The sequence below is a fragment of the Stenotrophomonas sp. TWI273 genome, assembly GCF_039674765.1.
In the GTDB taxonomy this organism is placed as follows: Bacteria; Pseudomonadota; Gammaproteobacteria; order Xanthomonadales; family Xanthomonadaceae; genus Stenotrophomonas.
This window is the reverse complement of the sequence record NZ_JBDJOA010000012.1, coordinates 1-54,942: the sequence shown is the minus strand read 5'-3', so window position 1 is coordinate 54,942 and position 54,942 is coordinate 1. Positions and strand designations below refer to the sequence as shown.

Here is a 54,942-nt window from a genome sequence, read left to right as displayed (position 1 = left end):
GCTTGATGGCACTGCTGCTGTACAAGGGCCTCAAGCGCTGGACGCGCCGCCCGCGGCCATTTGCCGCCGACCTGCGCATCCGCGCCTGGGTGGCGCCGCTGGACGAGTTCAGTTTCCCGTCCGGGCACACCCTGCACGCGGTGTCCTTCACGATCGTGGCACTGGCCTACTACCCGTGGCTGGCCCCGTTGCTGGTGCCGTTCACCGTGCTGATCGGCCTGTCGCGGGTGGTGCTGGGCCTGCACTACCCCAGCGATGTGCTGGCCGCGACCGGCATCGCCGCACTGCTGGCCGCCGCCAGCCTGCAATGGCTGCCGTTGTAGCCAGGATCGCCGCGCCCCCTTTCGACTCGACAAGGGCAGTTCACCTGTCGCGCTGCCTCGCCCCGTGATCCCGTTTTACAATGGGTCCATGACCACGCTGTTCATCTCCGATCTGCACCTGGACCCGAGTCGTCCAGCCATCACCGACCTGTTCCTGGCCTTCCTGCGCGATGAAGCGATGCAGGCCGAGGCCCTGTACATCCTGGGCGATCTGTTCGAAGCCTGGATCGGCGATGACACGCCCTCCCCGGCCGCCGATGCGGTGGCCGTCGCGCTGCATGCCGTGGCCGATGCCGGCGTGCCGGTGTACTTCATCCGCGGCAACCGCGATTTCCTGGTCGGCGAGGACTACGCGCGCCGCGCGGGATTCACGATCCTGCCCGACCCGAGCGTGATTGATCTGTATGGCCGCCCGGTGCTGCTGCAGCACGGCGACCTGCTGTGCACCGACGATATCGCCTACCAGCAGTTCCGCACGCAGACCCGCGACCCGGTGTTCCAGGCGCAGTTCCTGTCGCAGCCGCTGGCCGCGCGCATCGCCTTCGCACAGAAGGCGCGCGATGCCAGCCAGGCACGCCAGTCGGAAATGAAGCAGGGTGACCGTGCCCAGTTCGAGACCGTCACCGATGTCGCGCCGGCGGAAGTGGATGCCACCTTCGGCCGCTACGGCGTGGACACGATGATCCACGGCCACACCCACCGCCCGGCCATCCACGCGCTGCAGGCCGGTGGCCGCGACTGCACCCGCATCGTGCTGGGCGACTGGTACGAACAGGGCTCGGTGTTGCGCGTCACACCGGACGGCTGGACACTGGATTCGCTGGCGACCTGACGCCGGTAGCGGCCTGGCCTGCCGTGCTGTTCCGGCGCGGGGCTTCCGCGCTACCTTAGCCGGGCATCCTCGGGGAGCAGGGACGATATGGTGGTGGCAGCTACCCAACCGACGACGGCGCCGACGGTGTCCCTGCACATCGGTCTGTTCTTCGACGGCACCCGCAACAACGCTGACAATCTGCAGCGCGCCTCACGCCCGGCAGGCGCCACGACGCCCACACCGCGCCCACCGGCCGTGGTCGCCGATGATGCCTCCCCGTACCAGAGCCGCTTGACCAGCAGCTACAGCAACGGCCTGACCAATATCGCGCGGCTGCATGCGCTGTATCCGGACCATCGGCAGATGCCGCCCGCAGGCAACACGCTCGCGCTGTCGCTCTATATCGAGGGCGTGGGCACGCGCACCGGTGAAGACGACGACCTGTTGGGGCTGGCGTTCGGCATCGGTCGCACCGGTGTCCGCGCGAAGCGACGCCGGGCGCTGGAGCAGCTGCTGCCCGACGCGCTGCGCCAGCTCGCCCGTGCGCACCCTGGCCGCGTACTCGGCAGCGTGCGGATGGATCTGTTCGGCTATTCGCGTGGCGCGGCCAGCGCGCGCGACGCGATGAACGTGCTCAACGCACCCGGTGCCGCCGCGTGGCTGCGCGAGCAACTGGTGCGCTCGGGCTGGTCATTGGCGCCGGGATTTCCAGACGCGGTGCGGCCGGTGCGCTTCGTCGGCCTGCTCGATACCGTGGTGGCGATCGGCCGCCAGCATGGCGATGAGATGCCGGTGGTCGCCCTGCCCGCCGGCTGCGCGGACAAGGTAGTGCAGCTGGTCGCGCGCGATGAGCACCGCGAGCATTTCGCGCTGACCAGCGTGGCGCCCGAACATGAAGAGATCGCGTTGCCAGGCGTGCACGCCAACATCGGCGGCGGCTACGACCAGCGCATCGAAGGACCCAAGCTGCTGAGCCGGCCGGAGGGACAGCTGCTGCGTGGCACCGGACTGGCCGCAGGCGATGTACCGCCGCTGGCGCTGCTGCGCGCGAGCACGGTCTACCGCGCCGCACAGGCGACGTGTCGGCGCTGGCAGCGCGCACTGGGGCTGGGGGATGACGCGATCTGGGTGGATGTCTGGCACCACTGGCAGCAGCAGCGGGTCGCCGGCAGCCGCAGCGTCCTGCCGCAATTCACCCTGCGGGCGTACGCGGCGGTGGTGCTGCGCCGCGAGATCGATGCGCGTTACCAGTTCATCGCGCTGCGGCTGCTGCACCAGCGTGCGGCCGCAGCAGGTGTCGCCTGGACAACCTCACCGGACGCGTTGCCCGCACTCGCACTGCCCGCGGCACTGCAGCCCATCGCGGCCCGGTTGCTGGCCGGCCATCCGCTGGATGCCGCGCAGGAACGCACGCTTCGCCAGCATTACCTGATGCAGTCCGCGCACTGGAACTTCGATGCCCTGGGCGACACTGCGCTGCTCTATGCCGCCGATGAAGGCACGCGGGAACTGCCGTATCGGCCGGGGCCAGGGCTGTTCTACGTCAACCGGCCGACCGAAAACGGTCAGCGCGTGGTGCTGGCCAACACCTGACCGCGCAGTTCGGTCTGTTCGATCAGCTCGGCCAGTTCTTCTTCGTCGAAGCCGGCGAGCAGCCTGGCTTCCAGGTTGAACGGGCCATACAGGAAGCCGCCGGCGTACTCGCGCAGCAATGCCATGAACCGCGGGCGTGGCTCGACGTTCTCGCGCGTGCAGTACCAGCGGTACCATCGCGAACCAGCGGCCACATGCGCCACCTCTTCGCGCAGGATGATCTCCAGCACATCGGCGGTGGCATGGTCGCCTCCGGCGCGCAGCTTCACGATCATGCCCGGGGTGACATCCAGCCCGCGCGCTTCCAGCACACGCGGCACCAGCGCCATGCGCGCGAGCCCGTCATGCGCGGTCTTCTCGCACATTTCCCACAGGCCGTTGTGCGCGTCGAAATCGCCGTAGGCATAGCCGTTGGCCTGCAGCCGATCGTGCAGCAGCATGAAGTGGCGCGATTCGTCATCGGCCACGCTGACCCAGTCGGCATGGAAGGAGCCCGGCAGGCCGCGGAAACGGTAGACCGCATCCCAGGCCAGGTCGATCGCATTGAGTTCGATATGCGCGATGGCGTGCACGAACGCCGCGCGCCCTTCCACGCTGCCCAGGCCACGACGCGGCAGATCGCGCGGGTGGACGAGTGTGGGCCGGGCCGGGCGGCCCGGCATCCGGATCGGCTCCGGCGCCGGCGCATCGGCCGGTGCCTTCAGGCGACCGGCACGGAACTGCACGGCGTAGTGCTGGGTCAACGCGACCTTGCGCAACGGATCCGGCTCGGCCAGGCACTGCTGCGCGGCCTGCAGCAGATCGCCGGCCGCGCTGTCCAACACGTCACTCATGCCCTGCCCTCAGGCGCGACGCTTGTGCTTGGCATCGTCCGAACGCAGCTGCTGGATGCGCTCGAAATAGCCCGGCTCGATCCCGGTCGGGTAGACGCCGTTGAAGCACGAGGAATCGAACGACTTCAGCTCCGGGTTGCCTTCGCTCACCGCCGCTTCCATGTCCTCGATGTCCTGGTAGATCAGCCAGTCGCAGCCCAGGTGCTTCTCGATTTCTTCGATGCTGCGGTTGTGCGCGACCAGTTCTTCGGCGGCCGGCATGTCGATGCCGTAGATGTTGGGGTAACGCACCGGCGGCGCGGCGCTGGCCAGGTAGACCTTGCGGGCACCGGCGTCGCGCGCCATCTGCACGATCTGCTGGCTGGTGGTGCCGCGCACGATCGAATCATCGACCAGCAGCACCACGCGGTTGCGGAACTCCAGGTGGATCGGGTTGAGCTTGCGGCGCACCGACTTCACCCGCTCACCCTGGCCCGGCATGATGAAGGTGCGGCCGATGTAGCGGTTCTTGATGAAGCCTTCGCGGTACTTCACCCCGAGCGTGTTGGAGATCTCCAGCGCGGCATCGCGCGAGGTATCCGGGATCGGGATGATGGTGTCGATGTCGTGATCCGGGCGCAGGCGCAGGATCTTCTCGCCCAGCTTGATGCCCATGCGCATGCGCGCCTTGTGCACCGAGACGTTGTCGATCATCGAATCCGGGCGGGCGAAGTACACATATTCGAAGATGCACGGGCTGTGCTCGACCGGTTCGGCGCAGACTTCGGAGAACAGCTCGCCACGCGCGGTGATGACCAGCGCTTCGCCCGGGCGCACATCGCGCACGCGCTGGAAGCCGAGCACATCCAGTGCGGCCGATTCGGAGGCCACGATGTATTCGTCGCCTTCGGCGTGGGCACGCTTGCCGAGCACCAGCGGGCGGATGCCGTGCGGATCACGGAAGGCCACCAGGCCCAGGCCCAGCACCACGCTGATCACCGCATAGCCACCCTTGACGCGGCGATGCACGGCGGCCACGGCGCGGATCGCCGCTTCCGGGGTCAGCTGGCGCTGTGCGTCCAGTTCGAACGCGAACACGTTCAACAGCACTTCGCTGTCCGAGTCGGTGTTGACGTTGCGGCGGTCCTGCTCGAACACCTGCTGGCGCAGGGCTTCGGTATTGATCAGGTTGCCGTTGTGGGCCAGCGCGATGCCGTACGGCGAGTTCACGTAGAACGGCTGCGCCTCGTCCATGCCTTCCGAACCGGCGGTGGGATAGCGCACGTGCGCGATGCCGACGCGGCCTTCCAGCGTGGACATCCGCTTGGCATCGAACACATCGCGCACCAGGCCATTGGCCTTCTGCACGCGCAGGCGGGTGCCGTCGGCGGTGGCGATGCCGGCCGCGTCCTGGCCACGATGCTGGAGGACGGTCAGGCCGTCATACAACTGCCCGGCGACGTTCTGGTTGCCGACGATTCCGACGATGCCACACATGGTGCGAATTCTCCGCTGGGCTGCGCCCATCTACAGTGAAGGTGGCCGTGCCTGGCCGGAGGTACCGTTCCGTGCCGGAGCGGTGTCGTCCGGACGCGGGTGCGCCGGCTCGATATTGACTGGCAGTGTGGAAGTCGGCCCGCGCGCCGCAGCGTCGGCAGGTGCCGTCTCCCTCCCCTCGTCAACGGGACGCGGCCATCCGCGCCCTGCCACTACGTCGCCAAGGACGCCATTATCGCCTGTCGCGAGCGGCTTGCCCAAATCCATCGTCGGCAGTTGCGGCAGATTCACCTCCGGCAACGCCATCTCGGGCAGCTGCGCCTGCATCCAGCGCACCCCGGGTTGCAGCAGCGGCCGCACCTGCGAGGTCTGCCAGGCCGGCTCCTGCGGCAGCGGCGTGAAGGCGGCCAGCATCAGCAGCACGCAGCCCAGGAAGGCGCCGCGGACCAGGCCCAATGCACCGCCCAGCAGGCGGTCGGCACCGGTCAGGCAGGTCACTTTCACGGCCGCCTTGATCAGCATGCCGATCAGGCCGACGGCGATCATGACGATCAGGAACACCCCCAGGTAGCCGGCAACGTAATGGCCGGTGCCCGGTTCCAGCGGCGCCGCCCACCAATGGGCTGCGTCATTGCCGAACAGGAACGCGGCCCAGCCGGCCAGCAGCCAGGACAGCGTGCTGACCACGATGCCGACGAAGCCGCGCATCAGGCCAAGCAGGACGGAGGCCCCGATCAGGACCAGCAGGACGATGTCGATCATGCCGGCAGGCCGCGCGGTAGGCGCCGTCCAGCGGGTGCGGGGCGGCGCAGCTCAGGCATCAGGGGTGCGGGCGGACCATGCCGGCCACGCCGACCTTGGCGGCCACCTGGGCCTTGAGGTTCTCGGCATCGGCGCGGTTGGCGACCGGCCCGACGCGGACCCGGTTGAGGGTGCCCTTGTCGGTACGGACCTGCTCCACGAAGGCGCTGAAGCCGGCGGCGCGGACTTTGTCGCGCAGCGCGTTGGCCTCGGCCGCCTGGCCGAAGGCACCGAGCTGCACGGCGAAACCGACGCTGCTGGCGGCCGGGGCCGCCGGAGCAGCCGGTGCCGCGACGGCAGTCTCGGGATTGGGCGCCGGGGCCGGCTTGGGCTCGGGCTTGGGCGCGGCCGGCTTCGGTTCGGGCTTGGCGGCCGCGACCGGCTCGGCCGGCAGGGATTCGGTTTTCACGGTATTGCCCGCCGGCGCGGCGGCAGCACTGGAGGCGGCCGGAGCCGCCGACGGGGCCGGTGCAGGGCCGGCCGGCGTGGCGGCAACCGCGGTATCGGCGCGGGCATCCAGGGTGATGACCTCGGCCTTGACGTCATTGCGCACCTTCACCGCCTGCAGGCGGCCGGCTTCGGCCAGCGCGCGATCGGCGTAGGGACCGACGCGCACGCGCCAGGCCTGACGACCGTTGATCGTGGCCGGCTCGCGGAAGCCGGCGAGCTGGGCGCTCTTCAACGAAGCGATGACGCGGTCGGCATCGGCTTCGGTGGCATAGGCACCGAAGCTGACGGCGTAGTTGCCGGCGGCGACGGCCGGCGAGGTGTCTGCCGGCGCCGGATCGGCGGCGAGCGCAGCGCTGTCGGCCAGCGGCTGGGTCGTGGATGCCCCGCTCCGCAGGCCGGTGGCGCCACCGGTGGGGGCGACCAGCGGCAGCTCGCGGGTTTCGAACTGGCCATCCGACGGCGCGGCCGGTGCACTGATCGGCACGTTGGCGACACCACTGTCAGGTGCGGGACCCTTGACCAGCATGGGCAGGAAAATCACGGCCAACGCCACCAGGACGATGGCACCAATCAGTCGCTGTTTCAGAGGAGTATCCACGTGAAGGCAGGCAGGCGGCGCGGCGGAATGCCACGGCGATTATACGGGTGCGCGCGTGTGCGGCGGCTGATGCGGCTGAACGGCGCTGCAAAGCCCCCTCAGGCGCCGGGTTCGAGGGTCTGCAGCGCCTGCGCGGCGGTGTGGAAGGAGCCGAACACCAGCACGCGATCGCCGGCCTTGGCCTGCGCCACGGCATGCTGCAGGGCGTCCACGACGGTGGCGTGCGGTGTCGCGCCGGCCGCAGCCGTACCGGCCAGGCGTGCCCGCAGTTCCTCGGCGCTCTGCGCACGTGCCCCCTCCAGCCCGGCCAGGTGCCACTGCTGGACCTGATCGGCCAAGGCCTCGACCACCCCGGCGGCATCCTTGTCCTGCAGGGCGGCAAACACCGCGATGGTGTCGCCGGTGACGCGACTGGCCTTCAGCGCGGTGGCCAGTTCGCGCGCGGCCTGCGGGTTGTGACCGACATCGACCAGCACCTCCACGCCGTCACGATCAAAGGCCTGCAGGCGGCCACGGATACGCGCGGCGGCAACGCCTTCGATGAAGGCGGTGCGCGGCAGCGGGCGATCCAGCGCACGCAGCGCGGCGATCGCCGTCGCGGCATTGGCGCGCTGGATGGGCCCGCGCAGCGTCGGGTGCGGCAGTTCGATACGGAAGCCGACATCGCGCCAGCGCCAGCGCTCGCCATCGATGGCATCGGCGAAGAAATCGCTGCCACCCCGGATGGCGTTGGCACCCACCAGATAGGCACGCGCGAGCACACTCGAGGGCGGATCGATTTCGCCGAGGATGACCGGCTTCCACCCACGGATGATGCCGGCCTTCTCGGTCCCGATCGCTTCGCGGTCCTCGCCCAGCCAGTCGCTGTGGTCGATGTCGACGGTGGTGATCACCGCCACGTCGCCATCGACGATGTTGACCGCATCCAGACGGCCGCCAAGGCCGACCTCAAGCACGGCCAGATCCAGGCCCGCCTGCGCAAACAGCTGCAGGGCGGCCAACGTGCCGTATTCGAAGTAGGTCAGCGTGGTGTCGCCACGCGCGTCTTCGATCGCGTTGAAGGCCGCCATCAGGGCGTCATCGGTAGCGTCCTGGCCATCGATGCGCACGCGCTCGTTGTAGCGCAGCAGGTGCGGCGAGGTGTACGCACCGACCTTCCAGCCGGCAGCGCGCGCGATGGCCTCGATGAAGGCCACGGTGGAGCCTTTGCCGTTGGTGCCACCGACCACGATGCTGCGCTCGGCCGGCGCGCCCAGCCCCATCGCCTGCGCCACGGTACGCACCCGGTCCAGCCCCATGTCGATGGTGGCGGGGTGCTGCTGCTCGATGTAGCTGAGCCAATCGGAGAGGGTCTGCGGGCGGGCGGTGGTGGTCATGGTCGTTGGATCGGAATCGTTGGGGCGGACGGCAGGATGGGACGCAGTGCGTTACAGCGCGCGGTGCTTGGCTTCGCCGAAGAACGGCGTGTGGTGCGCGCAGTCGTTGAGGCGCACGACTTCAAGCTGATCGAGGTCGGGGCCTTCGAGCAGGTTCAGCGTGGTCGGTGCCTGGCGGAAGGTCCACAGGCGCGAGATCGGCAGGCCGAGGATGCGGCACAGGATCACGCGGTTGACGGCGTCATGGGCGACCACCAGCAGGGTGTCGTGCTCGCCCAGGCCTTCAGCGGCACGGGCCAGGCCACGCCAGCTGCGTTCGAGCACCAGGCGCAGCGATTCGCCGCCGGGCATCAGGACGGTATCGGGCTCTTCGCGCCAGGCGCGCAGGCGGGAGGGATCCTTGTCGTGGATTTCGCTGGCCAGCAGGCCTTCCCATTCGCCGTGGGCGATTTCCTGGAGGTCCGGCTCGGTCTGCAGCATCGGGGCACGGTCTGCACCCAGGGCGAGCTGGGCGGTGAGCTGGGCACGCGAGAGCGGCGAGGCGACGGCGCGGGTGATGTCGACGGACTTCAGACGTTCCCCCAGTGCCTTGGCCTGGGCTTCGCCGATCGGCGACAACGGGATATCGATCTGGCCTTGGTAGCGGCCTTCGGCATTCCACGGCGTTTCGCCGTGACGGGCAAGCAGGATGCGCATGCGGACAAGGGGTCCTTGGGGGAGGAGGTTCCGGCGCTTCGTTCACATCCTGTGAAAGCACGCGGAACAGGGATGATACCCGGTCGCGGCTGTGAAGCTGTGCGGCTGTTTGGTGCACGTGATCTGCTTGCTCGGCGGCTTGGTGGCGGATGGCTCGTAAAGCATGGCGCCTGACGGCCCCGCGCAGGCTGAGGCCGGGTAGCCTCTGGCAGGACGCGCCGTGAACCCAGCCCTGCCCGGCGCGCTCCTTCAGGGAAAAACAAGACGCCTCGCGTTGGAGGTATAGCGGACCATAAAAAAACCCCGCAGATGTCGCTGCGGGGTTCTGGAAACCGACGGGGCGGCTTACTTGCTGAGGTTCAGTTCTTTCAGCAGCTGCGGCGCCGGCGCCACTTCCTGCATGATCCACTGCATGTAACGGCTGTCGACCGCGATCATGCGGGTCATCACCGGATCGAACACCCAGTTCGAACTCACCGACTCCCAGTTGCCATCGAAGGCCAGGCCGACCAGCTTGCCGTTGGCGTCCAGCACCGGCGAACCGGAGTTGCCGCCGGTGATGTCCAGGTTGGACAGGAAGTTCACCGGCACCGAGCCGATGCGCTTGTCTTCCAGGCCGCCGTAACGCTTGGCCTTGACCGCATCGAGCAGCGCCTTCGGCGAATCAAACGGATCTTCGCCGGTTTCCTTGGCCGCCACGCCTTCCAGGGTGGTGAACGGGGTGTAGTTCACGCCATCCTTGCCGTAGCCCATGACGTTGCCGAAGGTGATGCGCAGCGACAGGTTGGCGTCCGGATAGACGAACTCGCCCTTGCTCTTCTTGTAGTCGGCCACGGCCTGCAGATACAGCGGGCGCGACACCAGCGACTCGCCTTCGCGGGTCTTCTTCTGCTCTTCCTGCTTGAGCAGCGCCGGCATCACCGCCACCGCGTACTGGATGGCCGGATCGGTGCTGGCCTCGAACGCCGCACGGTCGGCCTTGAACCACGTCAGGCGCTCATCCAGGCTGCCCAGCTTGGTGCCCGAGAGCTTGCCAACCAGAGCCTGCACGGCGGCCGCATCGCTGCCGGCCAGCCACTGGTTGAGCACCTCGTTGGTGCGCTGCGCGGCCGGCAGGGCCACGTACTGGCTCAGCCAGTAGGTCTGCAGCTGCTGGTCCATGCGCGGCACGTAACGGCGGTCCATCTGCTTCAGGCCGCCTTCGATGGAGGGAAGATCGCGTTCCTGATAGCCGACTTCACGCTCGGCATCGGCCTTGCTGCGCTCGATCGAGAGGCGGTACAGGGTGATCGCCGAGCCCACGGCCGAGGTGCTGTTGAACTGGCTGACGAACAGGTCGCGCTCACGCGTGGCCTTGCTGGTGTCCAGGTGCTGGATCAGCTGCGCATGTGCCGCCAGGGCCGGCTTGCCGGCGGCGCCACGCTTCTTCAACCAGGCCAGCACGGCGGCTTCTTCGGCCTGCTTCTGGCCGGCCGCGTCGATGCGCTTGAAGCCTTCCAGCTGACCGGCGTAGTTCTTGGCCACGTTGTTCATGCTGGCCGCGGTGGCCGCGTACTTCACCTTGACGTCCGGGTCGGCCTTGCCAGCCTCGTCGATCATCTTCAGCACCGCGTTGTAGTGGCGCGCGATGGTCGGGTAGGTCCAGCTGGCGGTTTCATTGAACTCGCCGGCCAGCGCGTAGCGGTTGGTGCGGCCCGGGTAGCCGGCCACCATCACGAAGTCGTCGGCACCCAGCGGCTGGTCAGCGAACTTCAGGAAGTGCTTGGGCTGGTAGGGCACGTTGTCGGCCGAGAAGGCGGCCGGCTTGCCGTCCTTGCCCACGTAGGCGCGGTAGAACGAGAAATCGCCGGTGTGGCGCGGCCACATCCAGTTGTCGATGTCGCCACCGAACTTGCCGACGCTGCCCGGAGGCGCGTAAACCAGGCGCACGTCCTTGATTTCCATGTTGCGGAACAGACGGTAGGTGTTGCCGCCGGAGAAGCTGTACAGGCGGCAGCGGAAGCCGGCATCGGCTTCACACGCAGCGGTCTGGGCCTTGTCGAAGGCATCCAGCGCGCGGGTACGGGCCAGCGGGTTCTTGCCGGCGGCGGCGATCGCGGCCTTGGCCTGGTCGGTCACGTCGGTGATCTGGTCCAGCACGAACACGCGGGCGTTGGGGCCGGCGCTCAGCTCATCCTTCAGGGTCGGCGCGTTGAAGCCGTCCTTGATCAGGTTCTTTTCGGCCGTCGAATTCAGCTGGATCGCACCGTAGGCACAGTGGTGGTTGGTGACCACCAGGCCCTGCGGAGAGACGAAGCTGGCGGTGCAGCCACCCAGCGCCACCACCGCGCCCATCGGGTCGCCGGTCAGGTTGGAGATCTGCTCCGGGGACAGCTTCAGGCCGGCCTGCTTGAGCGGGCCGGCGATTTCCGGCAGCTGCTGCGGCACCCACATGCCTTCTGCGGCATGGGCGACCTGGACCAGCCCAAGGCTGGCGACGACGGAGAAAGCGAGCAGGTTCGAGCGCATAGAGCAGCCCCTGGTGAAAGAACCGCCGATTCTAGCCCAGCCGCTGCGCCGTCCCGAAGCCCGGTAGAGCCGACCCATGGTCGGCTGGCCGCACGCAGTGCGGCAATGAGGGGCATGGCCACCTCCCAGCCCACCCGCGCTGCAACATGGGAAAACCGCCAGCGGCTCTATAATCCGCGTTTTCCCCCAGACGAGTTCCACCCCGATGGCGCAGCAAACAATGAAGGCCCTGGTCAAACGCGAAGCCGCCAAGGGCATCTGGCTGGAAGAGGTTCCGGTTCCCACCCCCGGCCCGAACCAGGTCCTGATCAAGCTGGAAAAGACCGCTATCTGCGGTACCGACCTGCACATCTACCTGTGGGACGAGTGGAGCCAGCGCACGATCAAGCCCGGCCTGACCATCGGCCACGAGTTCGTCGGCCGCATCGCCGAGATCGGCCCGGGCGTGACCGGCTATGAAATCGGCCAGCGCGTCTCGGCCGAAGGCCATATCGTCTGCGGCCATTGCCGCAATTGCCGCGGTGGCCGCCAGCACCTGTGCCCGAACACCGTGGGCATCGGCGTCAACGTCAACGGCGCCTTCGCCGAATACATGGTGATGCCGGCCAGCAACCTGTGGCCGATCCCCGACCAGATCCCATCCGAGCTGGCCGCCTTCTTCGATCCGTACGGCAACGCCGCGCACTGCGCGCTGGAGTTCAACGTGATCGGCGAGGACGTGCTGATCACCGGTGCCGGCCCGATCGGCATCATCGCCGCCGGCATCTGCAAGCACATCGGTGCGCGCAACGTGGTGGTCACCGACGTCAATGATTTCCGCCTGAAGCTGGCCGCCGACATGGGCGCCACCCGCGTGGTGAACGTGTCCAACACCTCGCTCAAGGACGTGATGAAGGAACTGCACATGGAGGGCTTCGACGTGGGCCTGGAAATGAGCGGCAATCCGCGCGCGTTCAACGACATGCTCGACTGCATGTACCACGGCGGCAAGATCGCCATGCTCGGCATCATGCCCAAGGGCGCCGGCTGCGACTGGGACAAGATCATCTTCAAGGGCCTGACCGTGCAGGGCATCTACGGCCGCAAGATGTACGAGACCTGGTACAAGATGACCCAGCTGGTGCTGTCCGGTTTCCCGCTCGGCAAGGTGATGACCCACCAGTTGCCGATCGATGATTTCCAGAAGGGCTTTGACCTGATGGAACAGGGCAAGGCCGGCAAGGTCGTGCTGAGCTGGAACTGAGGCATCGCGCCGTTGGCGCGCCGGTCGGTGTCACGACCAACGGTCGTGACCTACCAGGCATGGTCGGTACGGGCCTCGGCGGTGGCATGGCCCCGGTAGGTACCGACCGTTGGTCGGTACGCGCCTCGGCAAACGAAAAAGGCGCCTTGCGGCGCCTTTTTCATGTCCATCGCAGCGTCAGGTCATTTGCCCACGGCCACGGTGAACACCACGCGGTTGTCCGCCAGCTTGCCGTTGTTGTCGCGACCAGCGCCGTCGGTACCGTGGTACCCCAGGCCCAGGTTGAACAGGCCGAACTGGCGGCTCACGCCGACGTTGAAGTCGGTGTAGTCCTTGCCGAAATCGGTCTCGAGCGAGGTACGGCCCACGTTCGCGCTCAGGGTGAAATCATTGGGCAGGCCCCACTCGCCGCCCACCGCGTAATACCAGCTCTTGGTATCGGACCCGGACAGGTCGTCGGTGTAGGCCACCGTCAGCTTGTACTGCTCGGCGAAGGTGGTGGTGGTGATCAGCTCGTTGTAGTTCAGCTCGCTGGCGCCCGGATAGGTGTAGCGGTTGAGCAGCACGTCGAAATTGACGCCGTCGGTGACATCCACCCCGTAGCCGATCAGGTAGTCGATCTCCGTGCTCGGGTCGCCCGGCCCGAAGTCCACGCCCGAGCCCCACACGCCCGCATACAGGCCGACCGGGGAGGTATAGGTGAAGCCGGCCTGCAGGGTCGGATCCTCATCGGTCTGGGATACACCACGGAACACGTAGTCCGATACGGCGGTGACGTTCCAGCTGAACGGCGATTCGGCCTCGTCCTGGGCGCTGGCGGCAAACGGGGCAAGCAGGGCGGCGCAGAGCACAGCGGCGGCGGTACAGCGCGTGGCGTGGTTCATGCGGGGTCTCTCCAGACGTGGGGTGGGCAGTGCAGCGGGGTTTACGGTTTTTTAACCTGATTGATATTGCGATGCAACAATCACGTGTGCAACCGTTTCGCCCACCGCCGGCCTGGCCAGACCCCGCCTGCGCCCCCGGGCCCGGCGCCGACAGGTAAAATCCCGGGTTTCCCGTGCCGAAGACTGCCTGCCATGACCGACGCCACCACCGCCTCGCTGACCCAGCACTACGTTGAAGAACTGGAAGCGATCCGCGCCCAGGGCCTGCTCAAGTCCGAACGCATCATCACCAGCCCGCAGTCGGCCGAGATCACCTTGGACGACGGACGTACGGTGCTGAACTTCTGCGCCAACAACTACCTGGGCCTGGCCGACCACCCCGACCTGATCCAGGCCGCCAAGGATGCGCTGGATACCCACGGCTTCGGCATGGCCTCGGTGCGCTTCATCTGCGGCACCCAGGACCTGCACAAGCAGCTGGAAAAGCAGATCGCCGATTTCTTCGGCAAGCAGGACACCATCCTGTACGCGGCCTGCTTCGACGCCAACGGTGGGCTGTTCGAGCCGCTGCTGGGCGAGCACGACGCGATCATTTCCGACGCGCTCAACCATGCCTCGATCATCGATGGCGTGCGCCTGTGCAAGGCCAAGCGTTTCCGCTACGCCAACTGCGACATGGCCGATCTGGAAGCCCAGCTGCAGGCCGCCGATGCGGCCGGCTGCAAGACCAAGCTGATCACCACCGACGGCGTGTTCTCGATGGACGGCTTCATCGCCCCGCTGGATGAGATCACCGCGCTGGCGAAGAAGTACAACGCGCTGGTCCACATCGACGAATGCCATGCCACCGGCTTCCTCGGCGCCACGGGCCGCGGCTCGGCCGAGGTCAAGGGCGTGCTGGAGAAGATCGACATCATCACCGGCACCCTGGGCAAGGCCATGGGCGGCGCACTGGGCGGTTTCACCTGCGCCAGCGCCGAAGTGATCGAACTGCTGCGCCAGCGCTCGCGCCCGTACCTGTTCTCCAACTCGCTGCCGCCGCACGTGGTCGCCGCCGGCATCAAGGCCTTCGAGATGCTGGCCGCCGCCGATGACCTGCGCGATACCCTGGCGCAGAACACCGCCTACTTCCGCGAGAAGATGACCGCGGCGGGCTTCGATGTGAAGCCGGGCGTGCATCCGATCAGCCCGGTGATGCTGTACGACGCGCCGCTGGCGCAGAAGTTCGCCGAGCGCCTGCTCGAGGAAGGCATCTACGCGATCGGCTTCTTCTTCCCGGTGGTGCCCAAGGGCCAGGCCCGCATCCGCACCCAGATCAGCGCCGCGCACACGCGTGCGCACCTGGACCGCGCCATCGATGCCTTCACCCGGATCGGCGTCGAGCTGGGCGTGATCAAGGCCTGAGAGCCCCAGCCGCCCCACGGTCGGCACGGCCGTCGCACCCGCGCGTCACGGAGGTAGAGCCGACCGTTGGTCGGCTGCCTCTCGTCGCAGGTCATGAACAGCCGATACGGGGCACGTCTTGCGTGCCCCAGCCGACCAACGGTCGGCTCTACCGTCGGTGGGGATTGTGGACATCGGATGCTGTGGCACGCCTTGCGTGCCTCAGCCGACCAACGGTCGGCTCTACCGTCGGTGCGACGCGCGCGGCGGGGTTACTTCTTCTTTTTCTTCTTGTCCTTGGCCTCTTCCTTGCTGGCCACCACCACCGGTGCCGCAACCGGACCATCCTGGCCATTGCCCTTGGCCACCCGGATACCGTTGGCCTTCATCCAGGCATCGAACTCATCGGCGCTCATGCGCTTGTCGCCATCGCTCATCAGGAAGCGGTAGCTGCCGCGGCCATCCAGTTCGGGGATCCTGATCTCCACCACCTTGTCGGTCACCGGCGGATCCTGTTTGGCGATCTGCTTGTGGCCGCCACAGGCGGTCAGCAGCGCGGCCGGCAACAGCAGGCAGGCGCCGCGGAACAGGGAACGGTTGAGGGTACTGACGTGCATGGTCTTACTCCCGGTGTTGAACGGAACGTCCCTTCGAAGGCCATCCATTGCCCGGGTCGATTGGCCTGCCACATGCCGGCAGGCCACAAGGTCACGGTGTGGCCGCGGCACTGTCGGCCACGGCATGAAGAAGTTCCAGATCGTGTTGGCTGAGCTCGCGCCAGGCGCCCTTGCCCAGCTCGCCCAGCGGCAGCTGGCCGATCGCCACGCGCACCAGGCGCAGCACGTTGATGTCGAATGCGGCGAGCAGGCGGCGGATATGCCGGTTGCGGCCTTCCTCCAGCACCACTTCCAGCCAGGCGGTCTTGTCGCCGCTGCGCAGCAGCGTGGCGCGCCGCGCCCGCAGCAGCTCGCCTTCGTCCTCGATCCCCGCGCACAACGCCTGCAGCTGCGCCGCATCGGGGATGGCATCGATCTGGACGTGATAGGTCTTGTCCGGGCCGGTGGCCGGATCGGTCAGGCGCGCGGCCCATTGCGGATCATTGCTGAAGAGCAGCAGCCCTTCGCTGGCCTTGTCCAGGCGCCCGACCGGCGCGATCCACGGCAGGCCGGCAGCATCGAAGCAGCGGTAAACGGTATCGCGACCGCGCTCGTCCTGCGCGGTGGTGACCAGGCCACGCGGCTTGTTGAGCATCAGGTGCACGCGCTTGGGCGCATCCAGCGGCTGACCATCCACGCGCACGTGATGGCGCCCGTCGATGATCGGAAATTCGGGGTTGTTGATGACACGGCCGTCGACCGTCACCCGGCCATCGGCGATCCAGCGTGCGGCTTCGGTGCGCGAGCACAGCCCGGCTTTGGACAGCACGCGCGCCAGACCATGCCGCGGTGCGCCCGCGGGGGGGCTGGAGGCGGCGTTGCGGGTGCCTGTTGCGGGGCTCGCACGCCGCTCGGGGCGGCGTGGTCGGGACGCGTTCGCGGCGGGTGGCCGGCGTGTCGTCATCGTGCTCCGCTCAGGCGGCTTACTTCTTGTCCGCCGGCTTGGTCTCAGCCGGTGCTTCGGTGGTGGCGGCCGGCACGGCAGCCGGTACCGGGCGCGCCTTGACCACGCGCACACCGCGCGCCTTCATCCAGGCGTCGAATTCTTCGGCGGTCATGCGCTTGCCGTTCTGGCTCATGTCAAAGCGCCACGGCGTGTTGTCGAACTCGGTCTGCGGCTTGTAGGCGGCCGGATCGTTCGGGTTGATCACCGGTGCACTGGGGATCGCCTTGGCGATGTTCTGGCAGCCGTCGATGCGCAGGCGCTGCAGCACGCTGTCCAGCGACTGCTCGCGGTCGTAGCTGGAGGTCAATACGCCGGCAGGCATGCCCAACTGGACGTTGCGGATGTACAGCTCTTCGGCCACCGGTGCGATCGCGGTGGCCGGCAGCGGCAGCGGCGATGCGCTGGCAGGTGCCGAACAGTCCACGGCAGCGTGGGCGGTGGGAACCAGGGCCAGGCCAAGCGCGGCGGCCAGTGCAAAACGCTGCATGGGATGCATCCAGGAAGGGGTCGACGCGGCGAGTTTAACAGCGCCACAACGTCTTTCAAGCGCCACCTTCAATGAATACGGCAACTTGTTGGATTTATTGTCGATTTTCAGGATTCGACCCGACCGCGCGCGCGGAAGGGCCTATGTGTCGAGGTGAGAGAAGACAAAAAAAAACAGGGCCCGGCAATGCCGGGCCCTGCTTATTGAGACTGTACTGCCAGAAGGATTAGTTCTGGACGTTCAGCTCGGTACGACGGTTCTTGGCGCGACCTTCCGGGTTATCCGAACCATCCGGGTTGGTGTTCGGCGCAATCGGGCGGCTCTCGCCGTAACCGATCGGACCGACCAGACGCGAAGCGTCAACGCCGTTCTGGGTCAGGTAGTTGTACACCGAGGTAGCACGACGCTCGGACAGCTTCTGGTTGTAAGCGTCGGTACCCTTGGAATCGGTGTGACCGGCCACTTCAACGCGCAGATCCGGGTAACGCTTCAGGATTTCCGAAGCCTCGCTCAGGATCGCAACCGCGTCCGGACGCAGGTTCGACTTATCGAAGTCGAAGTTCACGCCCTTCAGATCGATCGACACCGGGACCGGGCAACCGTCCGGACCGATGGTCTGACCCGGCTGCGAGTTCGGGCACTTGTCATCGCAGTTGTTGACGCCGTCACCGTCGTCATCCAGATCGGCGCAGCTCGGCGCAACCGGAGCCGGAGCCGGCACGGCAGCAACCGGGGCCGGGCCCAGCGGGATCACGACGCCGACCGAAGCCAGCACGTCGCCGAACCAGTCTTCGCTCGGAGCAGCAATGCTCTGGTCGTCGAAGTCAGCGCGGTAGGCCACTTCGGCACGCACGGCGACGCGCTTTTCGAAGGTGGTCTGCAGACCGACGCCGAGCTTGGCGGCGAAGTTGCCGTCCTTGCGCTCACGCGGACCGTTGGTGTTCAGCGCTGCGTACTCTTCTTCCGACTTCTGGTAGCCCAGGCCGAACAGCAGGTACGGGTTCCAGCCGCGGCCTTCCTGGATGAAGTGGCGACGCAGGTCGAGCGAGGCGCCGTACTGGCTCCAGTTCAGATCCTGGTTGGCGTCGAAGTTCGGGTTCTGGTAGTTCAGCTCGCCATCCAGCGACCAGTTGGGGCTGATGAACTTACCGAGGCCCAGGGTAACGAACGGAGCGTCGTTGGTCAGACGGTCGCTATCCTGGAAGTTGAAGCCGGCCGAACCGGTCAGGTACCAGCGGTCGTCAAAATCCTGCGCCGATGCAGCCTGGGCGAAAGCCAGACCGCCCAGCAGCGCGGCAGTGAGGATCTTCTTGTTCATTGAGTACAGCTCCTATTTCGGGGGTATGAAACCGGTAGAGGCATGGGCCAGCACTACTGCGTCGTTTTCAGACTGCCGATTCAGCACGCCACCGCCGCGAACATTATGCTCAGGCGAGTGAAGGTGATGTTAACAGTCCCGTAACATGTGAAGACGACCGCCAGACCTCTACCGGGTCCAGCTGGTGGCACCCTATACAGGTTGATGAAATTCCGCAAGACCCAGCAATGACAAGGGTTTTGCCTAATTCAGGCGACGTAGCGACACATTTTTCACGTTAGGGTTCAAATGGCGATTGCGCCTTGATTCAGCGCAAAAACAGCAGCGTCGTGATCCGTATGATGAGGGTGATTCCCCCGTATCCGGAGCCGATATGAAAGCCGTGGGATTGACCCAGTATCTGCCGATTGAAGACCCCGCCGCGCTGCAGGACCTGCGCATTGCGCCACCGGGCGTGCCGCAGGGACGCGACCTGCTGGTACGAATACATGCTGTTTCCGTCAATCCGGTCGACACCAAACAGCGCGCGCCGCGCCCGCAGCAGGAGAATCCTGCGCGCATCCTGGGGTATGACGCGGCCGGTGTGGTGGAGGCGGTGGGCCCGGAGGTCACGGCGTTCGCCCCCGGCGATGAGGTGTATTACGCGGGCGATGTCACCCGCTCCGGTTGCAATGCCCAATACCAGTGGGTGGACGAACGCCTGGTCGGGCGCAAACCCACCACGCTGGATTTCGCCGAGGCTGCAGCGTTGCCGCTGACCACGCTGACCGCATGGGAACTGCTGTTCCAGCGCATGCCGCTGCACTTTGAAGACAGCCGCCACCGCGGGCAGCACCTGTTGATCATCGGGGGTGCCGGCGGCGTCGGTTCGATTGCGATCCAGCTCGCGCGCCACGCCGGCTTCAGCGTGATCGCCACCGCCTCGCGCGAGCAGACCCGCGCGTGGTGCGTACAGATGGGCGCCGACCACGTGATCGATCATCGCCAGCCGCTGGCAGCGCAACTGCAGGCACTGGGCATCGCGCAGGTGCAGGTGGCGCTGAACCTGGCCGACACCGACCACTACTGGGAGGCGCTGGGCGAGCTGCTGGCCCCGCAGGGACATGTGGGGCTGATCGTTGAGCCGCGCGGACCATTGCGCATCGGCGATCCCTACAAAGCCAAATGTATCGGCATCCATTGGGAGTTCATGTTTGCCCGGTCGCGCTTCCAGACCGACGACATGATCGAACAGCACCGCATTCTGAGCCGGGCCGCCAGTCTGATCGACGCCGGCGAACTGCGCACGACCGCGCATACGCATCTGGGCTCGATCACGGCAGCGAACCTGCGCGAGGCACATCGTCAGCTGGAAGGCGGCGGCGTGATCGGCAAACTGGTGCTGTCCGGCTGGGACTGACGCGCGCGGCAATGTGTCTGCGCAGATTCGCGCGCATCTGTATCTGTCGGCCATGCGAAGGGCCCCCTACAGTCAGTGGCCCTTCCGGTGAAGCCGACATGCCCACGTCCCTGCCCCTGCGCCTGCTGCAACTCCTGCTTGGTCTGTTCCTGTATGGCTTCGGCGCGGCGGTGATGATCCGCGCGGCGATCGGCGTGGCGCCCTGGGATGTGCTGTCACAGGGCATCGCGCTGCAGACGCCGCTGTCCTTCGGCGTGGCCACCAATGTGATCGGCGCGCTGGTGCTGCTGCTGTGGTGGCCGATCCGGCAGAAGCCCGGTCTGGGCACCGTGCTCAACGTACTGCTGATCGGCCCCAGCGCGCAGTTCGGGCTGTGGCTGCTGCCGCAGGTGCAGGGCCTGGTCTGGCAGATCCCGATGTTCATCTGCGGCCTGCTGATGGTCGCGGTGGCCACCGGCCTGTACATCGGCGCACGCTTCGGCCCCGGCCCGCGCGATGGCCTGATGACCGGCCTGCACGCCCGCACCGGCTGGCCGATCTGGATCGTGCGCAGCGCGATCGAAGGCACCGTGCTGCTGATCGGCTGGTGGCTTGGCGGCAACGTCGGCGTGGGCACGCTCGCCTTCGCGCTGCTGATCGGCCCGTTGTGCGGCGTCACCCTGCCGCTGTTCGGTATCCGCAAGCCCAGCCCGGCAGCTGCCACGCCCTAGCGGGCGTCCGTGCCGACCAACGGTCGGCCCCCTGGCGGACACATGCCCTTGCTCTTCAGGGGCATTCGCGGCACCCTGCGGGCTTCCGTACGCAAGCGTATCCACATGTCGCCAGCCGCCGAATCCACCGCCTATCCGCACCTGTTCACCCCGCTCGACCTGGGCTTCACCCAGCTGCGCAACCGGGTCCTGATGGGGTCCATGCACACCGGCCTGGAAGACCGGGCGCGCGATTTCCCGCGCCTGGCGGCCTATTTCGCCGAGCGTGCCGCCGGCGGCGTCGGGCTGATCGTCACCGGTGGCTTCGCGCCCAACGTGGTTGGCTGGCTCAAGCCATTCGGCGGCAAGCTGTCCTGGCCGTGGGAGGTGCGACCGCATCGCCAGGTCACCCGGGCCGTGCACGACAACGGCAGCAAGATCTGCCTGCAGCTGCTGCATGCCGGCCGCTATGCCTACCACCCCCTCTCGGTGGCTCCCTCCAAGCTGAAGGCCCCGATCAACCCGTTCACCCCGCGGGCGCTGTCGGCGCGCGGGGTGGAGCGCCACATCGCCCATTACGCGCGCAGCGCGCGGCTGGCCCGCGAGGCCGGCTACGACGGCGTCGAGGTGATGGGCTCGGAAGGCTATCTGATCAATGAGTTCATCGCCCCGCGTACCAACCAGCGTACCGATCGCTGGGGCGGTGACGCCGCCCAGCGCATGCAGTTCGCCGTGGAGATCGTGCGTCGCATCCGCGAGGCCTGCGGCCCGGATTTCATCATCATCTACCGGCTCTCGCTGGTGGATCTGGTGCCCGACGGCAGCAACTGGGCCGAGATCGTGCAGCAGGCGCAGGCCATCGAAGCGGCGGGCGCGACCCTGATCAACGCCGGCATCGGCTGGCACGAGGCGCGCATCCCGACCATTGCCACCTCGGTACCGCGCGGCGCCTTCGCGGCGGTTACCGCCAAACTCAAACCGCACGTGCGCGTGCCGGTGATCGCGACCAACCGCATCAACATGCCCGACGTGGCCGAGCGCATCCTTGCCGCGGGCGGTGCCGACATGGTCTCGCTGGCGCGGCCGCTGCTGGCCGACCCGCAGTGGGCCAACAAGTCGCGCGCCGGCCGTCCGGAGGCGATCAACACCTGCATCGCCTGCAACCAGGCCTGTCTGGACCACGTGTTCGAGAACAAGACCGCCAGCTGCCTGGTCAACCCGCGTGCCGTGCACGAGACCGAACTGGTCTACCGCCCGACCAGCGCCCCGCGCCGGATCGCCGTGGTCGGCGCCGGCCCGGCCGGGCTGGCCTGCGCGACCGTGGCTGCCGAGCGCGGCCACGCGGTCACGCTGTTCGATGCCGGCAGCGAGATCGGCGGGCAGTTCAATGTCGCCAAGCGCATCCCGGGCAAGGAAGAATTCCACGAGACGCTGCGCTATTTCCGCCACAAGCTGGGCGAGACCGGCGTCGAGGTGAAGCTGGACACCGTGGCCGACGTGGCCGCGCTGGCCGGTTTCGACGCGGTGGTGATCGCCACCGGCATCACCCCGCGCCGGGTCGATTTCCCCGGTGCCGACCACCCCAAGGTGGTCACGTATCTGGATGTGCTGCTTGGCAGGGTCCAGGTGGGCAAGCAGGTCGCGATCATCGGCGCGGGCGGCATCGGCTTCGATGTCGGCGAGTTCCTGGTCCACGAAGGGCCCTCCTCCGCGCTGGACCCGGCACGCTGGATGGCCGAGTGGGGCGTGGACCCGACGTTCGAGGGCCGCGGCGCGCTCGCCAAACCGGCACCTGAAGCCCCCGCCCGCAAGGTCTGGCTGCTGCAGCGCAGCCCGGGCAAGCCCGGCGCCCGCCTGGGCAAGACCACCGGCTGGATCCACCGCGCCACGCTCAAGGCCAAGGGCGTGACCATGCTCGGTGGCGTGACGTACCTGGGTGTGGATGACGCCGGCCTGCGCATCCGCGTGGACGGCCAGGAACAGCTGCTGCCGGTGAGCCATGTGGTGGTCTGCGCCGGGCAGGAACCGCGCCGTGACCTGCACGCCGCACTGCAGGCCGCCGGCATCAACGCACAGCTGATTGGCGGTGCGGATGTGGCCGCCGAACTCGACGCCAAGCGCGCGATCGATCAGGGCAGCCGGGTCGCCGCCGCGCTCTGATCCGCATCGACATCAACCTGAATACGGGGCTGAACCGCCGATTCAGCCCTGCCTCCGAACCTGAATGTCAAGCTTTCGGGTTCAGGATGTATTGGGAAATCCCCCCCTATCGTGCGCCAACTTTCCCGCTCACCACCCAGTTCGAGTGAGCGCGCGGACCCCACGTCTATTCGGGTCCGCCCCCGGGCGGCCCCGATGGCCGCCTCCCCATGACGCCAAGTCGTAACCCTCGCCCCGTCCGAATGATCGGATGGAACAGCCAGGTGCGGCCCACACGGAGCAAGGAGATTTATGAAACTGGCCTGGATTCTCTGGCTGTCACAGTTGTTGCCGCAGCCTGCCGCCGATTCGTTGTGCCTGAGCACGACCGTTTACCTCGAAGCGCGTGACCAGACCCTGCGCGGCCAGCAAGCCGTCGCGGAAGTGGCCCTGCGCCGCCTGGACAGCGGCCTGTGGGGCGACTCGATGTGCCAGGTGGTGACCGCCCGCAAGCAGTTCGCCCCGACCATCGTCGCGCCCGGCACCCAGCTCGGCAACGCCGATGCCTGGCAGGAAGCGATGACGGTGGCCTTCGACGCCGAGCGCAACTGGGCCCTGCCGGCCGGTGAGCGCAAGGAGATCGTGCCCGGCGCCAGCCACTTCGCCGCCCTGGCGATCGCCAACCCGAGCTGGCGCAACGCCTACCAGGTGGCCACGATCGGTGATCACACCTTCTATCGCGTGCAGAAACTCAAGCCACGCGCGTCGTAACGATCTGTTACGGCCATACCGTTGAGGATGCGGGGCCGGCTCTGGAATAGTGGGCGGCTCACCTTCCACCCATCCGCAACGGAGTTCCCATGAAGCTGTACAGCAAGCCCGGAGCCTGCTCCACCGCCGATCACATCGCCCTGCAGTGGACCGGCCAGCCGTTCGAGGTGGAACTGCTCGACAAGGACACCCTGAAGGCGCCCGCGTTTCTGGCCATCAATCCGGCCGGTTCGGTCCCGGTGGTGGTCGATGGCGATTTCGTGCTGACCCAGAACGCCGCCATCATGGGTTACATCGCCGATACCCACCCGCAGGCCGGCCTGACCGGTGACGGCAGCCCCAAGCAGCGCGCCGAAGCCACCCGTTGGCTGTCCTTCGTCAATTCGGACCTGCACCCGGCGTTCAAGCCGCTGTTCGGGCCGGGCACCTTCCTCGAAGACGACACCCAGTACGACGCGCTCCGCGCCGCCGCCCGCAAGCGCCTGCGCAGCCTGTTCGAGCGCGCCGATGCGCAGCTGGCCGACCGCCCGTGGCTGGCCGGATTCCGCAGTTTCGCCGATCCGTACTTCTACATCACCCTGCGCTGGGCGGCGGGCGCGAAGATCGACCTGAGCGGCCTGGACAACCTCGCCGCCTTCAAGCAGCGCATGGAGGCCGATACCGGCGTGCAGGCAGTGCTGAAGGCCGAAGGCCTCCTGTAGAGCCACCCCATGGGTGGCTGCAGGCGGTCCGGCCAGAACACACGCGTCCGGCCGGACAAGGAGCCACGCATGGCGTGGCTCTACCCGATCGTACGCACCACGGTGCCCTCGGCATCGCGCAGCTCGCTCGGCTCCACCACCACCTGCAGCGCCGGCCAACCCGGGATCGCATAGGTGCCACGGCGGGGCATGACCGTGGCGACCAGTGCCTGCACCGTGGCCGGGGCCAACCGGCATTCCAGCGCATCGCCCTCGACCACCAGCGCATTGGCGGCCGCCGGCGACAGCGTGATCTGCCGATCGTTGCCGACCAGCGTCAATGGCTGGCCGAACAGCAACCGCGCCGGCAGCAACGCGAGCAGCGATTCCACCTGGCGCGCTCCCAGGGTCACGGTCACCTGCTGCGCATCTCCCTCGCCCTGCACCGACCCGCCCAGCTTTTCCAGGAACAGATAGGCCGTCTGCGAGCCCTCGCGCGCCGCACCTTCGGCGACCGCGGCAGCCAGTGCGGGATCGTCCAGCAGCGAGTCACGCGCGATATCGGTGATCCACAGCGGCATCTTCGGCAGCAGCGCCTCGAGCACGCCGGTGGTCGACCAGCGCTTCACCGCCTCCATCTCGTCATCGGTCAGCCCGATCACCTGCAGGAACGCCAGCGAACCGTTGGGCGTCTCGCGGGGCGGCAGCTGCGGGTCGCGCATGAAGGCGACGTGGCGCAGCAGCGTATCGGTGTCGGCGGCGATCGGACCGCCCGCATTGAGGTAGTGGCCCTGCTGGAACACCTTGCCGTTGGCGAACACGTAGCGCGCCAGGTTCTGCAGGAAATTCATCGCCCACGGCGGTGGCTCGCTGCCCGCCGCGGCGGCAACCCGGAAGCTCAGCTCGAAGCCGTACCCACTGGTGGCCGGATCATCGCTCTCTTTTTCGTACAGCTCGGAGAAGCCATAGCTGACGAAGTGCCAGTGCGGCAGCGGGATATCGTTCCAGTACGCGCTGATGCCGTCCAGCGGATCCTCGCCGCCCAGCAGCGAGCGCAACACCGGGCCGTAATGCTGCGGCGCCTGCGTGGGATACACCGCCTTCAACGCCGCATCGATGGCATCCCACCCGGGGGCGCCGTCGTCCTCGATCTCATCCACCATCGCTATTCTCCCGCACACGTAACAACACGCATTCTAAACAGCGTGCTGCCCGGCCGCCGTCGACGTATCGCCTCACGCGATCACGGGCTCGGTCTGCAGCAGCGCGCGTGTCTCGTCCATCCAGCGGTTGGCCAGCGCCGGGCTTTTTGCCTTGCTGATCGCAGCGGCCAGGTCCGGCCACAGCTTCTCCAGGCTGCCCGCATCGGTGCAGCGCTCGACTTTCAACTGCATGAAATAGCCCTTCAGACCGAGATGCCTGCGCACCGATTCGCTCATCCAGTCATACAGCCGCTTGTACAGCTCCGGATCCTGCTCGCGCCCGGCAGTCAGCGCCGCGGCGACCACCGGTGCGGCGCTGCCCCCGACGATCTCGATCAACCCCATCGCCGACAGCTGCGCCAGCGCATCGTCCGGCGCGCGCAGGCCCGGCAACAACGCGGTCAACGCGTCGTCATCGCGCTGACCATCGACCATCAGCAGCAGGGACCGCAGCGCCGGCGGCAAGCGCCGCGCACGGTCCTCGATTTCCTGACGGCCAGCGGCCGTCTTGGCCTGGATATACGCCATGTGTTCCCCCTTCACGTGGTGCCGTACCACGCGTAGGCCGGCCGTTCGCCGCTACCTGCGCGCCCCTGTGATCTTCCAGGCCCTCCGTGTCCGGCGGCCGCCCCAGGCGCGCCGTGTCCCCAGCGCGCGGCGTGCCGCCGACAAGGCCTGCAACGATCACGTCCGCAGCTTACCCGAGCGTTCGCCTCGCCGGTAATGCGCTGCAGCATCGTGCAGGGGGCTACAGCGTCAGCTCCCCAGTGCGCGCCGGATCTCGTCCAAGGCCGCCGGGTCGTCCAGGGTCGACAGATCACCCGGATCACGTTCCTCGGCCAGCGCCTGCAGCGAGCGCCGCAGCAGCTTGCCCGAACGCGTCTTGGGCAGCGCGTTGACGATATGGATGTGCGCCGGCCGTGCGACCGCGCCCAGGGTGTTGGTCACCCGCTGCATCATCTCGGCCGCCACGGCACTGCCGTCGCCCTGCAGGGCCTGCTTGAGGGTGACGAACACCAGCGGCACCTGGCCCTTGAGTTCATCCTTGACCCCGATCACGGCGGCCTCGGCCACCAGCGGATGGCCGGCGATGCATTCTTCGATCTCGCGCGTGCCCAGGCGGTGCCCGGCCACGTTGATGACATCGTCGGTGCGGCCGAGGATGAAGGTGTAGCCGTCTTCGTCCTGGATCGCCCAGTCCAGCGAGCTGTAGAGCAGTTCCTTGAAGTGGCTGAAGTAGCTCTGGATGAAGCGCGCATCGTCCTTCCAGACGGTGGTCATGCAGCCCGGTGGCAAGGGCGGGATCATGACCAGCACGCCCTTCTGGCCCGGTGCGACGGTCTCGCCGGTGTTCTCGTCGATCACCTTCATCCGGTAGCCGAGGTTCGGGAAACCGGGCGAGCCGAAGCGCACCGGTTTCATGTCCACGCCCGGCAGCAGGGTCAGTGCCGGCCAACCGGTTTCGGTCTGCCAGTAGTTGTCGATGATCGGCTTGCCGAGTGCGTCGTTGATCCAGTGCGCGGTCGGTTCGTCGAGCGGTTCGCCGGCAAGGAAGACGTACTTCAGCGCCGCCAGGTCGTGGCGGCGGATGAAGTCCGCATCGTGTTTCTTGAGCACGCGGATCGCGGTGGGTGAGGAGAACAGCGTGCGCACGCCGTACTGTTCGCACAGCGCCCACCAGATGCCCGGGTCCGGGTGGGTCGGCAGCCCTTCGTACAGCAGCGAGGTGCAGCCGCCGATCAGCGGGCCGTACACGTTATAGGAATGCCCGACCGCCCAGCCCACGTCCGAGGTGGAGAACATCACCTGGCCGGGCTTGCAGTCGAACACCGTCTCCATCGACTGCGCCATCGCCACGGCGTAGCCGCCGACATCGCGCTGTACGCCCTTCGGCTTGCCGGTGGTGCCGGAGGTGTAGAGCAGATAGCTCGGCTCGCTGGATTCCAGCCATACCACCGGCACGTCCTGGTCACCCACCTCGGCACGCAGCGTGGCGTAGTCGACGTCGCGACCGGGCACCTTCGGCTCGGCAGGGTCCAGCCCGCGCGAGACGATCAACACATGCGGTGGCGGCGAGGCGGCTTCGGCGCAGGCGGCATCGACCATCGCCTTGTACGGAATCACCTTGCCACCGCGCTTGCCGGCGTCGGCGGCGATCAACAGCTTCGGTTCGGCGTCATCGATGCGCAGTGCCAGGTTGTGCGCGGCGAAGCCACCGAACACCACCGAGTGGATCGCCCCGATGCGTGCACACGCCAGCATCGCGAACACCGCTTCGGCCATGTTCGGCATGTAGATCACCACGCGGTCGCCACGCTGCACGTCCAGCCGCTGCAGCACGGCGGCGAAGGCATTCACTTCGCGGTGCAGTTCGCGGTAGGTGATCTCGCGGGTAACGCCGGTTTCGCTGGAGATGGCGACGAGGGCGAGCTGGTCGGGACGGTCGACCAGATGGCGGTCCACCGCGTTGTAGCAGAGGTTGGTTTCCCCGCCGACGAACCAGCGCCGGAACGGCGGATTGCTGTAGTCGAGGATCTGCTGCGGCGGTGTATGCCAGTAGATGCGCTGGGCCTCTTCGCCCCAGAACGCTTCGGGTTCATCGACCGAACGTCGATAGACATCTTCGTAACGCATGACGGCCCTCCCAGACAAAGTCATGGGATCGAGCATAGTCCGATGGTGAAGCGCGGGCCGTCCGACCTTGGTCGTAGGGGCGATCGGTGGGTCGGGCGCTGGGCCCCCATATCCTTGTAGGCGAAATAAAGGAGGAGGGGGCGGCCGAAGGCCGACGCCGGGGGACATTCGCCGGAAAGGGTATGGGGCCCAGCGCCCGACCCACCGACCGCCGCGCGGGAAAAGATGCGAAGAACCAAAAAAAACGCCGGGCAATGCCCGGCGTTTTTTCCAATCCGTACCGACCGACGGTATTCGCGCCGTCCTGGCGCTCACCCTCCGGGCCGGCGCTTTGCACCGTTGAGAACGGCTCCTGCCGTTCTCAACGGCACCCACCCGTGTGAGTGATCAGCCCAGCAGGTGGGCGACGCCGGAGCGCTCTTCTTCCAGCTCGGCCAGGGTCTTGTCGATGTACTTCTGGCTGAAGTCGTCGACCGGCAGATCCTTGACCAGGGTGTACTCGCCGTTCTCGGTGGTGACCGCGAAGCCGAAGATCACGCCTTCCGGAATGCCGTAGGAGCCGTCGGACGGCACGCCCATGGTGACCCACTTGCCGTTGCTGCCCAGCACCCAGTCACGGATGTGGTCGACGGCGGCATTGGCAGCCGAGGCCGCCGAGGAGGAGCCACGGGCTTCGATGATCGCCGCGCCGCGCTTGCCCACGGTCGGGATGAAGGTGGAGGCGTTCCATTCCTGGTCGTTGATCGCCTCGGCGATGGAGGCACCATCGGCAGTGGCGAAACGGTAATCCGGGTACATGGTCGGGCTGTGGTTGCCCCACACGATCAGCTTCTCCATGCCACCGACCGGCTTGCCGAGCTTGGTCGACAGCTGGCTCAGCGCACGGTTGTGGTCCAGGCGCAGCATGGCGGTGAAGTTGCGCGGGTTCAGATCCGGTGCCGACTTCATGGCGATGTAGGCGTTGGTGTTGGCCGGGTTGCCGACCACCAGCACCTTGACGTCACGCTTGGCGACCTTGTTCAGCGCCGCGCCCTGGGCGGTGAAGATCTTCGCGTTTTCCAGCAGCAGATCCTTGCGCTCCATGCCCGGGCCGCGCGGACGCGCGCCGACCAGCAGGGCGATATCGGCGTCCTTGAAGGCCACTTCGGCGTCATCGGTACCGACCATGCCGGCCAGCAGCGGGAAGGCGCAGTCTTCCAGTTCCATCATCACGCCGCGCAGGGCGGCCTGGGCCTTGTCGACCGGCAGCTCGAGCAGCTGCAGGATGACCGGCTGGTCCTTGCCCAGCATGTCGCCGGAGGCGATGCGGAACAGCAGGGCGTAGCCGATCTGGCCGGCGGCGCCGGTCACGGCAACACGAACAGGTGCTTTCATGGGGATTTCCTCTGCTAAGAAACGTAAAAACGGCCCCCTTCGCAGGGGGCCGTCGGGATCGGATCAGGCGCTGGGGATCAGCTTGTTCCACTCCGCCACGCGCTCGGCCTGGGCGGCCAGCACGGCGTCGGTGTCGCCTTCCAGGGTGATCGAATGGATCACGTCGCCCTGCTTGACCGAGTCCACGATGGCCTGGCCGTCGAGGACCTGGCCGAACACGGTGTGCTTGCCGTCCAGCCAATCGGTCTTGATGTGGGTGATGAAGAACTGGCTGCCGTTCGTGTTCGGGCCGGCATTGGCCATCGACAGCGAACCGACCTGGTGCTTCACGCCGTTCTTTTCATCTTCGAACTTGTAGCCCGGGCCGCCGGTGCCCTGGCCCTTGGGGCAGCCGCCCTGGATCATGAAGTCCGGGATCACGCGGTGGAAGACCAGGCCGTCATAGAAGCCGTGCTTGACCAGGTTGACGAAGTTGGCAACCGTCAGCGGGGCCTTGTCGGCGAACAGCTCGACCTTGATCGGGCCCTGGGTGGTGTCGAAAGTGGCGATGAGGGACATGCAAATCCTTGGGGTACGGGGGTTTGTCGTTAGCCCCATAGGATACACCGCGCCCCCTGACCAACGGGCGCCTGTTGGACAAACGCGTCGCCACGCGCCCAGGCACCTCCGCGCCGACACGGAAACGCTTTGCTGAATGCCTCAGGGACAGCGGTAGTGCCGGCCGTTGGCCGGCAGCCAGGCAGAACCTGCCGGAGATCATGGGGCTGCCGGCCAGCGGCCGGCACTACCTGAATGCCCGTCCGGCAAGGCTTGCGAGGCACTTTTCGCGATTGGTCATCTTGGCCGTATAATGTTGGACTTCTTTTTCCAAATCCGGCGCCGACTGGCCCCCTTTCGCATGTCTATCGAAAATCTTCGCAACATCGCCATCGTCGCCCACGTCGACCACGGTAAGACCACCCTCGTCGACCAGCTGCTCAAGCAGTCCGGCACCCTCTCCGAGCGCACCGTGCTCGCCGAGCGCGTGATGGACAGCAATGACCAGGAAAAGGAACGCGGCATCACCATCCTGGCCAAGAACACGGCCATCACCTGGGAAGACAAGAAGACCGGTATCAAGAACCGGATCAACATCGTCGACACCCCGGGACACGCCGACTTCGGCGGCGAAGTGGAGCGCGTGCTGTCGATGGTCGACACGGTGCTGATCCTCGTCGACGCGATGGACGGCCCGATGCCGCAGACCCGCTTCGTGACCCAGAAGGCCTTCGCGATGGGCTTCAAGCCGATCGTCGTGGTGAACAAGGTCGACCGTCCGGGCTCGCGTCCGGATTGGGTGATCGACCAGGTCTTCGACCTGTTCGACAAGCTCGGCGCCACCAATGAGCAGCTCGACTTCCCGATCGTCTACGCCTCGGCCCTGAACGGCTACGCTGGCCTGGAAGACACCGTGCGCGACGGCGACATGACCCCGCTGTACGAAGCGATCATGCAGCACGCGCCGATGCCGGAAGTGGACCCGGAAGGTCCGTTCCAGATGCGCATCAGCCAGCTGGACTACAACAACTTCGTGGGCGTGATCGGCATCGGCCGCGTGCAGCGCGGCACCCTGAAGAAGAACATGCAGGTCGCGGTCATCGATCGTGAAGGCAAGAAGCGCAACGGCAAGGTCGCGCAGGTGCTGGGCTTCCTGGGCCTGGAGCGCATCGAGCAGGACACCGCCGAGGCCGGCGACATCGTCGCCATCTCCGGTATTCCGGAACTGACCATCTCCGACACCCTGTGCCACCCGGATACCCCGGAAGCACTGCCGGCGCTGACCGTCGATGAACCGACGATCTCGATGACCTTCCAGGTCAACAACTCGCCGTTCGCCGGCAACAAGGACCTGTCCGGTGGCAAGTTCCTGACCAGCCGCCAGATCAAGGATCGCCTGGATCGCGAGCAGGTCCACAACGTGGCCCTGAAGGTTGAACAGCTGGAAGACGCCGACAAGTTCCTGGTCTCCGGCCGTGGCGAACTGCACCTGTCGGTGCTGATCGAAAACATGCGTCGCGAAGGCTACGAGCTGGCCGTGTCGCGCCCGGAAGTGATCATCAAGCAGATCGACGGCCAGGCCATGGAGCCGATCGAGCAGCTGGTGGTGGACATCGAAGAGCAGCACCAGGGCGGCGTGATGGAAAAGCTGGGCACCCGCAAGGGCCAGCTGAAGAACATGGAGCCGGACGGCAAGGGCCGTGTGCGCCTGGAATACCAGATCCCGGCCCGTGGCCTGATCGGTTTCCAGAACGAGTTCAAGACCCTGACCCAGGGTTCGGGCCTGCTGTTCCACGTGTTCGACCATTACGGCCCGAAGGAACAGGGTTCGATCGCCAAGCGCCAGAACGGCGTGATGATCGCCAATGCCCCGGGTGCCACCCCGGCGTACTCCCTGGGCCCGCTGCAGGAACGCGGCAAGCTGTTCGCGGCTGAAGGCGACAACGTGTATGAAGGCCAGCTGGTCGGCATCCACTCCAAGGACAACGACCTGACCGTCAACGCGATCAAGACCAAGCCGCTGACCAACATGCGCGCCTCGGGCAAGGACGATGCGATCCAGCTGACCCCGGCGATCAAGTACTCGCTGGAGCAGGCCCTGGACTTCATCGAAGACGACGAGCTGGTCGAGATCACCCCGAAGGAAATCCGCCTGCGCAAGAAGGGCCTGACCGAAAGCGACCGCAAGAAGGCTTCGCGCGGCGGCTGATCGGACCCATTGTCGTGATCGACAAGCCCTACAACCCGGATCCTCACAAGCATCCGGGGCTTCACCTGATCGCCTTGCTGGAAGCCAGCAAGGCGGTTCTGGCGCTATTGGCTGCGACCGGGCTGGAAATGCTCGGTCCGCAGCCCCTGCGCGATGCGGTCAATGCCCTGATCCGCCGGTTCAGCCTGGACCCGGATCACGGCACCCTGCCCTCGCTGCTCAACATGATCAGCCCCGATGCGGTGCATCTGGCGGCTGCTGCGATGGTCGCCTACGGCGTCCTGCACCTTTTCGAGGCCTGGGGCCTCTGGCGCGCCAAAGCCTGGGCCTCCTGGCTGGGCTGCGTCACCGCCGGCATCTACCTGCCGTTCGATATCTACGCCATCCTCCGGCACCCGGGCTGGGCCTCGTGGTCGGTGCTGGTGATCAATCTGATCGTGGTCGGCGTGCTCGCCCGCGATATCCGCAAACGCCACGGCACGATCGCCAACGCGGCTTGAGTTGCCAAGCGCCGCCTGTGCTGGTTAGCCTGTCGGCCGGTTCGGGGGGACAGGCATGCGCCTGACACTGACATCACTGATGCTCATCGCGCTGGCCGGCTGCAGCCCGGGCCCGGCGCCCCTGCACGCCCGTGAATCGCCCACGCCCTCACCGACCGTGGCGCTGCCATTCGCCTATGCCGAGGCTGACATCGGCGATCTGCAGGCGCGGATGGCCAGCGGCGAGCTGGACAGCGTCACGCTGGCCCACGCCTACCTGGACCGCATCGCCCGCCTCGACCGGGCCGGCCCGCGCCTGCGCGCGGTGATCGAGCTCAACCCCGATGCACTGCGCGAGGCCGCCCAGCTGGACGCCGAGCGCCGCCAGGGGCAGCTGCGCGGCCCACTGCACGGCATCCCGCTGCTGCTCAAGGACAACATCGGCGCCAGCCCCATGAGCACCACGGCCGGTTCGCTCGCGCTGGAAGGCTTCCGCCCCGACGATGCGTTCCTGGTCAAGCGGCTGCGCGCGGCCGGTGCGCTGATCCTGGGCAAGACCAACCTCAGCGAGTGGGCCAACTTCCGCTCCAGCCAATCGATCTCCGGCTGGAGCGCGCGCGGCGGCCAGACCCGCAATCCCTACCGGCTCAGTCACACCCCGTGCGGCTCCAGCAGTGGCAGCGCGGTGGCGGTCTCGGCCAATCTGGCGGTGGCCGCGATCGGCACCGAGACCGACGGCAGCATCGTCTGCCCGGCCGCGGTCAACGGCGTGGTCGGCTTGAAGCCAACCGTGGGACTGGTCAGCCGCGAAGGCATCATCCCGATCTCTTTCAGCCAGGACACCGCCGGCCCGATGGCACGCAGCGTGGCAGACGCGGCCGCCCTGCTGACCGCCATGGCCGGCCGTGACGAGGCCGACCCGGCCACCGCGACCATGCCGGGGCGCGCCGTGTACGACTACAGCTCGCGCTTGAACGCCGATGGCCTGCGCGGTGCGCGGATCGGCGTGCTGTATGGCGACCTGATGCAGAAGCCGGGCATCGCCCCGGCCCTGCAGCATGCGGTCGCCGTGCTGCGCGACGCGGGTGCGACCGTGGTGCCGGTGCGGTTGCCGACCCAGGGCCAGTGGCAGGAGGCTGAGCAGATCGTGCTGATGCATGAGTTCAGGGCTGGGCTGCAGCGCTACTTCACCACCTACCAGGCGCCGGTGCGCACGCTGGACGACGTCATCGCGTGGAACCGGCAGCATGCGGGCAAGGAACTGGCGCTGTTCGATCAGGACCTGATGGACACCGCCGCCACCATGGGCGGCCTGGGCACCCCGGCGTACATCCGCGCACGCAGCGATGCGCGCCGCTTGGCCGGTCCGGAAGGCATCGATGCCGTGCTGCGCGAGCAGAACCTCGATGCGCTGGTGGCACCGACCACCGGGGTGGCCTGGCCGATCCGGCCCGGCCGCGGCGATGACTTCCCCGGTGAAAGCTACAGCGCGGCCGCGGTGGCGGGGTACCCCAGCCTGACCGTGCCGATGGCGCACGTGAACGGGCTGCCGCTGGGGCTGCTGTTCATGGGCACCGCCTGGAGCGAGCCGCGGTTGATCGAGCTGGGCTACGCCTACGAGCAACGCACCCGCGCGCGTCGCCCGCCGCGGTTCCAGACCGACAGCCTGCTGACGAACGGCGTCGCGCCCTGAGCGGCGTGTACCGGCCAACGGTCGGTACATACCCGAGAACGTACGCCCCGCGTTGGTAGTGCCGGCCGCTGGCCGGCATTACCGGGATGCGTCACCCGGGTCTGGCAGAAGCGCCGGCTCACCATCTTCGGCACCGGGCGAGCGCACATCGTCGGCTGGCTGCGAGCGTGCGCGACGGCTCGGCGTCACTTCCTGATTGAGCTCGGCACGGGTGCGCGGCAACGACTGAGGATGTTCGCGCGCGAGAAAATCGAGCATGCGTTCGCGCACGATGCAGCGTAGATCAAAGGCATCGCCGGAATTGCGCGCACTCACCAGCAGACGCACCTGCAGGGTGTGCTCGCTGGTTTCGGTCACCTGGGTCACGCAGACCTGGCCATCCCACAGCGCCTCGCCTTTGCAGATGCGCTCCAGCTCGGCGCGGATCGCCGGGATCGGCGCGGTGTAATCCAGCCACAGGAAGGCGGTGCCGAGCAGATCGGCGCTGCGCCGGGTCCAGTTCTGGAACGGGTGTTCGATGAACCAGGTCAACGGCACCACCATGCGCCGCGCATCCCAGATCCGCACCACCACATAGCTGCTGTTGATCTCTTCGACCCGGCCCCACTCGCCCTCGACGATCACCACATCGTCCAGCCGGATCGGCTGGGTCAAGGCGATCTGCAGGCCGGCGATCAGGTTGCCGAACACCGGCTTGGCCGCGATACCGGCGACCAGGCCGATGATGCCCGCCGAGGCCAGCAGCGCGGTGCCGATCTGGCGCACCATCGGGAAGGTGAGCAGGATCAGCGAGACGCCGACCAGGATGATCGCGCCCATCAACACACGGCTCAGCACCCGGGTCTGGGTCTGGATGCGGCGTGCTTCGAGGTTGTCGGCCACCTCCATCGGATGGTCGCGCAGGATCGCCTGCTCGCCCGCGGCCACGGCCCGCACCAGCAGCCAGATGACGCAGCCGGTCACACCGATGTGCAGCAGCCGCAGCGCCTGCTCGAGCCGATGCTCCTGCAGCGGCGTCGCTTCCAGCGCGGGAATCAGCAGCAACAGCGGCAGGGCGAACGCCAGCGGTCGGCTGATCACGCGCGCGATGCGGGCGCGGCGGTAGTCGCGGTCTTTCAGTCGCCGCGTCAACGCCATCAACAACCACCAGCCGCTGACCCCGATCGCCAGTGCGATCGAGATCGGCCATAGATACAGCGCTGCCTGCTGCCAGTCCACGGTCACTGCACGCTCCTGTGTTCTCCGCAAGGAAGTGCACAGCATGCCGGTGCCGCCATGACCATCGTGTCAGGCGAATGTAAGGTGCGTGTCGAGGACACGCACCGGTATCAGTCGGCGTAGTGCGCCTGCTTGCGCACGATCGCCATCGCGATTTCCAGCGACTGCTCGTAGTTCAGGCGCGGATCCACCGAGGAACGGTAGGCACGCTCCAGATCGCGCTCGGTCAACTCGCGCGCACCGCCGGTGCATTCGGTCACGTCCTCACCGGTCAGCTCCAGGTGCACGCCGCCCAGCCGCGTGCCGGCCGCGGCGTGCAGGTCGAAGGACATCTCGACCTCGCCACGCACGTTGTCGAAACGACGCGTCTTGTAGCCGTTGCTGGTGCTCTCGGTGTTGCCATGCATCGCATCGCACACCCACAGCACGCGCCGGCCATCGCGCTTGACCGCGTTCAACAGCGGCGGCAGTTTTTCGGCGATCTGTGCCGCCCCCATGCGGTGGATGAAGCTCAGGCGGCCCGGCTCGTCCTCGGGGTTGAGCACGTCGATCAGGCGCAGCAGCTGGTCCGGCTGCACCGACGGGCCCACCTTGATCGCGATCGGGTTGCGCACGCCACGCAGATACTCCACGTGCGCGCCATCGAGCGCTGCGGTGCGCATGCCAATCCACGGGTAATGCGTGCTCAGGTTCAACCAGCCCTGCTGGCGCGGCACCTGGCGGGTCAGCGCCTGCTCGTAGGGCAGCAGCAGCGCTTCGTGCGAGGTGTAGAAATCGATCCGGTTGAGGTTGTACACCTGCGTGCCGGACAGCGTTTCCATGAAACGCACCGCATCGCCGATCGAGGACACCATCTTCTGGTAATCGGTGGCCAGCGGCGAGTGCCGCACCCACTCCAGGTTCCAGTATTCGGGATGGTGCAGATCGGCGAAGCCGCCATCGATCAGCGCCCGCACGAAGTTCATCGTCATCGCCGAGTGCGCATGCGCCTGCAGCATCCGGCGCGGGTCCGGCAGACGCGCAGCTTCAGTGAACTCCGGCGCATTGATCACATCGCCGCGGTAGCTGGGCAGGGTCAGGCCGTCGCGGGTTTCAGTATCGGCCGAGCGCGGCTTGGCGTACTGCCCGGCAAAACGCCCGACCCGGATCACCGGCTTGCGCATGCCGTGCACCAGCACCAGGCTCATCTGCAGCAGCACTTTGAGCCGGTTGGAGATGGTGGTGGATTCGCAATCGCTGAAGTTCTCCGCGCAGTCACCGCCCTGCAGCAGGAAGCGCTTGCCTTCCTGCGCATCGGCCAGCTGCTGCTTGAGCGCCAGGATTTCCCAGGAGGTCACCAGCGGCGGCAGCCGCTTGAGCTCGTGCAGGGCGGCATCCAGCGCCAGCGGGTCCGGGTAGGTCGGCATCTGCAGCGCCGGCTTGCCACGCCAGCTCTCCGGCGACCAGGCAGCGTCGACAGCGGTCGCGGCGGGATCGGCTACAGGCGGGGCGGACAGGCTCATCACGGACTTCCGGGGTGTGGGGCCGGTCATGGTCGCAGAGCGCGCCCCCGGCGCAAAGGGGCGGGCACGCGCCCGGAGGCTGAACGCTGAAGAAAGGACACGGCGATCGGCCAGATCGCGCATGGTCCAGCGGCATCGGACAGGCGCATGATTTGTTACGGAGTAACACTTGCCAGGCCGGCCCCTCCTCCATCGCCCAGCCAAGCCATCCTCATGAAGCCTTCCCTGCTTGCTACCGGTATTGCTGTTTCCCTGGCCCTGACCGGCCTGCCCGCCCTCGCCGCCGCCGCCACCAGCGCCGCCCCTGCCGTCACCGATCTGGACGCGGTCACGGTCAGCGCCAAACTCGACCAGGCGCGCAATGCGCTGTCGCCGGATATCGGCAGCAGCCAGTACCAGATCACTGCCGAAGACATCCAGAACCTGCCGCTGGGCGCCTCCACCCCGTTGAACCAGGTGTTGCTGCAGGCGCCGGGGGTGGTCCAGGATTCCTACGGTGGCGTCCACGTGCGCGGCGACCATGCCAACCTTCAGTACCGGCTCAACGGCGTCCTGCTGCCCGAATCGATCTCCGGCTTCGGCCAGACGCTGGACGCCCGCGCGATCAAGAGCATCCGCCTGATGGACGGCGCGCTGCCGGCGCAGTTCGGCGAGCGCACGGCCGCCGTGGTCGACATCACCACCCGCAGCGGCGCCGAGCTGGGCAATGGCGGGAGTGCCGGCCTCACTGCCGGCTCCTACGGCAAGGTCAACCCCAACGCCTCGTGGTGGGGCAGCCAGGGCCGCTGGAGCTGGTATCTGACCGGCAACTACGACCAGAACCAGGTCGGCATGGAGAACCCCACCGCCTCGCGCCGGCCGGACCACGATGACACCCACCAGGGCAAGGCATTCGCCGACCTGACCTATCTGGTCAACGACGACACCCGCCTGAGCCTGTTCGCCGGGTTCTCCAACAACCGCTTCCAGATCCCGGTCAACCCCGGCCAGACCCCGCAGTTCGGCTACCTGGACACGGTCACTGCGGACTCCGCCGCGCTGGACGAAACCCAGCGCGAGACCACCCGCTTCGGCATGCTGGTGCTGCAGGGCGCGCTGGGCAGCACCGCCTACCAGGTCTCGGCCGGGCAGCGGTACAGCGACCTGTCCTTCCACCCGGACCTGGCCGGCGATCTGATCTTCAACGGCGTTGCCTCACAGGTGGAGCGCAGCAACCGCGCCAACACCGTGCAGGCCGATTTCTCCACCCCGCTGGGCGAAAACCACATCTTGCGCTACGGCCTGTACGTCAACGCCGAACGCGCCCGCGCCGGCAGCGACACCTGGGTGTTCCCGGTCGACGCCGACGGCCAACAGGCCAGCACCACGCCCCGGCGCATTCCGGAGGCGAGCGCCTTCAACGCCACCACCACCGCGGTCTATCTGCAGGACGAATGGCGCCTCGGCGACGACTGGACCGTGAACTACGGCCTGCGCGGCGACCGCTACAAGGCCTTCGGTGGCACCGAAGGCCAGCTCAGCCCGCGCGTGGGTGTGGTCTGGAACGCCACCGACAGCACCACCGTGCACGCCGGCTACTCGCGCTACTTCACCCCGCCGGCCAGCGAACTGGTGGCCAGCAGTGACATCGCGCTCTACGACGGCACCACCAACCAGCAACCGGCCGGAGGCAGCACCACGCCACTGTCCGAGCGCAGCGACTACTACGACATCGGCGTCTCCCAGCAGGTGGGCGAACACCTCACCCTGGGCCTGGACGCTTACGACCGCAAGGTCGACCGCCTGCAGGACGAAGGCCAGTTCGGCGTCGCCTACATCTACTCGACGTTCAACTATCGCCTCGGCCACATCCACGGCGTGGAATTCAGCGCCGACTACAGCAACGGCCCGCTCAGCGCCTACGTCAACGCCGCCTACAACAAGGCCATGGGCAAGCAGGTCATCACCGGCCAGTACAACCTCGATCCCGAGGCACTGGCCTACGTCCAGAACAACTGGATCCATCTGGACCACGATCAGAAACTGACCTCGTCCGGAGGTATCAGCTACGCCTTCGCCGGCCACAACCGTCTTGGCGCCGACTACGTCTTCGGCAGCGGCCTGCGCTCGGATGCCGACGGCATCCCCAACGGCGGCGAACTCCCGGCCTACCTGCAACTCAACCTCAGCGCCGGCCACGACTTCAACGCCGATAGCGGCCACCCGCTGCACGCACAGCTCGCGCTGGTCAACGCCCTGGATCGCAGCTACCAACTGCGCGACGGCGGCGGCATCGGCGTCTTCGCCCCGCAGTGGGGTCCCCGCCGCGGCGCCTACCTCAGCCTGCAGCAGGACTTCTGACCTGAGCGAGGAAGCCCTGCCGTCTGATCAGCTCAGGAGCATCCCTGCCTGATCGCAGCACCCGGCCTGGCCGCCAGACGCGCGCCAGGTCGGGTAGCTGACGTGAAACCGGCCTCAGTGGCGCCGACGCGCCCGGAACGCCGTCACCAGCGCCCACACCGCCAAGGCCGCGAACCACACCAGGCTCCACATCGGCATCGTCAGGCCCAGGAACTGCCAATCGATGTTGCCGCAGTTGCCGGTACCGGTCAGCACGGTGCGGAACACCTCGAACGGCCCCATCGTCTCACTGAGGAAACTCAGCGGCGGCCCACAGCTCGAGCCCATGTCCTGCGGCAGCAACTGCACATACACGTGGCGACCGGCAATGCCGATACCGACCGCCGCCGCGATGAAGGCCAGCACCCCATACGTCTTCCGCCCGGCCGGATCCCGCGGACCATGCAGCGCCCCGATCAAGAACAACAGCCCCAGCGCCGCGAACGCAATCCGCTGGAAAATGCACAACGGACACGGCTCCAACCCCATCTTCAACTGCAGGAAGATCGCATACCCCAACAGTGCCGCGCAGACCAGAAACCCCAACAGGAACTGGGCGCGGAAACTCCAACGCAATGGATTCATTGCCAACACTCGTGAAAGTCCAGGCGCCAAGATTAACAGGGCCGCGACCAGCCGCCACGCAGCCGGCCAACGGCCGGCTCTACCTACGCCGCGCACAGCCCCCGCTTTACCCCATGCGCACCGACCATGTGTGCAGGCGTTGGCGCGGGTGGGTTGTCGGGACCATGAGCGCCATGGATGGCGCGACATGAGCCTCCATGGACGGATTTACGGCGTGTCCCGCCAACCCACCCCCGCCGACCCCCCCCCCACGCCCCCAGCGCCATGCTCATTCCGTGGCCCTGGCCGTGGCCGTGGCCTTGGCCGTGGCCTTGGCCCTTATCAACCCCGCAGAAACGGAAAAACCCGGCACAAGGCCGGGTTCTTCACCGAATAACAGGTACAGCTCGAAGATTACTCTTCGACGGCTTCAGCCACAGCAGCCGGACGATCGACCAGCTCAACATAGGCCATCGGCGCATTGTCGCCAGCGCGGAAACCGCACTTCAGCAGACGCAGGTAGCCGCCCGGACGGGTCGCGTAACGCGGGCCCAGGGTGGTGAACAGGTTGCCGACGGCCTCGTTGTCGCGCAGGCGAGCGAACGCCAGACGACGGTTGGCAACCGAATCAACCTTGGCCAGGGTGATCAGCGGCTCGGCAACGCGGCGCAGTTCCTTGGCCTTCGGCAGGGTGGTCTTGATCAGCTCGTGCTTGAACAGCGACGCGGCCATGTTCTTGAACATTGCTTCGCGATGGGCGCTGGTGCGGTTGAACTTACGACCGGACTTCATATGACGCATGACGGTGATTCCTGAAGTGAATGTTGGATCGGTTGGGTATCGCTGTCGCCATCCTGGCGTTGTTGCTTGGACTGCGGATGGTCCGGTGCCAGCCATCCTGGCTGGCCGTCACCGCAGGCTATCGACCTGTCGGTGCGGAGTGTTGCCGGTGAAGCCCCCGCACCCGAAGGTGCGGGGTCAAGCATCTTGCGTAGCGCTGGATCAGCCGAGCATGCCGTGCTGGGCGACACCGGCCGGCGGCCAGTTCTCCAGCTTCATGCCGAGCGAAAGACCGCGCTGTGCGAGGACTTCCTTGATCTCGGTCAGCGACTTCTTGCCGAGGTTCGGGGTCTTGAGCAGCTCCACTTCGGTCTTCTGGATCAGATCGCCGATGTAATAGATGCTCTCTGCCTTCAGGCAGTTGGCCGAACGCACGGTCAGCTCCAGATCGTCGATCGGGCGCAGCAGCACCGGATCCACGCCGTTGTTGGCCGGCTTCGCCGCACCGCGGTCGCGGTGGGTGAAGTCACCGAAGACCGACAGCTGATCGCTGAGGATGTCGGCGGCAGTGCGCACGGCTTCCTCGGCATCGATCGTTGCGTTGGTTTCGATGTCCAGCACCAGCTTGTCCAGATCGGTACGCTGTTCGACGCGGGCCGCTTCCACCGAATAGGCGACGCGACGGACCGGCGAGAACGACGCATCCAGGACCAGGCGGCCGATGGCACGGGTTTCTTCATCCGGACGACGACGAGCAGCAGCAGGCTGGTAGCCGAAACCGCGCTCGACCTTCAGACGCATGTTGATCGCCACATCCTTGGTGAGATGGCAGATCACATGAGCCGGATTGAGGATCTCGGTGTTATGGTCAATCTTGATATCAGCAGCGGTAACGACACCCGGACCCTGCTTGGACAGCGACAGCGTAGCGTTGTCGCCGGTATGCATGCGGATGGCCACATCCTTCAGGTTGAGCAGGACTTCCAGCACGTCCTCCTGCAAGCCTTCAAGCGTGGTGTACTCGTGCAGTACGCCATCGATTTCGACTTCCGTGATGGCGAAGCCCGGGATGGACGACAGCAGCACGCGACGCAGGGCGTTGCCCAGCGTATGCCCGTAACCACGCTCCAAGGGTTCGATCACGACCTTGGCGCGGGTATCGGTAAGGCGTTCGATCTGCGGACCGCGAGGACGCAGAACCTGGTTGGCGGTAACCGTCATGTTGCGGGTTCTCCTGCGAACCTCCGGTGTGACCCGGAGGTTCTCCAATGTGAATTACTTCGAATACAACTCGACGATCAGCGCTTCGTTGATATCCGCAGGCAGGTCCGAACGATCCGGCACGGCCTTGAAGATGCCGGCGAACTTGCCGGAATCAACTTCAACCCACGACGGACGCAGGTCATGCGTAGCAGACACGGTCAGGGCTTCCTGGACGCGCAGCTGCTTGGCAGCCTTCTCGGACAGAGCGACAGCGTCGCCAGCCTTGACCTGGTACGAAGCCAGATTGACCGACTTGCCGTTCACGGTGACACCGCGGTGCGAGACCAGCTGACGGGCAGCCGGACGGGTCACTGCGAAGCCCATGCGGTAAACGACGTTGTCAAGACGGGTTTCCAGCAACTGCAGCAGGTTCTCGCCGGTGTTGCCCTTCTTGGTCGAGGCCTTCTTGTAGTAGTTGCGGAACTGACGCTCCAGCAGACCGTAGATACGCTTGACCTTCTGCTTTTCACGCAGCTGGGTAGCGTAGTCGGACAGCTTGCCCTTACGGGCAGTGGCGCCGTGCTGGCCGGGCTTCTGCTCCAGCTTGCACTTGGAGTCCAGCGCGCGCGCCGGGCTCTTGAGGGAAAGGTCGGCGCCTTCGCGGCGGGCGAGCTTACAGGTAGGACCGATATAACGAGCCATTTCTTATCGCTCCTTTAGACGCGACGCTTCTTCGGCGGACGGCACCCGTTGTGCGGGATTGGCGTCACGTCGATGATGTTGGTGATCTTGTAGCCCACGTTGTTCAGCGAGCGCACGGCCGACTCACGACCCGGACCCGGGCCCTTGATGCGGACTTCCAGGGACTTGACGCCGTAGTCGAGCGCGGCACGGCCGGCCTTCTCGGCAGCCACCTGGGCAGCGAACGGGGTGGACTTACGCGAACCGCGGAAGCCAGCGCCACCGGAGGTCGCCCACGACAGAGCGTTGCCCTGACGGTCGGTGATGGTCACGATGGTGTTGTTGAAAGAAGCATGGACGTGGGCGACGCCGTCAGTGACGACGCGCTTGATCTTCTTCTTGGTCTTAGCGACGGGCTTAGCCATTTCTTAGGTCCCTTACTTCCTGATCGCCTTGCGCGGGCCCTTGCGGGTGCGGGCGTTGGTACGGGTGCGCTGGCCACGAAGCGGCAGACCGCGACGGTGACGCAGACCGCGGTAGCAGCCCAGATCCATCAGGCGCTTGATCGCGATACCGATTTCACGGCGCAGATCGCCTTCCACGATGTACTTGCCGACTTCGAGACGCAGACGCTCGATTTCCGGCTCCGACAGATCGCGGATCTTGGTGGTCGAGGTCACGCCTGCGGCGTCGCAGACCTTCTTCGAACGGGTACGGCCGATGCCGTAAATGCTTTGCAACCCGACCCAGACGTGCTTCTGGGCTGGCAGGTTGACGCCTGCAATACGCGCCATGACGCGGTTCTCCAGCTGAGTGATGGCCGACAGCGCACCATGGGCGCGCCAATCCGGCAGGATGGATCAAAAAAGTGAACTAGCGATTCTATCAAGGTCTCGGTTTACTGGGAAGCCCGTGGAACCTGGAGGTTCCATGGACCCGGCGTGGGGAGTGTGCCCATGCTCCGGCGCCGGATGTCGTTGACTGCAGAGGTTGCCCCCGCCGCCGCCCGCGCTACTCCCGCGCGGGACCACCACATCACACCCCCACCCGAAACCGCTGCAGGGGCCGCCCTTCGATTTGGAAGGCCAGTCCGGGAACCGGAGGGCCTTCGCAACAAGAAGACTAGTGTAACAGGTCAATCAGCCGCGGGCAAAACCGCCGCGGTTGCCGCCCTTCAGGTTGGCCTTCTTCAACAGGCTCTCATACTGGTGCGACATCAGGTGCGCCTGGATCTGGGCAATGAAGTCCATCACCACCACCACCACGATCAGCAGCGAAGTGCCACCGAAGTAGAACGAGGCGCCGAGCTGGGTGCGCAGGATTTCCGGCAGCAGACAGACGATCACCAGGTACAGCGAACCGGCCGCCGTCAGACGGGTCAGCACGGCATCCACGTAGTCGGCGGTCGCCTTGCCCGGACGGATGCCCGGAATCAGCGCGCCCGACTTCTTCAGGTTGTCGGCGGTTTCCTGCGAGTTGAACACCAGCGCGGTGTAGAAGAACGCGAAACCACTGATCAGCGCGGCGAACACGATCATGTGCAGCGGCTCGCCCGGCCCGAGGGCGTTGGCGACCTTCTGCAGCCACGTGGCCGAACTGGCCTGGCCGGACCACATGGCCAGCGTCGTCGGGAATGCCAGGATGCTCGAGGCGAAAATGGCCGGGATCACGCCCGCCATGTTCAGCTTCAGCGGCAGGAACGAGGTCTGGTTCATGTACGCGTTGCGGCCACCCTGGCGACGTGCGTAGTTCACCGTGATGCGGCGTTGGCCGCGCTCGACGAACACCACGAAGTAGGTGAAGGCCAGCACCACCAGCACGATCAGCAGCAGGGCGATGAAGCTCATGTTGCCGTCGCGGTAGGCTTCCACGGTGTGGATGACCGCGCCCGGCAGGCCGGCCACGATGCCGGCGAAGATGATCAGCGACACACCGTTGCCGATGCCGCGCTCGGTGACCTGCTCACCGACCCACATCAGGAAGATGGTACCGGCGGTCAGCGCGACGATGGCGGTGAGCACGAAGCCCATGCCCGGTGCGTAGACGACCGGGGCACCGCCCGGGGAGACCTGGTTCTGCAGCGCCAGCGCGATGCTGCCGCCCTGCACCACCGCCAGCAACACGGCGCCGATGCGGGAATATTGGGTGATCTTGCGACGACCCGATTCACCTTCCTTCTGCATCGACTTCAATGCGGGGAAGATGTGGACCGCCAGCTGCATCACGATGGATGCCGAGATGTACGGCATCACGTTCAGCGCGAAAATGCTGAAACGGTGCAGGGCGCCGCCCGAGAACATGTTGAACATGTCCACGATGCCGCCGCCCTGCGCCTGCATGAGCGCAAGCATGGCATCGGGATTGACGCCAGGCACCGGCACATAACAGCCGATGCGGTAGACGATCAATGCCCCGATGACGAACAGCAGTCGCTGGCGGAGTTCCGTGAACTTGCCGAGCCCGCCGCCGAGGTTACCAATGCCAGCTTGCGCCATGTCTTACTCCTGTACGCTGCCGCCGGCAGCTTCGATCGCGGCCTTGGCACTGGCCGTTGCAGCGACGCCCTTCAGGGTGAATGCCTTGGTCAGGTCACCCTTCATGACGATCTTGGCACGCTTAGCGGTGCTCGGGACCAGCTTGGCAGCGCGCAGCGCGGCAAAGTCGATCTCGCCAGCTTCCAGACGCTCAAGCTGGTAGGACAGCACTTCAGCCGTGTCCTTGGCGATCTTCGAACGGAAACCGACCTTCGGCAGACGACGCTGCATGGGGGTCTGGCCGCCTTCGAAGCCTGCCTTGATCTTGCCGCCACCCTTACGGGCGAACGAACCCTTGTGGCCGCGGCCGCAGGTCTTGCCCAGGCCGGAGCCGATACCACGACCGACGCGGGTACGCTCTTTACGAGCGCCCGGTGCCGGGCTCAATTCATTCAGATGCATGGTCATTGGATTATTCCTCAACCTTGACGAGGTAGTGGACCTTGTTGATCAGACCGCGAACCTGCGGGCTGTCCTTCAGTTCACGGACATCGTTCAGCTTACCCAGGCCCAGCGCACGCACCGACAGGCGATGACGCGCCTGGGCACCACGCAGGCCGCGAACCAGACGGACCTTGACGGTCTTGACGGTGTCATTAGCCATGGTTGAGATCCTCCACCTTCTTGCCGCGCTTGGCCGCGATGCGGACCGGCGACTGCATTTCGGTCAGACCCTTCAGCGTGGCGCGAACCAGGTTGATCGGGTTACGCGAGCCGACGGCCTTGGCCAGCACGTTCTTGACGCCAACGGCTTCCAGGACGGCGCGCATGGCACCACCGGCGATCACACCGGTACCTTCGGAGGCCGGCATCATGAACACGCGAGCTGCGCCGTGGCCGGACTTCACCGGGTGCCACAACGTGCCGTTGTTCAGATCGACATTGGCCAGGTTCTTGCGAGCCTGTTCCATCGACTTCTGGATCGCGACCGGCACTTCACGCGCCTTGCCGTAACCGAAACCGACCTTGCCTGCGCCGTCACCGACCACGGTCAGTGCGGTGAAGGTGAACTGGCGACCGCCCTTGACGGTCTTGCTGACGCGGTTGACCGCGACCAGCTTTTCGATCATGCCGTCGTCGACTTTCTCTTCGCGGCGATCGCGATCGCGACCCCGCTGCTGACGTTCTTCTGCCATGTTGATTCCTTGATTGATTGAGTATGTACGGCTCAATGCCGCTTATAGCTGTGGAATGAAGCGGTGGATCGAGCGCCCCTGCAGAAGAAGGACGTCGCCCGGCGCAACCCGCGCCGGCAGGCAGGCGGAAGCGGGGACCAGCCCCGCTTCCTTATCCCTTAGAACTGCAGGCCGCCTTCGCGGGCTGCATCAGCCAGTGCCTTGATGCGGCCGTGGTAGCGGTAGCCCGAGCGGTCGAAAGCGACCTTCTCGATGCCCGCAGCCTTGGCGCGCTCGGCGACCAGCTTGCCAACCTTGACGGCGGCGTCGCTGTTCTTGCCGTTCTTCAGGCCTTCCTTGACGTCGGCCTGGGTGGTGTTGGCCGACGCCAGCACCTTGGAGCCATCGGCGGTGAAGACCTGGGCGTACAGGTGCTGACCGGTGCGCAGCACCGACAGGCGCGGCACGCCGAGCACACGGATGTGTGCACGGGTCGACTTGGCACGACGCAGACGAGCGATGTTCTTGTTCATGATCTTTTTCCTTGGAAAGCTGAGGACCTGAATTAGGCCTTCTTGGCTTCCTTACGAATGATGACTTCGCCGGCGTACTTCACACCCTTGCCCTTGTAGGGCTCCGGCGGACGGAAGCCACGGATCTTGGCGGCAACTTCGCCAACGCGCTGCTTGTCGGTGCCCTGGACCAGCACTTCGGTCTGGGTCGGGGTCGAGATGGTGATGCCTTCCGGCGCCACGAACAGGACCGGATGCGAGAACCCGAGCGACAGGTTCAGATCCTTGCCCTGCATGGCGGCACGGTAACCGACGCCGACCAGCTCAAGCTTGCGCTCGAAGCCGTCGGTGACGCCCTTGACCATGTTGGCCAGGATGGCGCGCACGGTGCCGGTGAGGGCGACCAGCGAGGCATCGTTGGCGGCCAGGGTGGCAACGCCGTTGTCGACAGTGATTTCAACGCCGGCAACCTTGGCAAGCGACAGGGTGCCCTTCGGGCCCTTCACGCTGACGGATTCCGGCTGGATGTTCAGTTCAACGCCCTTGGGCAGGTTGACTGGCTTCTTGGCTACGCGGGACATAGTTGGTTCCTTCTCGCCTTAGGCCACGAAGCACAGGACTTCGCCGCCGACGCCCAACTGGCGCGCCTGCGCATCAGTCATGATGCCCTTGGAGGTGGAGATGATGGAGATACCCAGGCCGTTGAGGACCTTCGGCAGCTCGGACTTGCCACGGTACTGGCGCAGACCCGAACGCGAGAAGCGCTTCAGGGTCTCGATGACCGGCTTGCCCTCGAAATACTTCAGGACGATTTCAAGCTCGGCCTTGTTGTTCTCGATCTTGGTCACGCGCAGATCGGTGATGTAGCCTTCGGCCTTCAACACCTCTGCGATTGCCACCTTGATCTTGGACGACGGTGCTTTCACCGTCTGCTTGCCAACCGCGGCCGCATTCTTGATGCGTACCAGCAGGTCGGCGATGGGATCAGTCATGCTCATAGTCGATACCTTTGAGTGCACCGATATCCGCTTTCGCGAAAATCTTGTGTCTACCTGGAATGGGCCAGGGCCCGTCTTCACACACTGCTCACGCCTTGCGGGCGAGCAAGACGCGGGAGTATACGGCAAAAAGAGCCCGACTTGCGTCGGGCTCCCTTAATCCGGGATCAGAGCCGGGAAACCGGCCCTTCTCCCCTGCCCTGCGCCGTGAAGGCGCCGGGCAGTTGAAGGGACGAATCCCTTACCAGCTGGCCTTGCGCAGGCCCGGCACGTCACCACGCATGGTGGCTTCGCGCAGCTTGTTACGGCCCAGGCCGAACTTGCTGTACACGCCACGCGGGCGGCCCGAGAGCTCGCAACGGTTGCGGTGACGGCTCGGCGACGAATCGCGCGGCAGCTTCTGCAGCTTGATGACGGCCTCGGCCTTTTCGTCGTACGACGCGGTCGCGCTGGAGATGATCTTCTTCAGCTCTTCACGCTTGCCGGCGTACTTGACGGCCAGCTTCGCACGCTTGAGGTCGCGGTTGACCATGGAGGTCTTTGCCATTTCGGATTCCTCGACGTATCAGTTACGGAACGGGAACTTGAACGCTGCGAGCAGCGCCTTCGCTTCCGCATCGGTCTTGGCGGTGGTGGTGATGGCGATATCCATGCCGCGGATCGCGTCGACAGCGTCGAAGTCGATTTCCGGGAAGATGATCTGTTCCTTCACACCCATGTTGAAGTTGCCACGACCGTCGAAGGAACGACCCGAGACACCACGGAAGTCGCGCACGCGCGGCAACGAGATGTTGATCAGACGGTCCATGAACTCGTACATCTTTTCACGACGCAGCGTGGTCTTGCAGCCGATCGGCCAACCATCGCGGATCTTGAACGATGCCACCGAGACGCGGGACTTGGTCACGATCGGCTTCTGACCGGAGACCTTGGCCATATCGGCGACGGCATTTTCCAGGATCTTCTTGTTCGTGGCTGCTTCGCCGACACCCATGTTCAGGGTGACCTTGACCAGCTTCGGAACCTGCATCGGATTGGTGTAGCCGAACTGCTTCATCAGCGCCGGCACCACTTCTTCCTTGTAAAACTTTTCGAGACGGGAATTCATCTGCTCATTCCTCAGGCGTCGAGCGCCTCACCGCTGGAGCGGAACACACGCAGTTTGCGTCCATCCTCCAGCACCTTGAAGCCAACGCGCTCGCCCTTGCCCGAAGCCGGGTTCAGCACATTCACGTTGGAGATATGGATCGACGCTTCACGCTCGACCACGCCGCCGGCAACGCCTGCCTGCGGGTTCGGCTTGGTGTGGCGCTTGACGATGTTCACGTTGGCGACGATCACACGATCGCCGTCGACGCGGACGACTTCGCCCTGCTTGCCCTTGTCCTTGCCGGTGTTGACGACAACCTGGTCGCCCTTCTTGATACGGTTAGCCATGATTATCTCCTGTCGCTCACAGCACTTCGGGAGCGAGCGAGACGATCTTCATGAACTTCTCGGAACGAAGTTCACGCGTCACCGGTCCGAAGATGCGGGTACCGATCGGCTCTTGCTTGTTGTTGAGCAGGACCGCGGCGTTGGCATCGAAACGGATCAGCGAACCATCGGCGCGACGCACACCCTTGCGGGTACGCACCACGACGGCGTCGAACACTTCACCCTTCTTGACCTTGCCGCGCGGGATTGCATCCTTCACGGTGACCTTGATGATGTCGCCAATGTGCGCGTAGCGGCGCTTGGAGCCGCCGAGCACCTTGATGCACATCACTTCCTTGGCACCGGAATTGTCCGCGACTTCGAGGTAGCTCTGCATCTGGATCATGAGTCAGATCTCCTTATTGAACCGCACGCGTGATGACTTCCACCACGCGCCAGTTCTTGGTCTTGGACATCGGAGCAATCTCGGTCACACGAACGACATCACCTTCGTTGCAGGTGTTGTCGGCGTCGTGTGCGTGCAGCTTGGTCGAACGCTTGATGTACTTGCCGTACAGGGCGTGCTTGACCAGGCGCTCCACCAACACGGTGACCGTCTTGTCCATCTTGTTGCTGACGACACGGCCTTCGACCGTGCGCAGCGTCTTGCTGTCGTTGTTATCGCTCATCGCGGCCATCCTTACTTGGTGCTGCCGAGCAGGGTCTTGACGCGAGCGATCTCGCGGCGAACCCGGCGGGTTTCGTGGGTCTTCGGCAGCTGGCCAGTGACCTGCTGCATACGGAGCGAGAACTGCTCCTTACGCAGGTCGATCAGGTGGCTCTTCAGGTCGTCAGCCGACTTTTCGCGAAGTTGTTTGATATCCATCAGAGCACCGTCCGGGTCACGAAAGTGGTGGTCACGGAGAGCTTGGCGGCAGCCAGGCGGAACGCCTCACGTGCCACGTCTTCTGCGACGCCTTCGATTTCATAGATCATGCGGCCGGGCTGGATCTGGGCTACCCAGTACTCCACGTTGCCCTTACCAGAACCCATTCGGACTTCGATGGGCTTCTTGGTGATCGGCTTGTCGGGGAACACTCGGATCCACATCTTGCCGCCGCGCTTGACGTAGCGGCTGATCGAGCGGCGAGCCGCTTCGATCTGACGCGCGGTCAGCTGACCATGAGCGGTTGCCTTCAGGCCGTATTCGCCGAAGCTGACAGCGTTGCCGCTCCAGCTCAGACCATCGTTACGGCCCTTGTGTACCTTGCGGTATTTGGTTCGCTTGGGTTGCAACATTGTCGTTACCTCGCTTCACGAGCCGGGCGCGACGGACGGTCACCGCGGTCGCCGCGATCGTTACGATCGTTGCGCGGGGAATCGTCCTGCTTTTCCTGGCCAACCTGGGAGAAATCGAAGACTTCGCCCTTGTAGATCCAGACCTTGATGCCGATGATGCCGTAGGTCGTCTTGGCTTCAGCGAAACCATAGTCGATGTCGGCACGCAGCGTATGCAGCGGCACGCGGCCTTCGCGGTACCACTCCGAACGGGCGATTTCCGCGCCGTTCAAGCGGCCACCGACGTTGACCTTGATGCCCAGGGCACCGAGGCGCATCGCGTTGCCGACCGAGCGCTTCATCGCGCGGCGGAACATGATGCGACGCTCCAGCTGCTGCGCGATCGACTCGGCAACCAGCTGTGCGTCCAGCTCGGGTTTACGCACTTCGGTGACGTTGATGTGCGCCGGGACGCCCATCATTTCGCTCACTTCCTTGCGCAGCTTCTCGATGTCCTCACCGCGCTTGCCGATCACCACGCCCGGACGGGCGGTGTGGATCGTCACGCGAGCGGTCTTTGCCGGACGCTCGATCAGGATCTTGCTGATGCCGGCCTGCGCAAGCTTCTTGCGCAGCATGTCCCGCACCTTCAGGTCGGCTGCCAGATAACCAGCGAACTCGGCCTTGTTGGCGTACCACTTGGAGTTCCAGTCCTTGGAAATGCCGAGGCGGATACCAATCGGATGAACTTTATGACCCATGGTGTTTTCCTTTCCGCTTACTTGCCGGCGCCCACAACCACAGTGATGTGGCTGGTGCGCTTGAGGATGCGGGTGCCGCGGCCTTTCGCCCGCGCCATGAAACGCTTCAGGGTCGGACCTTCATCTACCATGATGGTCTGTACCTTCAGCTCGTCGACGTCGGCGCCCTGGTTGTTCTCGGCGTTTGCAATAGCCGACTCCACCACCTTCTTGATCAGGTGGGCAGCCTTCTTGTCCGAGAACTTCAGCAGGTTGACCGCACGCTCGGCCGGCAGGCCGCGCACCTGGTCAGCGACCAGGCGGGCTTTCTGCGCAGAGATGCGCGCGGAGCGCAGGATTGCTTTCGCTTCCATTGTCATCTCTCCTTACTTGCCCGACTTCTTGTCACCACCGTGACCCTTGAAGGTCCGGGTGATGGCAAATTCGCCGAGCTTGTGGCCGACCATGTTCTCGTTGACGAGCACCGGAACGTGGTTCTTACCGTTATGAACGGCGATGGTGACGCCTACCATTTCCGGCAGGATCATCGAACGGCGCGACCAGGTTTTGATCGGCTTCTTGCTACCCGCAGCGGCTTCCACCTTCTTGATGAGGTGGTGATCGACAAACGGGCCCTTCTTGAGTGAACGTGCCATGGTCGATTAGCCCCTACGATCGCGGACGATGAATTGCTGGGTGCGCTTGTTCTTGCGCGTCTTGTAACCCTTGGTCGGGACACCCCACGGGGTGACCGGATGCGGGTTGCCCTGGCCGGCCTTCGCCTCACCACCGCCGTGCGGATGGTCAACCGGGTTCATGGCAGCACCACGAACGGTCGGGCGGACACCACGCCAGCGCTTGGCGCCAGCCTTGCCCAGCTTTTCCAGGTTGTGTTCGTCGTTACCGACTTCACCGATGGTGGCGCGGCACTCGACCGGCACCTTACGCATTTCACCCGAGCGCAGGCGCAGGGTGGCGTAGATACCTTCACGAGCGACGAGCTGCACGGCAGCGCCGGCGGCACGCGCGATCTGGGCACCCTTGCCCGGCTTCAGTTCGATGCCGTGGACAGTGGTACCGACCGGGATGTTGCGCAGCGGCAGCGTGTTACCGGTCTTGATCGGCGCATCCGAACCCGCGATCACCTGGTCACCGGCCTTCAGGCCCTTCGGTGCGATGATGTAGCGGCGTTCGCCGTCGACGTAGCACAGCAGGGCGATATGGGCGGTGCGGTTCGGATCGTATTCGATGCGTTCCACGCGCGCCGGAATGCCTTCCTTGTTGCGCTTGAAGTCGATGACGCGGTAGTGCTGCTTGTGACCACCACCCACGTGACGGGTGGTGATGCGGCCGTGGTGGTTACGACCACCGGACTTGCTCTGCGGCTCCAGCAGCGCTGCATGCGGCGCGCCCTTGTGCAGATCGGGCGTGACCACGCGCACGGCCGAACGACGGCCGGGAGAAGTGGGTTTGAATTTCATCAATGGCATGGGATGGACCTCAGGCCTTGGCCGTTACATCGATGGACTGGCCATCGGCGAGACGCACGTACGCCTTGCGCCAATCGCCGCGGCGGCCGGTGCGGTTACGGAAGGACTTGTTCTTGCCCTTCACGTTCAGCACGTTGACCGATTCGACCTTGACGTCGAACAGCTGCTCAACCGCGGCCTTTACATCGGCCTTGGTGGCTTCGTTCGAAACTTCGAAGACATACTGGTTGGAATGTTCCTGCAGGCGCGCGGTCTTTTCGGAGACTCGCGGAGCGCGCAGCACGCTGAAGACTTTTTCGTTGCTGCTCATGCCAGCCACTCCTCGACCTTCTTGACCGCATCAGCGGTGATGACGACCGTGTCGGCACCGACCAGCGACACCGGGTCCAGGCCCTGCACGTCACGCACTTCCACGTAGGGAATGTTGCGCGCCGACAGGTACAGGTGCTCGGAAGCATCTTCGGTGACGATCAGCGGACGCTTGCCCACTTCCAGGCCGGCCAGCTTGGCGATCAGAGCCTTCGTGTTGGTCGCTTCGACATCGAAGGACTCCACGATGGTCAGACGGCCCTGGCGGTTCAGCTCGGACAGGATCGCGCACATGGCTGCACGGTACTGCTTACGGTTGACCTTCTGCTCGAAGCTGCGCGGCTTGGCCGCGAAGGTGACACCGCCGCCGATGAAGATCGGAGCCGTCAGTGCGCCATGACGCGCGCCGCCGCCCTTCTGCTTCTTCGACTTCTTGGTGGTACCAGCCACTTCAGAGCGAGTCTTCTGTGCCTTGGTGCCGGCGCGACCGGCGTTGCGGTAAGCAACGACGACCTGGTGAACCAGATCTTCGCTGAAATCGCGACCGAACACGGCATCGGAGACCGAGACCTTGTTGTTGCTACCCGTGATAACGAGTTCCATCGTCATCTCTCCTTATGCCTTGCTAGCCGGACGAACGATCACGTCACCACCCGCTGCGCCCGGAACGGCACCACGGATCGCGATCAGACCACGCTCGACATCGACCTTCACCACTTCAAGGTTCTGGGTGCTCTGCTGCACCGAACCCATGTGGCCGGACATCTTCTTACCCGGGAAAACGCGACCCGGGGTCTGGCGCTGGCCCAAGGAACCCGGCGCGCGATGCGACAGCGAGTTACCGTGGGTTGCATCGCCCATACGGAAGTTGTAGCGCTTGATGGTGCCCTGGAAGCCCTTACCCTTGGTGACACCCTGGACGTCGACCTTCTGGCCAACCTCAAAGATGTCCGCCTTGACTTCGCCGCCAACGGCGAAATCGCCGAGCTGCGCGTCTTCAACGCGGAATTCCCACAGGCCACGGCCCGCGTCGACCTTCGCCTTGGCGAAGTGACCGGCTTCCGGCTTGTTGACCAGGGCAGCGCGACGCGCGCCGACGGTCACCTGCACGGCGCTGTAGCCGTCAGCTTCGACGGTCTTGATCTGCGCGATGCGGTTCGGGGTAGCTTCAATCAGGGTTACCGGGATGGCCTGGCCATCTTCGGTGAACACGCGGCTCATGCCAGCCTTGCGGCCCACGAAGCCCAACGAATATTTCTTCGTCATGGTCGTAGTCCTCAGGTCAGCTTGATCTGAACGTCGACGCCGGCAGCCAGTTCGAGCTTCATCAGCGCGTCCACGGTCTTGTCGTTCGGGTCAACGATATCGAGCACGCGCTTATGCGTGCGGGTCTCGTACTGGTCACGCGCGTCTTTATCGACGTGCGGCGAGACGAGAATGGTGTAACGCTCGATCTTGGTCGGCAGGGGGATCGGGCCACGCACTTGCGCGCCGGTCCGCTTTGCCGTTTCTACGATCTCGCTGGCCGAACGGTCGATCAAACGATGATCGAACGCCTTCAGCCGAATCCGGATCTTTTGGTCCGCCATGACGGTGGGTTCCTTCGTTAAAAGAGCGACGGACAAGGCCTCTGGGTTGCCTTGTCCCATGAATATCCTGAATGCAGACGCCGCACATTCCTGCGCGGCGACAAGATCTTTCCGTAGACCTCAAAAATCGAGGCAGACCGGTCTCCCGATCTGCCCAGACAAAAAGTATAGCGCGCATACAAGTTGGCAGTCAACAGGGTCACTGTTGACAAAGCCTGAATGGCGCGACCCTTCCTGGTCTGGGGAACACGAGGAGCATCCTGCGCCTCTTTTCCCGTTTGGTTACACCCCGATGCCCTACCCAGGCAACATCGGGGCGCAGATTCTAGCAGATTACGCGATGATCTTGGAGACCACGCCGGCGCCGACGGTACGGCCGCCTTCGCGAATCGCGAAGCGCAGGCCTTCATCCATGGCGACCGGGTTGATCAGGGTGACAACCA

The 54,942-nt window shown here is 65.7% G+C and carries 61 protein-coding genes and 1 pseudogene (1 of these 62 only partly in view); 14 read left to right on the top strand and 48 right to left on the bottom strand.

Annotated elements, in window-relative coordinates; all coding sequences use genetic code 11:
* From ABE571_RS14590 to ABE571_RS14580, 3 genes are all read left to right on the top strand, one after another.
* On the top strand, positions 1–323 hold the 3' portion of the coding sequence (locus tag ABE571_RS14590; protein ID WP_313209580.1) for a phosphatase PAP2 family protein. It extends 211 nt beyond the left edge of the window; 323 of the gene's 534 nt are visible here — the last part of the coding sequence; its start codon lies beyond the left edge, outside the window; its stop codon occupies positions 321–323.
* 88 nt (positions 324–411) lie between these two features.
* A complete protein-coding gene (gene lpxH / locus ABE571_RS14585) occupies positions 412–1,155 on the top strand; it encodes a UDP-2,3-diacylglucosamine diphosphatase (RefSeq protein WP_313217347.1) in 744 nt (247 codons plus the stop codon).
* An 87-nt stretch (positions 1,156–1,242) separates the two neighbouring features.
* Complete coding sequence (locus tag ABE571_RS14580) at positions 1,243–2,730, top strand: DUF2235 domain-containing protein (RefSeq protein WP_346493929.1); 1,488 nt, start codon at positions 1,243–1,245, stop codon at positions 2,728–2,730.
* On the opposite strand, the gene ABE571_RS14575 is transcribed toward ABE571_RS14580, so the two are convergent.
* From ABE571_RS14575 to ABE571_RS14545, 7 genes are all read right to left on the bottom strand, one after another.
* Positions 2,703–3,563, bottom strand: coding sequence for a ferritin-like domain-containing protein (locus ABE571_RS14575; protein WP_313217344.1), 861 nt, complete (start codon positions 3,561–3,563; stop codon positions 2,703–2,705). The genes ABE571_RS14580 and ABE571_RS14575 overlap by 28 nt on opposite strands.
* Before the next feature lie 9 nt (positions 3,564–3,572).
* The gene (purF, locus tag ABE571_RS14570; protein WP_019185825.1) at positions 3,573–5,039 is read right to left on the bottom strand and encodes an amidophosphoribosyltransferase; all 1,467 of its coding nucleotides are present in this window, start codon (positions 5,037–5,039) and stop codon (positions 3,573–3,575) included.
* A 30-nt stretch (positions 5,040–5,069) separates the two neighbouring features.
* Positions 5,070–5,801 carry a CvpA family protein gene (locus ABE571_RS14565; protein ID WP_346493927.1) on the bottom strand — a complete coding sequence of 244 codons (732 nt, stop codon included), beginning with the start codon at positions 5,799–5,801 and terminating at the stop codon, positions 5,070–5,072.
* Between the two features lie 58 nt (positions 5,802–5,859).
* Positions 5,860–6,888: an SPOR domain-containing protein gene (locus ABE571_RS14560; protein WP_346493925.1), complete on the bottom strand. Its 1,029-nt coding sequence runs from the start codon at positions 6,886–6,888 to the stop codon at positions 5,860–5,862.
* Between the two features lie 98 nt (positions 6,889–6,986).
* The gene (gene folC, locus ABE571_RS14555; protein ID WP_346493923.1) at positions 6,987–8,264 is read right to left on the bottom strand and encodes a bifunctional tetrahydrofolate synthase/dihydrofolate synthase; all 1,278 of its coding nucleotides are present in this window, start codon (positions 8,262–8,264) and stop codon (positions 6,987–6,989) included.
* Positions 8,265–8,315: 51 nt separating this feature from the next.
* A complete protein-coding gene (locus tag ABE571_RS14550; protein ID WP_313209597.1) occupies positions 8,316–8,960 on the bottom strand; it encodes a histidine phosphatase family protein in 645 nt (214 codons plus the stop codon).
* A 345-nt stretch (positions 8,961–9,305) separates the two neighbouring features.
* Positions 9,306–11,468: a S46 family peptidase gene (locus tag ABE571_RS14545; protein WP_313209599.1), complete on the bottom strand. Its 2,163-nt coding sequence runs from the start codon at positions 11,466–11,468 to the stop codon at positions 9,306–9,308.
* Positions 11,469–11,688: 220 nt separating this feature from the next.
* Here ABE571_RS14545 and tdh point away from each other — a divergent pair, with 220 nt between their 5' ends.
* Entirely contained in the window at positions 11,689–12,711 is a 1,023-nt protein-coding gene (tdh, locus tag ABE571_RS14540; RefSeq protein ID WP_123728470.1) for an L-threonine 3-dehydrogenase, read from the top strand.
* A gap of 182 nt (positions 12,712–12,893) precedes the next feature.
* Here the strand turns inward: tdh and ABE571_RS14535 are convergent, their stop codons facing one another.
* Positions 12,894–13,595 carry a TorF family putative porin gene (locus tag ABE571_RS14535; protein WP_137190938.1) on the bottom strand — a complete coding sequence of 234 codons (702 nt, stop codon included), beginning with the start codon at positions 13,593–13,595 and terminating at the stop codon, positions 12,894–12,896.
* Positions 13,596–13,787: 192 nt separating this feature from the next.
* Here ABE571_RS14535 and kbl point away from each other — a divergent pair, with 192 nt between their 5' ends.
* Positions 13,788–14,999 (top strand): glycine C-acetyltransferase, encoded by a 1,212-nt coding sequence (kbl, locus tag ABE571_RS14530; protein WP_346493921.1) that lies wholly within the window; start codon positions 13,788–13,790, stop codon positions 14,997–14,999.
* A 251-nt stretch (positions 15,000–15,250) separates the two neighbouring features.
* On the opposite strand, the gene ABE571_RS14525 is transcribed toward kbl, so the two are convergent.
* The 4 genes from ABE571_RS14525 to ABE571_RS14510 all read right to left on the bottom strand — a co-directional run bounded on the left by ABE571_RS14525 (position 15,251) and on the right by ABE571_RS14510 (position 18,385).
* On the bottom strand, positions 15,251–15,595 hold the full coding sequence (locus ABE571_RS14525) for a hypothetical protein (RefSeq protein ID WP_313209605.1): 345 nt from the start codon (positions 15,593–15,595) through the stop codon (positions 15,251–15,253).
* Between the two features lie 91 nt (positions 15,596–15,686).
* Positions 15,687–16,538, bottom strand: coding sequence for a pseudouridine synthase (locus ABE571_RS14520; RefSeq protein ID WP_313217335.1), 852 nt, complete (start codon positions 16,536–16,538; stop codon positions 15,687–15,689).
* A 19-nt stretch (positions 16,539–16,557) separates the two neighbouring features.
* Positions 16,558–17,067: a hypothetical protein gene (locus ABE571_RS14515; RefSeq protein ID WP_313209609.1), complete on the bottom strand. Its 510-nt coding sequence runs from the start codon at positions 17,065–17,067 to the stop codon at positions 16,558–16,560.
* Between the two features lie 226 nt (positions 17,068–17,293).
* Entirely contained in the window at positions 17,294–18,385 is a 1,092-nt protein-coding gene (locus ABE571_RS14510) for an OmpA family protein (protein WP_088435197.1), read from the bottom strand.
* Between the two features lie 373 nt (positions 18,386–18,758).
* Between ABE571_RS14510 and ABE571_RS14505 the strand changes: the two genes are divergently transcribed.
* From ABE571_RS14505 to ABE571_RS14485, 5 genes are all read left to right on the top strand, one after another.
* Positions 18,759–19,784, top strand: a complete 1,026-nt coding sequence (locus ABE571_RS14505) for a zinc-binding alcohol dehydrogenase family protein (RefSeq protein WP_346463654.1) — start codon at positions 18,759–18,761, stop codon at positions 19,782–19,784.
* A 98-nt stretch (positions 19,785–19,882) separates the two neighbouring features.
* Positions 19,883–20,494, top strand: coding sequence for a hypothetical protein (locus tag ABE571_RS14500; protein WP_313209615.1), 612 nt, complete (start codon positions 19,883–19,885; stop codon positions 20,492–20,494).
* Between the two features lie 105 nt (positions 20,495–20,599).
* Entirely contained in the window at positions 20,600–22,633 is a 2,034-nt protein-coding gene (locus ABE571_RS14495) for an NADPH-dependent 2,4-dienoyl-CoA reductase (RefSeq protein WP_346493919.1), read from the top strand.
* Between the two features lie 291 nt (positions 22,634–22,924).
* The gene (locus ABE571_RS14490) at positions 22,925–23,383 is read left to right on the top strand and encodes a cell wall hydrolase (protein WP_088435200.1); all 459 of its coding nucleotides are present in this window, start codon (positions 22,925–22,927) and stop codon (positions 23,381–23,383) included.
* A gap of 89 nt (positions 23,384–23,472) precedes the next feature.
* On the top strand, positions 23,473–24,084 hold the full coding sequence (locus ABE571_RS14485; RefSeq protein WP_346493917.1) for a glutathione S-transferase N-terminal domain-containing protein: 612 nt from the start codon (positions 23,473–23,475) through the stop codon (positions 24,082–24,084).
* Between the two features lie 80 nt (positions 24,085–24,164).
* Here the strand turns inward: ABE571_RS14485 and ABE571_RS14480 are convergent, their stop codons facing one another.
* The 5 genes from ABE571_RS14480 to ABE571_RS14460 all read right to left on the bottom strand — a co-directional run bounded on the left by ABE571_RS14480 (position 24,165) and on the right by ABE571_RS14460 (position 29,831).
* A complete protein-coding gene (locus ABE571_RS14480) occupies positions 24,165–25,226 on the bottom strand; it encodes a suppressor of fused domain protein (RefSeq protein WP_346493915.1) in 1,062 nt (353 codons plus the stop codon).
* A gap of 72 nt (positions 25,227–25,298) precedes the next feature.
* Positions 25,299–25,793, bottom strand: coding sequence for a hypothetical protein (locus tag ABE571_RS14475; RefSeq protein WP_346493913.1), 495 nt, complete (start codon positions 25,791–25,793; stop codon positions 25,299–25,301).
* Between the two features lie 228 nt (positions 25,794–26,021).
* Positions 26,022–27,899, bottom strand: a complete 1,878-nt coding sequence (gene prpE, locus ABE571_RS14470; RefSeq protein ID WP_313217327.1) for a propionate--CoA ligase — start codon at positions 27,897–27,899, stop codon at positions 26,022–26,024.
* 387 nt (positions 27,900–28,286) lie between these two features.
* On the bottom strand, positions 28,287–29,273 hold the full coding sequence (locus ABE571_RS14465; RefSeq protein WP_088435213.1) for a malate dehydrogenase: 987 nt from the start codon (positions 29,271–29,273) through the stop codon (positions 28,287–28,289).
* Between the two features lie 63 nt (positions 29,274–29,336).
* Positions 29,337–29,831 (bottom strand): peptidylprolyl isomerase, encoded by a 495-nt coding sequence (locus ABE571_RS14460; RefSeq protein ID WP_121042904.1) that lies wholly within the window; start codon positions 29,829–29,831, stop codon positions 29,337–29,339.
* 340 nt (positions 29,832–30,171) lie between these two features.
* Here ABE571_RS14460 and typA point away from each other — a divergent pair, with 340 nt between their 5' ends.
* The 3 genes from typA to ABE571_RS14445 are packed head-to-tail and all read left to right on the top strand — an operon-like array spanning position 30,172 to position 34,191.
* Positions 30,172–32,019 (top strand): translational GTPase TypA, encoded by a 1,848-nt coding sequence (gene typA / locus ABE571_RS14455; RefSeq protein WP_121042902.1) that lies wholly within the window; start codon positions 30,172–30,174, stop codon positions 32,017–32,019.
* A 14-nt stretch (positions 32,020–32,033) separates the two neighbouring features.
* Positions 32,034–32,519, top strand: coding sequence for a DUF2127 domain-containing protein (locus ABE571_RS14450; protein ID WP_121042900.1), 486 nt, complete (start codon positions 32,034–32,036; stop codon positions 32,517–32,519).
* 55 nt (positions 32,520–32,574) lie between these two features.
* Complete coding sequence (locus tag ABE571_RS14445) at positions 32,575–34,191, top strand: amidase (protein ID WP_346493911.1); 1,617 nt, start codon at positions 32,575–32,577, stop codon at positions 34,189–34,191.
* A gap of 78 nt (positions 34,192–34,269) precedes the next feature.
* Here the strand turns inward: ABE571_RS14445 and ABE571_RS14440 are convergent, their stop codons facing one another.
* Entirely contained in the window at positions 34,270–35,409 is a 1,140-nt protein-coding gene (locus ABE571_RS14440; RefSeq protein WP_313219142.1) for a mechanosensitive ion channel family protein, read from the bottom strand.
* Positions 35,410–35,519: 110 nt separating this feature from the next.
* Positions 35,520–36,911 carry a 3-deoxy-7-phosphoheptulonate synthase class II gene (locus tag ABE571_RS14435; protein WP_121042896.1) on the bottom strand — a complete coding sequence of 464 codons (1,392 nt, stop codon included), beginning with the start codon at positions 36,909–36,911 and terminating at the stop codon, positions 35,520–35,522.
* 213 nt (positions 36,912–37,124) lie between these two features.
* Here ABE571_RS14435 and ABE571_RS14430 point away from each other — a divergent pair, with 213 nt between their 5' ends.
* Positions 37,125–39,251 carry a TonB-dependent receptor gene (locus ABE571_RS14430; RefSeq protein ID WP_346493909.1) on the top strand — a complete coding sequence of 709 codons (2,127 nt, stop codon included), beginning with the start codon at positions 37,125–37,127 and terminating at the stop codon, positions 39,249–39,251.
* Between the two features lie 114 nt (positions 39,252–39,365).
* Here ABE571_RS14430 and ABE571_RS14425 read toward each other — a convergent pair whose 3' ends face one another.
* The 29 genes and pseudogenes from ABE571_RS14425 to ABE571_RS14285 form a co-directional block, all read right to left on the bottom strand.
* Positions 39,366–39,875: a disulfide bond formation protein B gene (locus tag ABE571_RS14425; RefSeq protein WP_070426690.1), complete on the bottom strand. Its 510-nt coding sequence runs from the start codon at positions 39,873–39,875 to the stop codon at positions 39,366–39,368.
* A 393-nt stretch (positions 39,876–40,268) separates the two neighbouring features.
* Positions 40,269–40,655, bottom strand: a complete 387-nt coding sequence (gene rplQ / locus ABE571_RS14420) for a 50S ribosomal protein L17 (RefSeq protein ID WP_123728453.1) — start codon at positions 40,653–40,655, stop codon at positions 40,269–40,271.
* Positions 40,656–40,856: 201 nt separating this feature from the next.
* Positions 40,857–41,855, bottom strand: coding sequence for a DNA-directed RNA polymerase subunit alpha (gene rpoA, locus ABE571_RS14415; RefSeq protein ID WP_121042890.1), 999 nt, complete (start codon positions 41,853–41,855; stop codon positions 40,857–40,859).
* Positions 41,856–41,909: 54 nt separating this feature from the next.
* Positions 41,910–42,539: a 30S ribosomal protein S4 gene (gene rpsD, locus ABE571_RS14410; protein WP_019186164.1), complete on the bottom strand. Its 630-nt coding sequence runs from the start codon at positions 42,537–42,539 to the stop codon at positions 41,910–41,912.
* Positions 42,540–42,553: 14 nt separating this feature from the next.
* Positions 42,554–42,943, bottom strand: coding sequence for a 30S ribosomal protein S11 (gene rpsK / locus ABE571_RS14405; protein ID WP_017355427.1), 390 nt, complete (start codon positions 42,941–42,943; stop codon positions 42,554–42,556).
* Between the two features lie 12 nt (positions 42,944–42,955).
* Complete coding sequence (gene rpsM, locus ABE571_RS14400; RefSeq protein WP_019186163.1) at positions 42,956–43,312, bottom strand: 30S ribosomal protein S13; 357 nt, start codon at positions 43,310–43,312, stop codon at positions 42,956–42,958.
* A gap of 345 nt (positions 43,313–43,657) precedes the next feature.
* The gene (gene secY, locus ABE571_RS14395; RefSeq protein ID WP_019186162.1) at positions 43,658–45,013 is read right to left on the bottom strand and encodes a preprotein translocase subunit SecY; all 1,356 of its coding nucleotides are present in this window, start codon (positions 45,011–45,013) and stop codon (positions 43,658–43,660) included.
* A gap of 3 nt (positions 45,014–45,016) precedes the next feature.
* Positions 45,017–45,460 carry a 50S ribosomal protein L15 gene (gene rplO, locus ABE571_RS14390; protein ID WP_019186161.1) on the bottom strand — a complete coding sequence of 148 codons (444 nt, stop codon included), beginning with the start codon at positions 45,458–45,460 and terminating at the stop codon, positions 45,017–45,019.
* Positions 45,461–45,464: 4 nt separating this feature from the next.
* Positions 45,465–45,656 carry a 50S ribosomal protein L30 gene (rpmD, locus tag ABE571_RS14385; protein ID WP_259261111.1) on the bottom strand — a complete coding sequence of 64 codons (192 nt, stop codon included), beginning with the start codon at positions 45,654–45,656 and terminating at the stop codon, positions 45,465–45,467.
* Complete coding sequence (gene rpsE / locus ABE571_RS14380) at positions 45,649–46,188, bottom strand: 30S ribosomal protein S5 (RefSeq protein ID WP_313209665.1); 540 nt, start codon at positions 46,186–46,188, stop codon at positions 45,649–45,651. The genes rpmD and rpsE overlap by 8 nt, the downstream gene beginning before the upstream one ends.
* Positions 46,189–46,346: 158 nt before the next feature.
* On the bottom strand, positions 46,347–46,700 hold the full coding sequence (rplR, locus tag ABE571_RS14375; RefSeq protein WP_123728451.1) for a 50S ribosomal protein L18: 354 nt from the start codon (positions 46,698–46,700) through the stop codon (positions 46,347–46,349).
* A gap of 32 nt (positions 46,701–46,732) precedes the next feature.
* A complete protein-coding gene (rplF, locus tag ABE571_RS14370; RefSeq protein ID WP_121042880.1) occupies positions 46,733–47,260 on the bottom strand; it encodes a 50S ribosomal protein L6 in 528 nt (175 codons plus the stop codon).
* Positions 47,261–47,278: 18 nt separating this feature from the next.
* Positions 47,279–47,677 carry a 30S ribosomal protein S8 gene (gene rpsH, locus ABE571_RS14365; RefSeq protein WP_019186156.1) on the bottom strand — a complete coding sequence of 133 codons (399 nt, stop codon included), beginning with the start codon at positions 47,675–47,677 and terminating at the stop codon, positions 47,279–47,281.
* A 241-nt stretch (positions 47,678–47,918) separates the two neighbouring features.
* Positions 47,919–48,224 (bottom strand): 30S ribosomal protein S14, encoded by a 306-nt coding sequence (gene rpsN / locus ABE571_RS14360; protein ID WP_121042878.1) that lies wholly within the window; start codon positions 48,222–48,224, stop codon positions 47,919–47,921.
* An 18-nt stretch (positions 48,225–48,242) separates the two neighbouring features.
* On the bottom strand, positions 48,243–48,785 hold the full coding sequence (rplE, locus tag ABE571_RS14355; protein WP_019186154.1) for a 50S ribosomal protein L5: 543 nt from the start codon (positions 48,783–48,785) through the stop codon (positions 48,243–48,245).
* Positions 48,786–48,796: 11 nt separating this feature from the next.
* Entirely contained in the window at positions 48,797–49,114 is a 318-nt protein-coding gene (gene rplX / locus ABE571_RS14350; protein WP_017355416.1) for a 50S ribosomal protein L24, read from the bottom strand.
* Positions 49,115–49,130: 16 nt separating this feature from the next.
* Entirely contained in the window at positions 49,131–49,499 is a 369-nt protein-coding gene (gene rplN, locus ABE571_RS14345) for a 50S ribosomal protein L14 (RefSeq protein WP_017355415.1), read from the bottom strand.
* A gap of 13 nt (positions 49,500–49,512) precedes the next feature.
* Positions 49,513–49,782, bottom strand: coding sequence for a 30S ribosomal protein S17 (gene rpsQ / locus ABE571_RS14340; protein WP_121042876.1), 270 nt, complete (start codon positions 49,780–49,782; stop codon positions 49,513–49,515).
* An 11-nt stretch (positions 49,783–49,793) separates the two neighbouring features.
* Positions 49,794–49,979 (bottom strand): 50S ribosomal protein L29, encoded by a 186-nt coding sequence (rpmC, locus tag ABE571_RS14335; protein ID WP_019186151.1) that lies wholly within the window; start codon positions 49,977–49,979, stop codon positions 49,794–49,796.
* On the bottom strand, positions 49,979–50,392 hold the full coding sequence (rplP, locus tag ABE571_RS14330; RefSeq protein WP_019186150.1) for a 50S ribosomal protein L16: 414 nt from the start codon (positions 50,390–50,392) through the stop codon (positions 49,979–49,981). The genes rpmC and rplP overlap by 1 nt, the downstream gene beginning before the upstream one ends.
* 5 nt (positions 50,393–50,397) lie before the next feature.
* Positions 50,398–51,132 (bottom strand): 30S ribosomal protein S3, encoded by a 735-nt coding sequence (rpsC, locus tag ABE571_RS14325; RefSeq protein ID WP_019186149.1) that lies wholly within the window; start codon positions 51,130–51,132, stop codon positions 50,398–50,400.
* Positions 51,133–51,149: 17 nt separating this feature from the next.
* Positions 51,150–51,485, bottom strand: coding sequence for a 50S ribosomal protein L22 (rplV, locus tag ABE571_RS14320; RefSeq protein WP_017355410.1), 336 nt, complete (start codon positions 51,483–51,485; stop codon positions 51,150–51,152).
* Between the two features lie 12 nt (positions 51,486–51,497).
* Positions 51,498–51,767: a 30S ribosomal protein S19 gene (gene rpsS, locus ABE571_RS14315; RefSeq protein ID WP_019186148.1), complete on the bottom strand. Its 270-nt coding sequence runs from the start codon at positions 51,765–51,767 to the stop codon at positions 51,498–51,500.
* A 6-nt stretch (positions 51,768–51,773) separates the two neighbouring features.
* The gene (rplB, locus tag ABE571_RS14310; protein ID WP_038690292.1) at positions 51,774–52,601 is read right to left on the bottom strand and encodes a 50S ribosomal protein L2; all 828 of its coding nucleotides are present in this window, start codon (positions 52,599–52,601) and stop codon (positions 51,774–51,776) included.
* A gap of 10 nt (positions 52,602–52,611) precedes the next feature.
* Entirely contained in the window at positions 52,612–52,911 is a 300-nt protein-coding gene (rplW, locus tag ABE571_RS14305; RefSeq protein ID WP_019186147.1) for a 50S ribosomal protein L23, read from the bottom strand.
* Entirely contained in the window at positions 52,908–53,513 is a 606-nt protein-coding gene (gene rplD, locus ABE571_RS14300) for a 50S ribosomal protein L4 (RefSeq protein WP_313217314.1), read from the bottom strand. Before rplD ends, rplW begins: the two co-directional genes overlap by 4 nt.
* Positions 53,514–53,525: 12 nt before the next feature.
* The gene (gene rplC, locus ABE571_RS14295) at positions 53,526–54,176 is read right to left on the bottom strand and encodes a 50S ribosomal protein L3 (protein WP_019186145.1); all 651 of its coding nucleotides are present in this window, start codon (positions 54,174–54,176) and stop codon (positions 53,526–53,528) included.
* Positions 54,177–54,187: 11 nt separating this feature from the next.
* Entirely contained in the window at positions 54,188–54,499 is a 312-nt protein-coding gene (gene rpsJ, locus ABE571_RS14290; RefSeq protein WP_010341589.1) for a 30S ribosomal protein S10, read from the bottom strand.
* A gap of 333 nt (positions 54,500–54,832) precedes the next feature.
* Positions 54,833–54,942: pseudogene (locus ABE571_RS14285) on the bottom strand (elongation factor Tu); the annotation flags it as partial.

Coding starts and splice junctions, on each gene's coding strand:
- ABE571_RS14525 (WP_313209605.1), bottom strand. CDS start 15,595: ATGCACGTCAGTACCCTCAACCGTTCCCTGTTCCGCGGCGCCTGCCTG.
- folC (WP_346493923.1), bottom strand. CDS start 8,264: ATGACCACCACCGCCCGCCCGCAGACCCTCTCCGATTGGCTCAGCTAC.
- rplO (WP_019186161.1), bottom strand. CDS start 45,460: ATGACCATGCATCTGAATGAATTGAGCCCGGCACCGGGCGCTCGTAAA.
- rpsN (WP_121042878.1), bottom strand. CDS start 48,224: ATGGCAAAGACCTCCATGGTCAACCGCGACCTCAAGCGTGCGAAGCTG.
- ABE571_RS14565 (WP_346493927.1), bottom strand. CDS start 5,801: ATGATCGACATCGTCCTGCTGGTCCTGATCGGGGCCTCCGTCCTGCTT.
- ABE571_RS14465 (WP_088435213.1), bottom strand. CDS start 29,273: ATGAAAGCACCTGTTCGTGTTGCCGTGACCGGCGCCGCCGGCCAGATC.
- ABE571_RS14480 (WP_346493915.1), bottom strand. CDS start 25,226: ATGGTGGATGAGATCGAGGACGACGGCGCCCCCGGGTGGGATGCCATC.
- rplX (WP_017355416.1), bottom strand. CDS start 49,114: ATGGCTAACCGTATCAAGAAGGGCGACCAGGTTGTCGTCAACACCGGC.
- rpoA (WP_121042890.1), bottom strand. CDS start 41,855: ATGACGGTTACCGCCAACCAGGTTCTGCGTCCTCGCGGTCCGCAGATC.
- ABE571_RS14475 (WP_346493913.1), bottom strand. CDS start 25,793: ATGGCGTATATCCAGGCCAAGACGGCCGCTGGCCGTCAGGAAATCGAG.
- ABE571_RS14490 (WP_088435200.1), top strand. CDS start 22,925: ATGAAACTGGCCTGGATTCTCTGGCTGTCACAGTTGTTGCCGCAGCCT.
- rpmC (WP_019186151.1), bottom strand. CDS start 49,979: ATGGATATCAAACAACTTCGCGAAAAGTCGGCTGACGACCTGAAGAGC.
- ABE571_RS14520 (WP_313217335.1), bottom strand. CDS start 16,538: ATGACGACACGCCGGCCACCCGCCGCGAACGCGTCCCGACCACGCCGC.
- rpsE (WP_313209665.1), bottom strand. CDS start 46,188: ATGGCAGAAGAACGTCAGCAGCGGGGTCGCGATCGCGATCGCCGCGAA.
- ABE571_RS14580 (WP_346493929.1), top strand. CDS start 1,243: ATGGTGGTGGCAGCTACCCAACCGACGACGGCGCCGACGGTGTCCCTG.
- rplE (WP_019186154.1), bottom strand. CDS start 48,785: ATGAATTCCCGTCTCGAAAAGTTTTACAAGGAAGAAGTGGTGCCGGCG.
- rpsS (WP_019186148.1), bottom strand. CDS start 51,767: ATGGCACGTTCACTCAAGAAGGGCCCGTTTGTCGATCACCACCTCATC.
- kbl (WP_346493921.1), top strand. CDS start 13,788: ATGACCGACGCCACCACCGCCTCGCTGACCCAGCACTACGTTGAAGAA.
- ABE571_RS14505 (WP_346463654.1), top strand. CDS start 18,759: ATGAAAGCCGTGGGATTGACCCAGTATCTGCCGATTGAAGACCCCGCC.
- lpxH (WP_313217347.1), top strand. CDS start 412: ATGACCACGCTGTTCATCTCCGATCTGCACCTGGACCCGAGTCGTCCA.
- rpsJ (WP_010341589.1), bottom strand. CDS start 54,499: ATGGCGGACCAAAAGATCCGGATTCGGCTGAAGGCGTTCGATCATCGT.
- ABE571_RS14460 (WP_121042904.1), bottom strand. CDS start 29,831: ATGTCCCTCATCGCCACTTTCGACACCACCCAGGGCCCGATCAAGGTC.
- rpsH (WP_019186156.1), bottom strand. CDS start 47,677: ATGAGCATGACTGATCCCATCGCCGACCTGCTGGTACGCATCAAGAAT.
- ABE571_RS14485 (WP_346493917.1), top strand. CDS start 23,473: ATGAAGCTGTACAGCAAGCCCGGAGCCTGCTCCACCGCCGATCACATC.
- ABE571_RS14500 (WP_313209615.1), top strand. CDS start 19,883: ATGCCCACGTCCCTGCCCCTGCGCCTGCTGCAACTCCTGCTTGGTCTG.
- ABE571_RS14575 (WP_313217344.1), bottom strand. CDS start 3,563: ATGAGTGACGTGTTGGACAGCGCGGCCGGCGATCTGCTGCAGGCCGCG.
- ABE571_RS14495 (WP_346493919.1), top strand. CDS start 20,600: ATGTCGCCAGCCGCCGAATCCACCGCCTATCCGCACCTGTTCACCCCG.
- ABE571_RS14550 (WP_313209597.1), bottom strand. CDS start 8,960: ATGCGCATCCTGCTTGCCCGTCACGGCGAAACGCCGTGGAATGCCGAA.
- ABE571_RS14445 (WP_346493911.1), top strand. CDS start 32,575: ATGCGCCTGACACTGACATCACTGATGCTCATCGCGCTGGCCGGCTGC.
- ABE571_RS14545 (WP_313209599.1), bottom strand. CDS start 11,468: ATGCGCTCGAACCTGCTCGCTTTCTCCGTCGTCGCCAGCCTTGGGCTG.
- ABE571_RS14510 (WP_088435197.1), bottom strand. CDS start 18,385: ATGAACAAGAAGATCCTCACTGCCGCGCTGCTGGGCGGTCTGGCTTTC.
- rplD (WP_313217314.1), bottom strand. CDS start 53,513: ATGGAACTCGTTATCACGGGTAGCAACAACAAGGTCTCGGTCTCCGAT.
- rplR (WP_123728451.1), bottom strand. CDS start 46,700: ATGAACAAGAACATCGCTCGTCTGCGTCGTGCCAAGTCGACCCGTGCA.
- tdh (WP_123728470.1), top strand. CDS start 11,689: ATGAAGGCCCTGGTCAAACGCGAAGCCGCCAAGGGCATCTGGCTGGAA.
- ABE571_RS14435 (WP_121042896.1), bottom strand. CDS start 36,911: ATGAGCCTGTCCGCCCCGCCTGTAGCCGATCCCGCCGCGACCGCTGTC.
- rplP (WP_019186150.1), bottom strand. CDS start 50,392: ATGTTGCAACCCAAGCGAACCAAATACCGCAAGGTACACAAGGGCCGT.
- prpE (WP_313217327.1), bottom strand. CDS start 27,899: ATGCGTTACGAAGATGTCTATCGACGTTCGGTCGATGAACCCGAAGCG.
- rplN (WP_017355415.1), bottom strand. CDS start 49,499: ATGATCCAGATGCAGAGCTACCTCGAAGTCGCGGACAATTCCGGTGCC.
- purF (WP_019185825.1), bottom strand. CDS start 5,039: ATGTGTGGCATCGTCGGAATCGTCGGCAACCAGAACGTCGCCGGGCAG.
- rpsC (WP_019186149.1), bottom strand. CDS start 51,132: ATGGGTCATAAAGTTCATCCGATTGGTATCCGCCTCGGCATTTCCAAG.
- rplF (WP_121042880.1), bottom strand. CDS start 47,260: ATGTCCCGCGTAGCCAAGAAGCCAGTCAACCTGCCCAAGGGCGTTGAA.
- rpsQ (WP_121042876.1), bottom strand. CDS start 49,782: ATGAGCGATAACAACGACAGCAAGACGCTGCGCACGGTCGAAGGCCGT.
- ABE571_RS14515 (WP_313209609.1), bottom strand. CDS start 17,067: ATGCAGCGTTTTGCACTGGCCGCCGCGCTTGGCCTGGCCCTGGTTCCC.
- rplQ (WP_123728453.1), bottom strand. CDS start 40,655: ATGCGTCATATGAAGTCCGGTCGTAAGTTCAACCGCACCAGCGCCCAT.
- rplW (WP_019186147.1), bottom strand. CDS start 52,911: ATGAGCAGCAACGAAAAAGTCTTCAGCGTGCTGCGCGCTCCGCGAGTC.
- rplC (WP_019186145.1), bottom strand. CDS start 54,176: ATGACGAAGAAATATTCGTTGGGCTTCGTGGGCCGCAAGGCTGGCATG.
- ABE571_RS14425 (WP_070426690.1), bottom strand. CDS start 39,875: ATGAATCCATTGCGTTGGAGTTTCCGCGCCCAGTTCCTGTTGGGGTTT.
- rpsK (WP_017355427.1), bottom strand. CDS start 42,943: ATGGCTAAGCCCGTCGCTAAGACCAAGAAGAAGATCAAGCGCGTCGTC.
- rpmD (WP_259261111.1), bottom strand. CDS start 45,656: ATGGCTAATGACACCGTCAAGACCGTCAAGGTCCGTCTGGTTCGCGGC.
- rplV (WP_017355410.1), bottom strand. CDS start 51,485: ATGGAAGCGAAAGCAATCCTGCGCTCCGCGCGCATCTCTGCGCAGAAA.
- ABE571_RS14430 (WP_346493909.1), top strand. CDS start 37,125: ATGAAGCCTTCCCTGCTTGCTACCGGTATTGCTGTTTCCCTGGCCCTG.
- ABE571_RS14535 (WP_137190938.1), bottom strand. CDS start 13,595: ATGAACCACGCCACGCGCTGTACCGCCGCCGCTGTGCTCTGCGCCGCC.
- rpsD (WP_019186164.1), bottom strand. CDS start 42,539: ATGGCTCGTTATATCGGTCCTACCTGTAAGCTCGCCCGCCGCGAAGGC.
- rpsM (WP_019186163.1), bottom strand. CDS start 43,312: ATGGCGCGTATTGCAGGCGTCAACCTGCCAGCCCAGAAGCACGTCTGG.
- secY (WP_019186162.1), bottom strand. CDS start 45,013: ATGGCGCAAGCTGGCATTGGTAACCTCGGCGGCGGGCTCGGCAAGTTC.
- rplB (WP_038690292.1), bottom strand. CDS start 52,601: ATGCCATTGATGAAATTCAAACCCACTTCTCCCGGCCGTCGTTCGGCC.
- typA (WP_121042902.1), top strand. CDS start 30,172: ATGTCTATCGAAAATCTTCGCAACATCGCCATCGTCGCCCACGTCGAC.